Source organism: Thalassiella azotivora (genome assembly GCF_054781695.1).
Genome location: NZ_BAAGTX010000001.1, coordinates 286,055 through 343,725 on the forward strand (window position 1 = coordinate 286,055; position 57,671 = coordinate 343,725).

Below are 57,671 nucleotides of genomic sequence, written 5' to 3' on the forward strand. Positions count from 1 at the left end.
CAGGACCTTGTAGAGGATGTCGTTGACCAAGGTGGACTTGCCCGAGCCGGACACACCGGTCACCGCGACCATGCACCCGAGCGGGAAGCTCACGTCGATCGACCGGAGGTTGTGCTCGCGCGCACCCACGACGGTGAGCTCGCGCCCCTTCTCGCGCGGCCGGCGGACCGCGGGGGTGTCGATCTCGACGCGGCGGGACAGGTACGCGCCGGTCAGGGAGTCCGGGTGGTCCAGCAGCCCCTGGACGGGCCCGGAGTGCACGACCTGCCCGCCGTGCTCCCCCGCCCCCGGACCGATGTCGACCACCCAGTCCGCCACCCGGATGGTGTCCTCGTCGTGCTCCACGACGATGAGCGTGTTGCCGAGGTCCCGCAGCCGCGTCAGCGTCTCGATCAGGCGGTGGTTGTCGCGCTGGTGCAGGCCGATGCTCGGCTCGTCGAGCACGTACAGCACGCCGACCAGCCCCGAGCCGATCTGGGTGGCCAGGCGGATGCGCTGCGCCTCACCACCGGACAGCGTGCCGGCCGGCCGGTCCAGGGACAGGTAGTCCAGCCCGACGTCGAGCAGGAACCCGAGGCGGGCGTTGATCTCCTTGAGGACCGCCTCGGCGATCTGCCGCTGGCGCGCCCCGAGCTCGAGGTCCCCGAGGAAGGCGGCGCAGTCGCGGATCGGCAGCGCGCAGGCGTCCGCGATCGAGCGCCCGCCGACCTTGACGGCCAGGACCTCCTTCTTGAGCCGGGCCCCCTGGCAGGCGGGGCACGGGATCTCCCGCATGTACCCCTCGTACTTCTCCCGCGACCAGTCCGACTCGGTCTCGCCGTGCCGGCGCTGCACGAAGGGCACGACCCCCTCGAAACCGGTGGTGTAGGAGCGCTCGCGGCCGAACCGGTTGCGGTACTTGACGTGGACCTCGTAGTCCTTGCCGTGCAGCAGGGCGTCGCGGGCCCGCTTCGGCAGCGCCCGCCACGGGGTGTCGAGGTCGAAGCTCAGCTGCTTCGCCAGCCCACCCATGAGCCGGTGGTAGTAGTCACCGCTCTTGCTCGCGCCCCACGGGGCGATCGCACCCTCGTTGAGGCTGAGGTCCTCGTCCGGGACGAGCAGCTCCGGGTCGACCTCGAGCCGGGTGCCGATGCCGGTGCAGACGTCGCACGCCCCGTACGGGGCGTTGAACGAGAAGGTCCGCGGCTCGATCTCGTCCAGGCTCAGCGGGTGGTCGTTCGGGCAGGCCATCTTCTCGCTGAAGCGGCGTTCCCGGTCGGGTGCGTCCTCGCCCGCGTCCACGAGCTCGACGACCACCAGGCCGCCCGACAGGCCCAGCGCCGTCTCCACCGAGTCCGTCAGCCGGCGCTTGACCGAGCCCTTCGCGACGAGCCGGTCGACCACCACGTCGATGGTGTGCTTGAGCTTCTTCTCCAGCTGGGGCGGGTCGGTCAGGGACACCACCTCGCCGTCGACCCGTGCGCGGGCGAAGCCCTTCTGCTGCAGCTCGGCGAAGAGGTCCTGGTACTCCCCCTTGCGCCCCCGGACCACCGGGGCCAGCACCTGGAAGCGCGTGCCCTCCTCCAGCTCGAGGAGCCGGTCGACGATCTGCTGGGGCGTCTGGCGCCCGATCGGCTCGTCGCACACCGGGCAGTGCGGCGTGCCGGCCCGCGCCCACAGCAGGCGCAGGTAGTCGTACACCTCGGTGATGGTGCCGACCGTCGAGCGCGGGTTGCGCGACGTGGACTTCTGGTCGATGGAGACCGCCGGCGACAGGCCCTCGATGAAGTCGACGTCCGGCTTGTCCATCTGGCCCAGGAACTGCCGGGCGTAGGCCGACAGGGACTCGACGTACCGCCGCTGACCCTCCGCGAAGATCGTGTCGAAGGCCAGCGACGACTTGCCCGAGCCCGACAGGCCGGTGAACACGACGAGGGCGTCGCGCGGCAGGTCGAGGGAGACGTCCTTGAGGTTGTGCTCGCGCGCTCCGCGCACGACGAGCTGCTGGTGTGGGGTGCTCACGGAGGCCTTCGGGTCGGCGGGCTGGGTGGAGGGACGGTCGGCGGGTGGAGCCACCCGACGATGGTAAGTGCGGGATCCGACAACGACCTCCCGCGCCGCCCGCGCCCGGGAAGGGGTCGCACGGCGCCGGTAACGTGCGTCACATGAGCGACGACCCGGCGCACCGCTTCGACGACCTGGACCTGTCCCGCGACCCGGCCGACGACGCGGGGTACGTGCGCACGCTCGGCCTGCTGGCCGACGTCTCCGACCGGTTCATGGACACCGTCAAGGAGCTGGACGACGAGGACGTGCGGGCGGCGTCGCTGCTGCCGGGCTGGACGCGCGGGCACGTCCTGGCCCACGTGGCCCGCAACGCCGACGCGCTGGGCAACCTCGTGCACTGGGCCCGCACCGGCGAGCCCACGCCGATGTACCCCTCGCGCGAGGCCAGGGACGCCGACATCGAGGCCGGCGCCGCGCGGTCGGCGTCCGAGCTGGAGTCCGACCTCGAGTCCGCCGGTGAGCGGCTGCTCGCGGCGATCGCCGAGCTGCCCGAGGACCGCCGGCACGTGCTCGTGCGGGCCGGCAGCGGTCACGAGGCGCCGGCGCACGAGGTGCTGTGGTGGCGGGTCCGCGAGGTGGCCTACCACCACGTGGACCTCGCGACCGGGACCACCACCGCCGACCTGCCCCGTCCCGTCGTCGACCGCGGCCTGGTCGAGGCGGTCGAGCGGGTCACCGGCGGCCTGGCCCTGCGCCTGCGGGCGACCGACACGGGGTGGGAGGCCGGCCCCGCCGACGGCCAGGTCGTCACCGGGAGCGCGGCCGACCTCCTGGCGTGGCTCACCGGCCGCTCGCAGGGAACCGGCCTGCAGTCGGACCGGGACCTGCCGGAGCTGCCCTCCTGGGGCTGACCGTCGACCGGCGTCAGCCGGCGTCGGCCGACCAGCCCGGTGGCCCGTCGCTGCCGGCCGGGTACTCCTCGAGCGGCACCGCGTCCTCGCGCCAGGCGGCGAGCACGGGCTCGACCAGCCGCCAGCACTCCTCCGCGGTGTCACCGCGCACCGACAGGGTCGGGTCGGCCTCGAGCACACCGGCGAGGACCTCCCCGTACGGCGACAGCTGGCCCGGCCCGAGGTCGGCGTCCAGCGTCACGGACTCCAGCTCGAACGGGTCGGCCGGGCCGTTGACGTTGAGGTCGAGGTGCAGCCGGTCCGGGCCGAACCCGATCCGCAACCGGTCCGGGGCGTCCCAGCCGCTCAGGCCCGTGGGCACCCGCGGGGGTCGCCGGAACGTGACCACCGCCTCCTTGCGGACCGCGGACATCGCCTTGCCCGAGCGCAGCCGGAAGGGCACGCCGTGCCAGCGCCAGGTGTCCACCCCCACCACCACCTCGGCGAGGGTCTCGGTCCCGCGGGCCGGGTCGACGCCCGGCTCGTCGGCGTAGGCCGGCAGGTCGCGGTCCCCCACCCGCCCCGCCGCGTAGCGGGCGCGCCGGCTCCAGCGCTCGGGGTCGCCGTCCAGGACCCTCGAGGCGCGCAGCACAGCGGCCTTGCGGTCCCTGAGGTCGACGGCGGTCAGGGTCGGTGGCGCCTCCATGGCCAGCAGGGCCATCACCTGCAGCAGGTGGCTCTGGATCATGTCGACCAGCGCGCCGGCGCCGTCGTAGTAGCCCGCCCGGCCCTCCAGCCCGAGGGTCTCGTCGAACACCACGTCGACCGACTCCACGTGCTCGGCGTTGAGCACCGGCTCGAGCATGCGGTTGGCGAACCGCACGCCGAGCAGGTTGAGCACCGTCGACTTGCCGAGGAAGTGGTCGACGCGGTGGACGTGGTCCTCGGGGACCAGCCGGGTGACGAGCTTGTTCAGGGCGCGGGCACTGGCCAGATCGGTCCCGAAGGGCTTCTCCATCACCAGCCTCGTGCCCGGCGGCAGGTCGGTGCCCAGCAGCGCCTCGCACGCGCGGGCCGTCACCGCGGGCGGCAGCGCGAAGAACAGGGCGGGCGGGGGCTCGCACTCCCCCAGCACCCGGCGCAGGTCGGCGGCGTCGGTCACGTCGGCCCGCACGTACCGCGACCCGGCGGCGACGCGTTCGACGTCGTCGCCCCGGGCACCTCCCGAACGGAACGACGACCTCACCCGCTCACGCCAGCGCTCGTCGTCCCAGTCCTCGGTCCCCACCCCCAGCAGCCGTAGCCCCTCGCCGAGGCCGTTCGCCAGCAGGCCACCCAGCCCGGGCAGCAGCAACCTGCCCGTCAGGTCCCCCGTGGCGCCCAGCACCACGAGGGTGCGCGTCCTGGCTCCGTGCTCGTCGGCCCCGACCGGGCCCTCCGTCGCGCGCTGTCGCCCTGCCATGCGCCCACCCTGCCAGGCAGGATGGCCGGATGCCTCTCCGCATCGAGGACTACGCCGTCATCAGCGACTGCCACACCGCGGCCCTCGTCGGCCGCGACGGCAGCATCGACTGGCTGTGCCTGCCGAGGTACGACTCGCCCTCGACGTTCGGTGCGCTGCTCGGCGGACCCGACCACGGCCGGTGGTTGCTGGCGCCCGACGAGGAGGTGGTCGCGAGCAGGCGGCGCTACGTCGGGGACACCTTCGTCCTCGAGACCGTCTGGGAGACGGCTGGGGGTGCCGTTCAGGTCCTCGACCTCATGCCGGTCGGCGACCGGCGGGCGGACGTCGTCCGGCGCGTGACGGGGCTGCGTGGCACCGTGCGGATGCGCCAGGAGCTCGCCGTCCGGTTCGAGTACGCCACGGCGCTGCCGTGGGTCCGTCGGGTGGGACGGGAGGAGACGCCCGACGAGCGTCCCCGGCTGCTCGCCGTCGCCGGACCGGACGCCGTCGCCCTGCGCGGCGGTCCCGTCCCCCGCGCGCAGGACCACAGCCACACCGCCACGATGACCATCGCCGAGGGCGTCACGACCGACCTGGTGCTCACCTGGTACCCGTCCCACCGCGACCTGCCCGAGGTCCTGGACGTGGACGAGCGGCTCGACCGCACGCTGCGCTGGTGGCAGGACTGGGCCGACCGCGCCGACGTCGGCCGCAGCGCGTGGCCCGAGGCGGTGCGCCGGTCGCTGCTGGTGCTGCGCGCCCTGACCCACGAGGACACCGGCGGCGTGGTGGCCGCCGCGACGACGTCGCTGCCCGAGGAGATCGGCGGCGTCCGCAACTGGGACTACCGGTACTGCTGGCTGCGGGACACGGCACTGACGCTCGAGGCGCTGATGCTCCACGGCTACACCCAGGAGGCCCGGGCGTGGCGGGACTGGCTGCTGCGCGCGGTCGCGGGGTCCCCCGAGGACGTCCAGATCATGTACGGGCTGGCCGGCGAGCGGGACCTGCCCGAGCGGGAGCTGACGTCACTGCCCGGCTACGAGGGCTCGTCACCGGTGCGCGTCGGCAACGGCGCCGTCGGCCAGTACCAGGCCGACGTCCTCGGGGAGGTGATGGTGGCGTTGGAGAACGCGCGGTGCGCCGGCATCGACGAGGACGAGTTCTCCTGGCCGCTCCAGCGCGCGCTGACCGAGTACGTCGCCCGCAGCTGGGACCGTCCCGACCACGGCATCTGGGAGATCCGCGGACCCGAGCGGCACTTCACGCACTCCCGCGTGATGATCTGGGCGGCCCTCGACCGCGGGGTGCGGGCCGTCCGCGAGCACGGCCTCGACGGCCCGGCCGACCGGTGGGCCGCGCTGCGCGACCGCGTCCGCGCGGACGTCGAGGAGCACGGCTGGGACGCCGTCCGCGGCACGTACACGCAGCACTACGGCAGCGCGGGGGTCGACGCCTCGCTGCTGCAGCTGGCGCAGGTCGGCTTCTGCGCGCCGGACGACCCGAGGATGCTCGGCACGGTCGCTGCCCTCGAGGAGGACCTGCTGCAGGACGGGCTCCTGCTGCGGTACCGCACCGAGGAGGGCGTGGACGGCCTGCCGCCCGGCGAGCACCCCTTCCTGGCGTGCTCGTTCTGGCTCGTCGAGCAGTACGCGCGCAGCGGCCGCGTGGACGACGCGCAGGCGCTGATGGAACGTCTCGTCGGGCTGTGCAACGACGTGGGGCTGCTGTCGGAGGAGTACGACGTGCCCGGCGGCAGGCAGATCGGCAACACCCCGCAGGCGCTGTCGCACCTGGCGCTGGTCCGGGCGGCGGACGCGCTCGACGAGACCCGGCGTGACAAGGTGCAGCGATGAGCGACATGACGGTCACGGCGCTGGACGGCGCGGAGCTGCGGCAGGTTTCGGTCTCCGAGATGGACAACAACGCCTACCTGCTGACGTGCGCGACGACGGGCGCCCAGCTGCTCGTCGACGCCGCCGACGACGCGCCGAGGCTGCTCGACATGGTCGAGCACGGCTCACCGGGGCCCGAGGGCGGACGCCTCGACCTGGTCGTCACGACGCACGGGCACTGGGACCACCACCGCGCGCTCGCCGACGTCGTCCGGGCGACCGGGGCGCGCACCGCCGCGGGCGAGGAGGACGCCGGCGACCTGCCCGTCCCCGTGGACGAGCTGCTGCGCCACGGCGACCGTCTGCGCGTCGGCGAGCTCGTGCTGGACGTCGTCCACCTGCGGGGTCACACCCCCGGCTCGGTGGCCCTGGCGTGGACCGACCGGGCCGGGACGGTGCACCTGTTCACCGGCGACTCGCTGTTCCCCGGTGGCGTGGGCAACACGTGGCAGGACCCGGAGCGCTTCACCCGGCTCCTGGACGACGTGCAGCGGCGGGTCTTCGACGTCTACCCGGACCCGACCCTGGTCTACCCGGGCCACGGGGCGGGGACGACCCTGGGGGCCGAGCGCCCGCACCTGCCGGAGTGGCGGGCCAGGGGCTGGTGACCCCCGGACGCCGGCCGCCCGGGGGCGCCGGCGTCAGCGTAGGCTGGCGTCGTCGCCGTCCTCGGCCTTCTTCATCGTGATCCGGCCGGCGTGCGCCTTCTCCTCCGGGTGCTGGCGCACCCGGACCAGGCTGGCGACGGTGGTCACGACGAGGATCGCGACGATCACCCCGAGCGAGACCATCGTCGGCACGTGCGGGAAGGCCTCGTTGACGTCCTCGTGCAGCCACAGCAGCACCAGCTTGACGCCGATGAAGATGAGGATGACCGCCAGGCCCAGCGACAGGTACACGAGCCGGTCGAGCAGGCCGTGGATGAGGAAGTACAGCGCCCGCAGACCGAGCAGCGCGAAGGCGTTCGTCGCGAAGACGATGAACGGGTCGCGGGTGATGCCGAAGACCGCCGGGATCGAGTCGAGCGCGAACAGCAGGTCCGTGGACGAGATCGCGACGAACACCAGGAACAGCGGGGTCATGACCTTGCGACCGTTCTCCACCGTGAGCAGCTTCGTGCCCTCGAAGCGCTCGGTGTACGGCAGCCTGCGCTGCAGGAAGCGGATGATCGCGTTGTCCGCGTCGGGGTCCTCGTTGCGGTGCCGGGCCAGCTGGATGCCCGTCCAGATGAGGAAGGCGCCGAAGATGACGAAGACGAAGGAGAACGCGCTGATCGCCGCGGCGCCGATCGCGATGAAGACGCCGCGCATGACCAGGGCGAGGGCGATGCCGAACAGCAGCACCCGCTGCTGCAGCTCCGGTGGCACGGCGAACTTCGCCAGGATGATGACGAAGACGAAGAGGTTGTCGACGCTCAGGCTCTTCTCGACGATGTAGCCGGCGAAGTACTCGGTGCCGGCCTGGCCGCCGCCGACCGCCAGGAGGACCAGCCCGAACACGATCGCCACCGCGATGTAGAAGACGGACCAGATGGTCGCCTCGCGGATGTGGACGACGTGCGGGCGCCGGGCGGCGACGACGAAGTCGAGGACCAGCAGGGCGACGACGAGGCCGATGGTCCCGGCCCACCACGTGGTGGTCGCTTCGAACACAGAGGTACCCACTTCCGGAAGGGGACGTCACGGACGCGTGCGCGGCCCGGAGGTCTCTCCCACCGCCAGCTGGTGAGGGCCGTCCCCCCGGGCGACCGTGGTCCGCCGTGATGACGAGGGTGACGCTACGGGGATACTCCCCTCCCGACGTCGGCCAGCATACGGCACCGGCCCGGCCGCGCCCGTCCCGCGGAGCGGCACGCCGCCGTGGAGGTCGCCGTCACCGGCGTGCCACGGTCCCAGCACGCCGCCGCCGTCCGGCGCTGCACGGCGAGAACACCCGGCCCGCTCCCCACGGGCGGGCGAGGCACCTGGGAGGGCACGCACATGACCGCACGGATCCGCGGGTTCGGCTACGCCATCGTCTCGGCGTCCGACCTCGACGCGTGGGAGACGTTCGCCACCGGGCTCCTGGGCTTCCAGGTCTCCGAGCGAGGCGACGGCGTCCTGCGCCTGCGCTGCGACAACAAGACGTACCGGCTGGAGGTCCGCCGGTCGGACGAGGACCGCGCGTCCACGATCGGCTGGGAGGTCGCCGGCGCGGCCGAGCTCGAGGAGCTGGCGCAGCGGCTGGAGGGCGCCGGTTACGCGGTGCGCCGCTGGGACCCGCAGGTGGCGTACAAGGAGCGCCTGGTCAGCGGGCTGGTCAGCTTCACCGACCCCGACGGGCTGCAGGTCGAGCTCTTCTACGGGTTCCGGGACGACAAGACCGTGTTCGTCTCGCCCACCGGCGCGCGGTTCGTCACGGGCAGCGGCGGCGCCGGCCACGTCTTCCAGATGGTGTCCGACGAGGACGCCTACAACACGCTCTACTTCGACGTCCTGGGCTTCCGCTTCAGCGACTACATCGACTTCGGCCCGCTCGCGGCGACCTTCACCCACTGCAACGAGCGGCACCACTCGATGGCGTTCGCCGCGGTCCCGGGCGTGACCCCCGGTGTCGGCCACATCATGTTCGAGGTGGACGACATCGACACGGTGGGCAGGGCGTACCACCGGGTGGTCACCGAGAAGGCGGCCCCGCTGGCGATGACGCTGGGCCGGCACTCCAACGACCAGATGATCTCGTTCTACGTGCGTACGCCGTCCGGCTTCCAGATCGAGTACGGCACCGGCGGCCTGCTCGTGGACGACGAGAGCTGGCTGCCGCCGCGCTACGACGTGCCGTCCTTCTGGGGGCACGTGCGGGTCAACCAGCAGGAGCCGGACGTCATCGACGCCTGAGTCCCCTGCTCCCGGGCCCGGTCGCGCCGTCAGGCGTGACCGGCCCGCTGCATCTGCCGCAGCTCCTTCTTGAGGTCCCCGATCTCGTCGCGCAGGCGCGCGGCGAGCTCGAACTGCAGCTCGGCGGCCGCGGTGTGCATCTGGTCGGTGAGCTGCTGGATGAGGTCCGACAGGTCCGCGGCCGGCACGGCGGCGAGGCGGTCACCGCGCCTGCCGTCCCCGCCGCGCGAGGCCATCCCCGGGACCGGCGTCTTGCCGCGGGACTGCTGCCGGCCGCCACCGCCGAGGAGGGACTCGGTGTCGGCGTCCTCGCGGGCCAGCAGGTCCGTGATGTCGGCGATGCGCTTGCGCAGCGGCGTGGGGTCGATCCCCCGCTCGGTGTTGTAGGCGATCTGCTTGGCGCGCCGGCGGTTCGTCTCCTCGATGGCGTGGGCCATGGACGGCGTCACGGTGTCCGCGTACATGTGCACCTGGCCGGACACGTTGCGCGCCGCGCGCCCGATGGTCTGGATCAGCGACTTGTCGGAGCGCAGGAAGCCCTCCTTGTCGGCGTCCAGGATGCTGACGAGGGACACCTCGGGCAGGTCGAGGCCCTCGCGCAGCAGGTTGATGCCGACCAGGACGTCGTACTCGCCCTGGCGCAGCTCGCGCAGCAGCTCGACCCGGCGCAGCGTGTCGACCTCGGAGTGCAGGTAGCGCACCCGGACGTCCTGCTCCAGCAGGTAGTCCGTGAGGTCCTCCGCCATCTTCTTGGTGAGCGTGGTGACCAGGACCCGCTCGTCCCGCTCGCAGCGCGCGCGGATCTCGTGCAGCAGGTCGTCGATCTGGCCCTTCGTCGGCTTGACGACGACCTCCGGGTCCACGAGCCCGGTCGGCCGGATGATCTGCTCCACGACCCCGTTCGCGCGGCCGATCTCGTAGTCGCCGGGAGTGGCCGACAGGTACACGGTCTGGCCGATCCGCTCGAGGAACTCCTCCCACCGCAGCGGCCGGTTGTCCATCGCGCTGGGCAGCCGGAAACCGTGCTCGACCAGCGCCCGCTTGCGCGACATGTCGCCCTCGAACATGGCGCCGATCTGCGGGACCGTCACGTGCGACTCGTCGATCACGAGCAGGAAGTCGTCGGGGAAGTAGTCGAGCAGGGTGTTCGGGGCCGACCCGGCGCCGCGACCGTCGATGTGCCGGGAGTAGTTCTCGATGCCCGAGCACGACCCGACCTGGCGCATCATCTCGACGTCGTACGTCGTCCTCATCCGCAGCCGCTGGGCCTCGAGCAGCTTGCCGCCCCGCTCGAGCTCGGCGAGCCGGTCGGCGAGCTCCAGCTCGATGCCGGCGATCGCGCGCTCCATCCGCTCCGGCCCCGCGACGTAGTGCGTCGCCGGGAAGACGTACATCTCCTGCTCCTCGCGCACGACCTCGCCGGTGAGCGGGTTCAGGGTGTAGATCGAGTCGATCTCGTCGCCGAAGAACTCGATCCGGACGGCGAGCTCCTCGTACACCGGGATGATCTCGACGGTGTCGCCGCGGACCCGGAAGGTCCCGCGCGTGAACGCCAGGTCGTTGCGCGTGTACTGCATCTGCACGAACTGCCGCAGCAGGTCGTCGCGCTCGACCTCCTGCCCCACGTGCAGGCGCACCATCCGGTCGACGTACTCCTGCGGGGTGCCGAGGCCGTAGATGCACGAGACCGAGGCGACCACGACGACGTCGCGGCGGGTGAGCAGCGAGTTGGTCGCCGAGTGCCGCAGCCGCTCGACCTCGTCGTTGATCGACGAGTCCTTCTCGATGTAGGTGTCGGTCTGGGCGATGTACGCCTCGGGCTGGTAGTAGTCGTAGTAGGAGACGAAGTACTCGACCGCGTTGTTGGGCAGCAGCTCGCGGAACTCGTTGGCCAGCTGGGCGGCCAGGGTCTTGTTCGGCGCCATCACCAGGGTCGGGCGCTGCAGCCGCTCGATCAGCCAGGCGGTCGTGGCCGACTTGCCCGTGCCGGTCGCGCCGAGCAGGACCACGTCCTCCTCCCCCGCCTGGACGCGGCGCGCGAGCTCGTCGATCGCGGCCGGCTGGTCACCCGAGGGCGAGAACTCGGAGACGACCTCGAACGGCGCGACGCGGCGCTGCAGGTCGGTGCTGGGACGCATGGGTCAACGGTATGCCGCGCCACCGACAGCCACGCGGCGAGCCCGTCGGCCGGTCAGCCGGTGAGGACGCGGAGGTCCGCAGGCCGCCCGGGGTCGCAGCTGCGGTAGAGGCCCTCCGCGCCCGGGACGGGGGCGAACCCCGCCGCGGCGAGGGCACCGGCGAGCGCGCCGACCGGGTCGAGCAGGCCGTCCTGCGCCGCACGCGCCGCGGCCGGCTCCCCCGCCCCGGGGGTCACCTCGAGCTCGATGACGTCCGGGCCGGGACGCCCCGCGGCCGTGCCACCGACGTGGCGCACGACCGAGCCCCGTCCCGCCGCGAGCGCCACGCGCGCCGCCAGCCGGCGCCCCTGCTGCGGCCACGTCGGGTCGGCCTGGACGACCGGCGGGACGGCGTCACGGGCCGCCGGGACGCCGGCCCGCACGTTGCGCTCGAACGGCACGAGGCGCTGCCCCCACAGCCGGTCCACCGACGCGGCCAACTCGTCGGGGCCGGCCGCGTTGGGCAGGAGCACGTCGGCGGCCTCCCGGCGCTCGGCGTCCGTGGCCTGGCTGCGCACCCGCGCCCACGCGTCGTCCTCGCCCATCCCGCGCGAGGCCACGAGCCGCCGGACCCGCACCTGCGGCGGGGCGTCCACGACGACCACCAGGTGGTAGCCGGGGCCCATCCGCTTCTCGACGAGCAGCGGCACGTCGTGCACGAGGACGGCGTCCGCGGGGGCGGCGGCCACCAGCTCGGCGGTGCGGGCGGCGATCCGCGGGTGGGTCACGGCCTCCAGCGCGCGGCGGCGGTCGGGGTCGGCGAAGACCAACGCGGCCAGCCGGCCGCGGTCCAGCGACCCGTCGGCGGCCAGCACCCGGTCCCCGAACTCCTCGACCACCTCGGCGAGCCCCGCCGTCCCCGGAGCCACGACCTCGCGGGCCAGGGCGTCGGCGTCGACGACCACCGCCCCGAGGCGCCCGAGCCGGGCCGCGGCGGTCGACTTGCCCGCGCCGGTACCTCCGGTCAGTCCCACCCTCAGCACGGCGCGCAGCCTACGGCGCGCAGCGCACGGCGCGCGCAGCGCAGGGCGCGCGGGGCCGACGGCGCGCACGAGCCCACACGCAGCGGACCCCGCCGACCAGGGGTCGGCGGGGTCCGTTCGGCAGATCGACCCGCGCGACCAGCCGGCGCGAGCCGGCTGGTCGGCGTGCGGTCGGCTCAGCCGTTGCCGGTGAGCTTCTCCCGCAGAGCGGCCAGCGCCTCGTCCGAGGCGAGGGTGCCCTCACCGCTCGGGGCGGCAGCCGGAGCCGACGGCGCGGCCGGCGCCGAGCCCGAGGAGTACGAGGTCGGCGTGGCGGCACCCTCGGTGACCGCCTCGTTCTCGGCCCGCTGGGCCTCGTCGACCTGCTTCTTGTGGGCCTCCCAGCGCGCGTGGGCCTCGGCGTACTGCCGCTCCCACTCCTCGCGCTGCGTCTCGTAGCCCTCGAGCCACTCGTTGGTCTCGGGGTCGAAGCCCTCGGGGTACTTGTAGTTGCCGGCCTCGTCGTACTCCTGGGCCATGCCGTACAGCGACGGGTCGAAGTCCTCACCCTGGGGGTCGACGCCCTCGTTGGCCTGCTTGAGGGAGAGCGAGATCCGGCGACGCTCGAGGTCGATGTCGATGACCTTGACGAAGATCTCGTCGTTGACGTTGACGATCTGCTCGGGGACCTCGACGTGGCGCACGGCCAGCTCGGAGATGTGCACGAGACCCTCGATGCCCTCCTCGACGCGCACGAACGCGCCGAACGGGACGAGCTTGGTGACCTTGCCCGGGACGACCTGGCCGATCGCGTGGGTCCGGGCGAACTGCTGCCACGGGTCCTCCTGCGTCGCCTTCAGCGACAGGGAGACCCGCTCGCGGTCCATGTCGACGTCGAGGACCTCGACGGTGACCTCCTGGCCGACCTCGACGACCTCGCTGGGGTGGTCGATGTGCTTCCAGGACAGCTCCGAGACGTGCACCAGGCCGTCGACGCCACCCAGGTCCACGAACGCACCGAAGTTGACGATGCTGGACACGACGCCGCTGCGGACCTGGCCCTTCTGCAGGGTCTGCAGGAAGTTCTGGCGGACCGCGGACTGCGTCTGCTCGAGCCACGCGCGGCGCGAGAGGACGACGTTGTTGCGGTTCTTGTCCAGCTCGATGATCTTCGCCTCGAGCGACTGGCCGACGTACGGCTGCAGGTCGCGGACGCGCCGCATCTCGACCAGGGACGCGGGCAGGAAGCCGCGCAGGCCGATGTCGAGGATCAGGCCGCCCTTGACGACCTCGATGACGGAGCCGGTGACGACGCCGTCCTCCTCCTTGATCTTCTCGATCGTGCCCCAGGCGCGCTCGTACTGGGCGCGCTTCTTGGACAGGATCAGGCGCCCCTCCTTGTCCTCCTTCTGGAGGACGAGGGCCTCGACCTCGTCGCCGACGCCGACGACCTCGGACGGGTCGACGTCGTGCTTGATCGAGAGCTCGCGCGAGGGGATGACCCCCTCGGTCTTGTACCCGATGTCGAGCAGCACCTCGTCGCGGTCGACCTTGACGATGGTCCCGGAGACGATGTCCCCGTCGTTGAAGTACTTGATCGTCTCGTCGATGGCGGCGAGGAAGTCCTCGGCCGAGCCGATGTCGTTGACGGCGACCTGCGGGGTGCGGTTGCTCGACGTCTCGGTGGTGGTGGTCATGTAGGAAGGGCTCCGATGCGGACTGGGTGTCTGGACGACGCGGCGTCGTCGGTGGGCAGGTTGGAACGGTGCGCACGCGCGCGAACGAGCACACGCGTGCTCCGTGGCAGCCTACCCACGCTGCGTGACGGGGGTCAAAGCGCGGCGCCCGCTCCTCCTGGGTGCCCCCGCGACGTCGCCGTCGGCCGCTCCGGTCGCCTCGACGCCGGGGTGGCACGCTGGTGGGGTGACCGGCCCCGACGACGTCGCGCCCGCCTCCGACGAGGTCACCCACGGTGAGGGGGTCGCGGCCGCCGGGTACCGGGCGAGCGGGCAGGTCGAGTCCGTGCGCGCGAACCGCGGGTGGTGGGACAGGGAGGCCCTGGGTTACCTCGCCGAGCACGGCGCGTTCCTCGGCGACGACGACTTCGTCTGGGGTCCGGAGGGCCTGCGAGAGGCCGAGGCCGGGCTGCTCGGCGAGGTGCGCGGGCGCGACGTCCTGGAGGTCGGGTGCGGCGCCGCGCAGTGCGCGCGCTGGCTGCGCGGGCGTGGGGCCCGGGTGGTGGCGCTGGACCTGTCGGCCGGGATGCTGGCGCAGGCCCGCACGCTGGACCGGCGCACCGGGACCCGTACCCCGCTGCTGCAGGCCGACGCGACGCGGCTGCCCCTCGCGGACACCAGCGTCGACCTCGCCTGCTCCGCCTACGGCGCCGTCCCGTTCGTGGCGGACAGCGCCGCCGTGATGGCGGAGGTGGCGCGCGTGCTGCGCCCCGGTGGGCGGTGGGTGTTCTCCGTCACCCACCCGATCCGCTGGGCGTTCCCGGACGACCCCGGCGAGGGTGGTCTGACCGCGCGGTACTCCTACTTCGACCGCACCCCCTACGTCGAGACGGGCGCGGACGGTCGGGTCCTGTACGCCGAGCACCACCGCACGCTCGGCGAGCGCGTGGACGAGCTCGTGCGCGCCGGGCTGACCCTCGAGCGACTCGTGGAGCCACGCTGGCCCGCCGGTCACGTCGGGACGTGGGGCGGGTGGAGCCCGCTGCGGGGACGCCTCATACCGGGGACGGCGATCTTCTGCTGCCGGCGGACCTGAGGGCGCAGCGCTCCGGGGACCGACGCGACGCCGGCGTGCGCTTCGTCACCTTCTGTCGCTTTTGGCGACGTTCCGCTCAGGTGGCTCCGGCACGTGCCGAAGGGACGCAGGACGACGCCCCCGACGCAACGAGGTCCCTCCCGTGCTCTCCCGCACCGTCCGCGTACGAGCCTGGGCGGCTGCGACCGCCACCGCCGTCCTCCTCACGACCGGCGCCGTCACCGCCGACGCGCGCGCTTCGGCGGCGGCCGCGACCGTGCCACCGGACCGGGCCTCCACCGGCCCCCGGGTCGGTGGGGTGCCGGCGCAGGTCGCCAACGCCGTCGCCGTCCGGCCCCGCGACGCCCGCCCGCGCCCCGTCCGCGGGCGCGCCGTCGCTCCGGCGCCCGCCCCGGCCGCGAGCACCTGCACGGTCCCCGCGCCCACCGACGCCGCCGGGTACCAGCGGATGTTCGACGACCTGCAGGGGCCGGGCTGGGCCGGCGGCGACCAGGCCACCAGCACTCGCCTGCCGGACGGGCGCGTCCTGTGGCTGTTCGGCGACACGATGCAGGGGGTCGCCGACGCCGACGGGGCCTACGCGGCGGGCGCCCGGATGGTCCACAGCTCCTTCGTCGTCCAGGACGGCGGCTGCCTCGAGCCCGTGACGGGGCCCGACGGCGGACCGGTCGTCCCCGACGCGGCCGACGGCAGCTGGTGGTGGCCGCAGCACGCGGTCGTGGACGGCGACCGGCTCGTCGTGCTGAGCCTGCACGTGCGCGGCGCCGGGGGCGGCAGCCACGGCTTCACCCTGGCCGGGACGGACGCGGCGGTGTTCACACTGCCCCGCGACGGCGGCGTCCCCCGCTGGGAGCGCACCGTCGCGACCCCCTCGACCGGCTCGCCGGACACCCAGCCCCTGTGGGGCACCGCGGTGGTCACCCACGACGGGCACCACTACGTCTACGGGTCCCGGCGCGTCGACGCCCCCCTGCACTTCGGCCGGGCCGTCCACGTGGCGCGGGTCGACGAGGGCTCCCTCAGCGACGTGACGGCCTGGGAGTACTGGGACGGCGCCCGGTGGACGAGCGACCCGGCCGCGTCAGCGGCCGTGGTCGACGCCGCCCCGGCCGGCTGGTCGACCGCCTTCTCCGTGCACCCGACACCGGACGGGCGGTTCCGCTACGTGACCAAGGAGAACGACTTCCTCGGCACCCACGTCGTCACGGGGACGTCCGACCGGCCCACCGGGCCGTTCACCCGGCAGGTGCTGCCCGCACCGACGTCCCACCCGGACCCGGACGTCATCACCTACCTCGCGATGGGGCACGCGCACCTGCCCGTGACCGGCGGCCACCTCGGGTCGATCAGCCGCAACTCGCTCGACTTCGACGACGTCCTCGCCGACACGAGGCTGTACCGCCCGCAGTTCTTCGTCGTCCCGGACTGAGTGCCCGTGCCGGCGCGGGTGCGCCCGCCCGTGGACCCGAAGGCGCCCGGTGGTCGGGCCGACCACCGGGCGCCTTCGCGGACGTCAGGCGTACGCCGGCTCGCGGTCCTGCGCGGCCGTCCGCCGGCCCGGGTCGCGGGGGACGCGCACGAGCACCACGCCGAGTCCGATCAGCACGAGCCCGAGGACGAGCGCCGCGAGCGGGCCCCACGTGGTGACCAGCGAGGCGTCCCGGATGTTGCCCTTGGCGACCTCCGCCTGCTCGGCGACGGTCTCGTCCGTGAAGACGAGGTCGGCGTCGGTGATCACGAGGCGGTCGCGGCCGGTGTCGTCACGCAGCGTGGAGTACTGCTGCTCCTGGCCCTTGAGGATCATCCCGGTCGTGGGCTCGACCCACACCGTGCGCACCACGGAGTAGTAGCGGCCGACCTCGACGGTGCCCTCGGCGTCGCCCAGCAGCGTGCCCGGGACGTCGAGCTCGGCGATGCGGGTCGGGTTCACGACCTGCTCGTACTTGTAGACCGTGAGGCCCTCGAGCTCCTCCTCGGCGACGAACTCCATGTCGGTCGCCTCGCCGATGTTGATGTCGAAGTACTGGTACGTCCGCTGCTCGGCGTCGAAGGGGAACTTGTACTCGATGCCCTCGTGCTCCACCGGCTCCCCGTTCACCGCCTCGCCGCAGCAGTTGACCGCCTCGGACGTGCGGCGGTCGAAGGCGACGCGGTCGGTCGACGCGGTGACGAGCTGGTCCTCCCCGCTGCCGGGGAGCTCGGGGTCCATGACCTTCACGAACACGTCGTACACGGCCGTGTCGCCGTCACCGGCGGGCGCGTCACCCTTCACCGTCCGGGTCGCCACCATCGTGCGGCCCTCCTCGACGCGCAGCTCGCCCAGGTTCAGGTAGGTGGCGTCGTCCGCCTGGGACACCGTGACGCTGTACTGGTCCAGCGGGGCCTTGATCATCGCGGGCGCGACGACGAACCGCAGCAGCGGTGCGATCACGAGGGCAGCCACCCCCAGCCCGATGAGCACCAGCCCGACGACACGACGCATGAGTCCTCCACCAAGTCGGGTGCCGAGGCAGCACTCCGGGTACCTGTGTCCGGCAGTTGCGCCTGGACCTGTCGCCGGAACCTACCAGCCAGTAGCCTGCGCGTCAGCCCCTTCACCGTGGCCGTCGCCTAACCGAGGAGCAGCACGTGCCCGCACCCCTGGCCGACTCGCCGGCCGAGCAGACCTCAGGTCGCTCGACCGAGCACCCGGCGAGCCCGGCGGAGGCGTCGACGGCCGCCCCGGGCGACGCGAGCGCGGCGGCGGACGGCCGGTCACCGTCCGCGACGAGGACACCCACCTGGTCGGAGGCCACCCGGACGGTCGTGGCCTCGCTGCGCGACCCGGTGCGGGCCGGCAGCGCCGTGTACCTCGCGGGCGGGCTGGTCGCGGTCGTCCAGTCGCTGCTGCTCGGCGTGGTGGCCTACCGGGGCTTCTGGTACGCCGACGACCTGGACAACCTCGCGGCCGCCCAGGGCGTCCCGCTCGACGGCGAGTACCTGACCACCCGGCTCAACGACCACCTCGTCCCGGGGCTGCGCCTCGCCTACTGGCTGTCGGCGAACGTCGCCCCGCTGGACTGGACGACCACGGTCGTGGCCCGCAGCGTCCTGCAGCTGGCCGCCACGCTGCTCGTCCTGCACCTGCTCGTGCTCGTGGTCGGACGGCGCCCGGTCGCGCTGCTCGGGGTCGTCGCCTACGCCGCGTCCCCGCTGCTCGTGCCGTCGTTCTCCTCGTTGTCCAGCGCCTCGAACCTGCTGCCGGTGCACGTGTTCGGCGCCCTCGGCCTCGTGCTGCTGGTGCGCTACCGGGACACCGGCCGCCTGCTCCTGCTCCCCGGCATCGCGGCCTGCCTGGCGGTCGTGCTCCTGTGCTGGGAGAAGGGCGGCCTGGTCGTCCTGACCGGCCTGGTGCTGTGGCTCGGGCCGCTGCGCCGGCGGCCGGACCCCGCCCGAGGCCGGTGGTGGGCCGCGACCGCCGCGGCACTCGTCAGCGTCGCCGGGTTCGGCTGGTCGTACGCCACCGGAGGGGGGCCGTCGAGCACACCCGAGCTCCCCCCGTGGACGACGCAGCTGAGGCTCGTCGGCTCCGCCCTGTGGGAGGTGCTCGCACCCGCGGCCGTCGCGGGGCCCTGGCGCTGGACCGCGGCCGACCCGCCGCCGTTCTCCCTCGCCGACCCGCCGGTGACGGCCAGCGCGCTGGGCGCCGCCGCGCTGGTGCTGCTGGCCGTGCTCGCCGCGCGCAAGGACCCCCGGACCCTGATCGGGTGGGCCGCGGTCCTCGTGTGGGTCGCCACGACCGTCGTCGTCGTGGCCGCCGGGCGGCTGGAGACGTTCGGCGACAGCCTGCTGCGCCACTACCACTACTGGTCCGACCTGACGCTCCTGCTCGTGCCCGTCGTGACCTGGTGCGCGGCGGTGCTCACCCCGACGGACCTGACGCCCGAGCAGCTGCTGCGCCGCATGCGCACGCTGGTCCCGGCCCTGGTCACGTGGCTGCTCGCCGCCGCGGTGAGCACCACCGGCTTCGCCGTGCGCTGGGACGACAGCCTGACGCGGGTGTGGCTGCGCAACGCCGTCACCCACATCGAGGGATGGGGGCAGACGGTCAACCTGTACGACACCCCCGTGCCGGGCGGCGTGATCCCGATCATCGCCGAGAACCGGCTGACCTCCGACGTGCTGGGCCTGACGGACCTGCCCCTGGAGTACAACCGCTCCGAGCCCACGCCGCTCGTCCTCGACGACGCCGGTCAGCTGCGGGACTCCTACCTCGACACCGTGGCGCGGGCCGTGCCCCCGCGCGAGGGCGACTGCCCGTTCCTCGTCCAGGGGACCCGGTCCGTGACGCTGCCGCTGGACGCCCCGCTGGCCGAGGGCACGTGGTTCGCGCACCTCGACTACCTGGCCAACCCGCAGCCGGACGTGAGGGTCGACCTCGTCGGCGAGGCCGGGACGGTGGAGCTGGCCGCCCCGTCGCGGAGCTGGCCCGCGGGGCTCGGCACCTCGGTCCTGCAGTCGACCCGCCCGGCCTCCGGGGACCGGGTGGTCGTCACCGGGCTGGCCGAGGACGTCAACCTCTGCGTCGGGGGGCTCGAGGTCGGCGTGCCGAGGCCGGCACCGTGAGCGGGACCCCGGTCGCCACCGGCCGCTTCCCCGTGCTGGACGGCCTGCGCGCCGTCGGCGCGCTCGCCGTCCTCACCACGCACGTGGGGTTCCAGTCCGGCGCGGCGCTGAACGGCCCCCTGGCGGGCCCGCTCGCCCGCCTGGACGTGGGCGTCGCCCTGTTCTTCGTCGTCTCCGGCTTCCTGCTCTACCGCCCGCACGTCGTGGCGGCGCTCGACGGGACGGCGTCGGAGCCGTGGAGCAGGTACCTGCTCAAGCGCGCGCTGCGGATCCTGCCCGCCTACTGGCTGGCCCTCCTCCTCGCCGCCGTCGTGGTGCCGCGCGACTTCCCTCCGCCGGGCAGGGAGTGGGTGCTGCACGCGCTCCTGCTGCAGGTCTACGACGGCCAGCCGCAGATCCTCGGGCTCGCCCAGATGTGGAGCCTGTCCACCGAGGTGGCGTTCTACCTCCTGCTCCCCCTGCTCGTGACCGTGCTGCTGCCGGGCCGCCGTCCCGGCAGCCGGGACCGCGCGCTGCTGGTCACGCACGGCCTGCTGGCCACGACCCTCGTCGGCGGCGCGGTCGTGCACGCCGTCGCCACCGTCAGCGGACCGTCGGAGTGGAACCTGTGGCTCCCCTCGTACGTCGGGTGGTTCGCCGCCGGGATGCTGCTGGCCTGGTGGCGGGAGTCCTCCTACCGCGGGCTGCTGCCGGCGACCGTCGTCCTGGACGTCGCCCGGATGCCGGGCTACTGCTACGGCGCGGCGGCGCTGGTCTACCTTCTCGCGTGCACACCCGTGGCGGGCGCGTACGACCTGACCCCGCCGACGCCCTTCGAGGCCGGGACCAAGACCCTGCTGTACACCGTCGTCGGCGCGCTGGTCGTCCTGCCGGCCACGATCGCCGACGGACGTGAGCCCCGGACCGACGGACCCGTCCCGCTGTCCACCGTCGTGCTGTCCTCGCGTCCGGCGCGCTGGCTCGGGGACGTCTCCTACGGCGTGTTCTGCTACCACCTCGCGGTCCTGTTCGCCGTCCAGCGGCTGCTGGACCACGAGGTGTTCTCCGGCGACTTCTGGCTGCTGTGGGTCCCCACCGTGGCCGTGAGCCTGCTGCTGGCCGCCGCCAGCTACCGCTGGGTCGAGCGTCCCGTGATGCGCTGGGGCTCGCGGCGGCGGTCGGCCCCGCTGACCACCACCAGCGCGAGCGCCAGCGCCACCAGCAGCTGAACGACCGCGGAGTCACGGCCCGCCGCGCCACCCGGCCAGGTGGCCGCGGCGGCCAGCACGCCCGCTGCGAGCACCGCGGCCGCCGCCAGCACCGTCTGGACCCGCTCCACCCCGGTGTGCCCGCCGCGCACGAGCAGGCCCAACCGGATCAGCGAGGTGAGGACCACGGCCGCACCGGCCGCCACGGCCCCCACCGGCCCACCGACCACCGCGACGAAGGCCAGCCCGGCCAGCACGGCGACCCGCGGTGCTGCGGCGGGCAGCGGCAGCCCTCTCCCCAGGTCCCCCGCGGCTCCCGGGGCCCGGTGGCGGTGCACCGTGCCGGCGCGCCGCCGGGCGACCACCGCCGTCGCGACGAGCGCGAGCGCCGCCAGTCCCCCGACGCCGAGGAAGACGAGGAACGCCCGCTGCGGGCCGTAGACCACCTCCACCCGGACGGCGTCCCCGGCGGGCAGGAGGAAGCCCTGCCGCCACCCGTCCACGCGCACCGCGGCCAGCGGTTCGCCGTCCGCCTCCGCGCGCCAGCCGGCGTTGTGGTTCTGGGGCATCGTCAGCACCGTGCGCTCACCGCGGGGCGGGACGTCGAGGAGCGCGTGGGTCGGCGAGGTGCGCACCTCCTCGACGTCGGGCCTGGGGGCGGGCGGCAGGACGGGCACGTCCCGGGACAGCAGCAGCGTGTCCGGCCGGAACTCGGCCGACGCGAGGGCGACGAGCCGGTGCTCACCCGCCTCGACCTCGAGGGCGCGGCTGCTCGCGTCGCAGCGCCGCCACGTCAGCGGCCGGTCGGCGAGCACGTCGGCCACGGACCCGACGACCTCGGTGCGCAGGCGCCGGCCGTCCAGCTCGACGTCCGGCCCGAAGCCGCACTGAACGGCCACGGAGGCCTCCGGGTCCAGCGCGCGGCGTAGGTCGTCCGCACCCAGCACCCGCAGCTCCGACACGCCGGGTGGCAGCTCGCTGGCGTACCCGGTGCCCCGTTCGAACGAGGTCATCGCGTCCCACTCCAGGACGGTGACCTCCACCCGGGTGGTCGCGGTGGGCGGCAGCTCGACGTACCCCTCCTCGTCGACGGTCACCTCGACGGGCTCGCCACCCGCCGCCACGAGCAGCCGGGTGGGACGCGACGCCGCGAGGGCCGCGTCGCGCATGACCTGCAGACCCTCGACCTCGCGCTCCTCGGGCAGCACCAGGGTCAGGGTCGGCGCGTCGTCGTCCTCGGCGGCCACCCAGCCGGTGCCGAGGTCGCGGTCCACCGCGGCCCCGGGCCGGGCGGCGACGGCGTCGACCCACGTGGAGGACGCGCTCGCCGTGATGGCGCCCGCTCCGTCCAGCAACCGGTCCAGCGCCGGCCCGGGGACGGTCCGGACGGTGCCGGTGAGGCTGTACGCGCCGGTGGCGGACAGCTCGAAGGTGCGGTCCAGCCCCGCGTCCTCCTCCCCCGCGCGCTGCAGCGACGGGCTGCACAGCGGCCGCTGCCCGAGGAGCATGCAGGCGTCGCGGCCGGGCGCTCCGGCGCGCAGGAGGATCGCGTCGGTGACGGCGGGGACCGGGGACAGCGGCCCGCGGGCGGGCTCCGCCGGCATCCGCAGCGTCCGCCCCGTCTCCACGCCCGGGACCTCCAGCGTCGTGACGGCCACCCCGGCGGGGACGCCGCCGGTGGCGCGGTGCGCGACCACCCGGATCCGCTCGGTGCGTCCCGCCGGCACGGGCACCTGCTGGATCCCGTCCCTGGGCTCCAGGGTCGACACGAGGACCCCCGCGTCGGTCTCGACGCGGACCTCGGTCACGCGCGCGGCACCCGGCTGGGTGCGCTCCAGGCCGAGGCGGATCGTCCCGGGGTCGACCGGCGCGTCGAGGCGCACCTCGATCCACTCACCCTCGACCCGGGCGTAGGTCCCCGACACCCACCGCGTGCCGGGCGCACCGTCCAGCGCCGCCCACCCCGAGTCGCCGGGACCGGTCCGCCGGGTCGCCCCGGCGTCGGCCGCGGACGAGGACGTCCGCACCCCGGCGAAGCCCACCGCCTCGGCCGTCGTGGCCAGGTGCGGGGCGTCGTCCTCCACGGCCTCGCGCACCGCCCGGCCCTGGCTGCCCTCGTCGTCGGCCGTCAGCGTCGGCGACGCGTTGTCGCGGCTGCGGCCGAAGGCGGTCTCGCGCTTGCGCAGGCCGTCGGTCAGGACCGAGACCGGGGTGGGGTCGGGGACCTGCGCCCCGTCGTCCCCGAGGAAGGCGGCGCGGTCGGTGAGCAACCCGGACTCGGCCAGCGAGACCAGGTCCTCCGGTCCGCCGGAGGCGCGCAGCGACCCGGCGAGGGCCAGCAGCTCGAACGGCTCGGCGACGTCCCCCACCGCCCACACCTCGACCGCCTGCTGCGGCTGCAGCAACCGGTCCTGGACGGTCTGGTCCGCACCCTCCAGGGTGCTGCCGGTGAGGGGGCCGAAGGCCGCGACGGGCTGCAGGCCGCTGTCGACGAGCGCCTGGCGCAGGGAGAGCGGGACGGGAGCGTCCGTGGACGCCGCGAGGTCGGCGCGCAGGACGACGAACCCGACGCCCGAGCGGGCGAGCACCTCGCGCAGACCCGGCGACCCGCGCCCGGACTCCAGGGCGACCTGCCAGGAGTCGATGAGGCGCCGGGAGCCGGCCGCGCCGAGCGGCACGATGTCACGCACCGCCATCGGCCGGTCCATCAGCGGCTGCAGCGGCTCCTCCGCGGTCGTGCCCCAGGTGAACGCGGCGGAGGAGGCGCCGGGGACGACGAGGGCCCGGCCCGGGGCCGGCTGGGCGTCCAGCCACTGCGCGGTCTCGCGCCAGTAGCCGGGGATCTCCTCGTAGGACCCGCGCGGAGCGAGGTCACCGCCCAGGGCCGGGGCCGTGGCCCCGGCGACCACGGCCGCGACACCGACCGTGGCGACGACGGCGACGGGCCGCACCAGCTGCGCCGGCGCCCCGGGCACCCGGACGCGGGTGGCGCCGTGCGCGAGCGCGAGGCACAGCCCCAGCCTCACGACGACGTCGAACTTGTGGGTGTTGCGGGCCGCCGACAGCACCCCGTCCAGCGCCTCGCGCGCGCTCTCGGCGTACCACGCGCCTCCCGGGCCGACGTGCCCGAGCGTCAGCAGCGCCAGGCCGACGAGGACGAGGGTGACGAGGTAGCCGCGCTCGGGAGCGCGGCGGTGGGCGAGCCCGACGACGGCCAGGACCACGACCAGCGTGGTGTTCAGGACGAGCACGGGCTGGGACAGCAGGTTCCACCCCGTCGGCCACACCGGCCCTCCCCCGTCGGCCAGGTAGGGCAGCCAGTGGCTGGTGCCGCGCAGACCCTCGTACAGGCTCGCCCCGCGGGTGGTGACCGTGGCGTCCTCGATCCAGTCGAGGAAGGGAGGGCTGTAGCGGCCCAGCAGCAGCAGCGGCCCGACCCACCACGCGGTGGCGAGCACGACGCACAGCAGCCACCGGCCCAGCAGGCCGAGGGCCTGGCGGGTGGGCCTGCGGGTGACCAGCCACAGCCCGGCGGGCACCAGCGCCGCGCCGCTGGCGACGGCGTTCACACCTCCCAGGCACAGGACGACCAGCCCCGAGGCGGTGGCCGCCCGCCAGGGCGAGCGGGGGCGCAGCAGCGGCAGGAGGACCCAGGGGGCCAGGGCGACCGGCCACGACTCGACCGAGATCGTGCCGAGCTCGGCCTGGATGCGCGGCGAGAGCGCGTAGAGCACCCCCGCCGCGATCCTCGTCCACGGCGACCCCGCGCCGAGGCGCTCGGCGACCTTCACCAGCCCGAGGAAGGCCACCACGGTCAGCAGCGACCACCACAGCCGCTGCACCACCCACTCGGGCATCCCGGCGACGTCGCCCAGCCAGAAGAACGGGCCCATCGGGAAGAGGTAGCCGTACGCCTGGTTCTGCAGCTGCCCGAAGGCGTTGCCGGGGTCCCACAGGTGCGCGGCCGACAGCAGCCAGCCGGACGGGTCGGCGACGAGGTCCAGCTTGGTGTCGGGCAGCGTCCGCCCCGGCGCCTGGCGGAAGGCCAGGACGACGAGGGCCAGCGACACCAGCACCAGGCGGGCGACGGCTCTCACCCGTTCCGTGCCGTCGGCGCCGTCGGTGGCGCCCGGCGGGTCACCCGCCTGCGGGATGAGGGTCCCGGTCTGCTCCGTGAGGGGGTTCCTCATCGACGCCGCAGCACGATGACCACGTTCCAGCACGCCAGCTCGCGCAGGCCCGGCACGTGCGCGACCCAGCGCGCCCAGGCGGGGTGGTACCTCGGGTAGGTGGACACGACCTCAGTGTCGGCACACCGGCGTGCCCACGTGAGCATCCGGCCGGCCGACAGCGCGAAGAGCGACGTCCCGTAGTCGTTCTTGGGGCGGTGACCGTGCCGACGGGCGTACCGGTCCGCCGCGCGGCGCCCACCGAGGTAGTGCCAGGGAGCGGTCTCGTGGCCGCCCCAGGGCGACAGCCACGTCGTCCACGACAGGTAGACCAGACCGCCGGGGCGGGTCACGCGGACCATCTCGCGGGCCATCTCCTCCGGCTCGGCGACGTGCTCGAGGACGTTGCTGGAGTACGCGACGTCGACGGCTGCGTCGCTGACCGGGATCCGCGTCCCGGAGGCCCGCAGCATCCCCGGCGCGGTGTCCCCGCGGGCCGACAGCTCACCGACGGAGGGGTCCAGCCCGCTGTACCGGGCCCCCGCCAGGGTGAACGCGTCGCGGAAGTACCCCGGGCCGCCGCCGACGTCCAGGACGATGGAGCCGCGGACGGGGTGGAAGCGCTCGACCTCGCGGACCGAGTCGGTCGCCAGCACGCCGTAGAAGTGGTCGGGGTCGGTCTGCTCGCGCCGGAACGCGCGCAGCAGCGCCACGCTCCTGGCCAGGGACCCGGCGGGCGGGAGGGCGGGCATCGCCGGTCGGGTGGGATCGCTCGCGGTCACGAGATGGAGGTTACCGATGGGTAGCCAGTGACGGGAGGTTACGTCTATCTTCGCCCGGACGGACACGCCGGACGGTGGTCCCCGCCGGGCCAGGCCGGCGGGACGGGCTCGACGGGAACGAGGTGGCACGAGGTGGCACGAGCGGACGGCCGGCTGTCGGTGGTGTTCCTCAGCTGGCGCGACACCACCCACCCCGAGGGCGGCGGGGCCGAGCAGTACCTCGAGCACGTCGCCGGCTGGCTCGCCGCCGACGGCTGCGACGTCGAGATCTGGTGCGCGCGGCACGCTGGGTCCGGACGGACGTCGCGGCGCGGTGACGTGGTGCTCCGCCACGCCGGCGGCCGGTACACCGTCTACCTGATGGGACTGCTCCGGCTCCTGCTGGCCCGGCTCACCGGCCGCGGCCCCGACGTCGTCGTGGACGTGCAGAACGGCGTGCCGTTCTTCGCGCGGCTGGTCGCCCGCTGCCCGGTGGTGGTCCTCGTGCATCACGTCCACCGCGAGCAGTGGGGCGTCGTCCTCGGGCCGCTCGGCGCGCGGCTGGGCTGGTGGCTCGAGTCGAGGGTCTCGCCCCGCGTCCACCGGGGGTGCCAGTACGTGGCCGTCTCCGAGGTCACCCGCGACGAGCTCGTCGAGCTGGGGGTGGCGCGCGAGGACGTCGCCGTCGTGCACAACGGGACCGCCCCCGCGCCGGCCCGGGCGGGGACCCGCTCCCCCGACCCGCACCTGGTCGTCCTGGGCAGGCTGGTGCCGCACAAGCAGGTGGAGCACGCGGTGCGCACCGTGCGGGCCCTGCGTGCCGAGGGTGTCCCGGTGACGCTCAGCGTCGTGGGCGAGGGCTGGTGGAAGCCGGAGGTCGCGGCCGAGGTCGAGCGCTGCGGCGTCCAGGACGCCGTGGAGCTGCACGGCTTCGTCGACGAGAGCACCAAGCACGCCGTGCTCGCCCGGTCCTGGCTCATGCTCGCCCCGTCGCTCAAGGAGGGGTGGGGCCTGATGGTCGTCGAGGCGGCCGTCCACCGGGTGCCCGCGGTCGCCTACTCCACCGCCGGTGGGCTCAGCGAGTCCATCGTCGACGGCGAGTCGGGTGTCCTCGTTGACGACGAGCAGGGGCTGCTCGACGCGACCCGCCACCTGCTGCGCGACCACGCCCTGCGGGACGCGATGGGCACCGCCGCCGCCGAGCACGCCCGGCAGTTCACCTGGCGGGGGGCGGCGACGTCCTTCCTGCAGGTGCTGCTGCGCGCCGCCCACGGCCAGTCCCACGTCCGTGGCACGGACCCGACGCAGACCACCCGGACCGCCACCCCGACCGACGGGTCGCGCCCGTCCGGCTGGGTCGTCGACGTCCGCGACCGGGGCACCGACGAGGTGGCCACCGCAGGGGTCGACGAGCGCCCGGTGGGCTCGGGTGACCGCAAGGCGGACCCGGCGGCGCTGCCGACCCGGGCCGCGCGCGGCTCCGGCCGCCGGACGCGCTGACGCCGCCGCCGTCTCCCGCGGGCGAGGTCGCCGGTCGGCGACGTGCACGCCGACCAGCCGGTCGGCGAGGTGCACGCGGACGCGGACGAGGCGCCCGACCGGATCGGTCGGGCGCCTCGTCGGCGTGCGGCGACGCGTCAGCGGTCGCCGTACTCCACCAGGGGCTCCGGCGCGGAGGGCTGGTCCTGCTCGGCCTGCGACGCGGACTGCACGATCGCCACGCTCGCCGACACGGCGGCACCAGCACCCAGCACCACCGCGGCCACGACCGCCAGGATGCCGCCAGCGATCTCGCCGGCATCGGTGGTCTTGCGGAACGACAGGAAACGCACGTGTGACCCTCCTCGTCAGCACCCTCCCTGGGCACCTGGCGAACAAGTTACCAGCCGGTCACCTCGGAGGGGAGTGCAAACGACACACCGCCTGACCTGCGGGGACACCTCGTCACAGGAAACACCTCGACCGTCTCGGTGCGTGGTCCCGCCGACGTCGCCGTCAGGTGCCGGCCGACCCGGCCCGTCGCCGTCGACGGCCCAGCAGCCCGGCGGCGACGGCACCGAGCACCGCGCCGGCCGCGGCGAGGTGACCGAGCAGCACCGCGGCGACCCGAGGTGCCGACCCCGCCAGCGGGCCGCCCGCGGCGGCCGGTCCCCCGAGCGGGGTGCCCAGGTCCAGCAGGAGCAACCGCTCGCCCTCCACCACGGGACGACCCGGCGGCAGGTCGGGCACCTCCCCCGCGCGCCGGTGGACGAGGACCCACCCGACCCCGAGCGACCTCGCCTCCGCCGCCGTCAGACGCCCGTCGGACAGCGCGGCAGCCGCCCGGCGGGACACCGGCCCCTCGGCCCCCAGCGAGCGGCCGGCCACGACGAGCTCGTCGGAGACCAGCACGCGGCCGGGCAGCAGCCGGGGCGCGGGGTCGAGGTACGGCTCCCCGGACGTGCCGCCGGCCCGGAAGGACTGCCACGGCAGGACGAGCACCGCCCCGCCGTCCGCCGTCACCGCCTGACGCACCGCCGCCCAGTCCCGGTGCGGCGGCTGGGCCACCACCCGGCCGGCGGCCCCCCAGGCCAGGTCCGGGACGACGCTGACGGCCAGCACGACCGCGGCAGCGCCTGCGGCCAGGGGACGTCCGGCGAGCGGTGCCGACGTCGCCCGGCCGGCGACCTGGTGGACGGCCCAGCCGACCGCCACCGCGACGACCGCGACGAACGGCGCGAGCCAGCGGTGACCGTCCCTCAGCAGCTCCACCCCGGGCAGCACGGTGGCCGTCCGCGCGACGACGTCACGGGCGACGCCGGCCCCCGGCAGCACGGACACGACGAGCGATGCCACCGCGACCGCGGCGGCGACGACCAGCAACCGACGGCGGACGCAGCGCACGGCCCCGAGGGCGCCCAGGACGAGCGCCGCGACGACGACGGCGGTACCGACCCCTGCCAGCACCGTCCCGCGGCTGTCCGGCCACGCCGCGCTGTTCCAGGACCCCCCGAGGCCGAGCACGGTCAGCACCGCCGACCCCGCCACCTGCGGGAGCACCGCGAAGAGCTCGAAGCCGGCCGCGGCGCGCTCGGCGTCCGGATCGGTGCCCGTGGGGTGGACGAGGGCGGCCACGACCCACGGGGCGCTCAGCGCGGCGACGCTTAGGGCGACGGGCACGAGCCGGCGCGCGCCGCGCCGGCCCGGCCCCGCCGCGAGCGCACCGGCCGCGACGGCACCGGCCGCCAGCACCGCCCCGGACGGCGTGAGGCAGGCCGCGGCGCACCAGAGCACCACCGGCCAGCGGGCGGCCCGGTCGGCGATGGCGCGGTAGGTGCCGAGCGCGACCCACGGCAGGGCGCCGTAGGCGAGCACCAGCGGCAGGTGGCCGAGGGCGACGCGCTCGGCCACCCACGGGTTCCACACGGCCCACGCGCCGGCGGCGCACGCCGGCGCGAGCGAGGCGGGGACGAGCCGGACGCACCCCCAGCCGGCAGCGAGCAGACCGCCGAGGAGCACCGCCGCGGCCCACGACGGCCACGGCAGCACGGCCCCCCAGGCCCAGGTCGCCAGGTCCAGGGGGACCTGGCGGGGCAGGCCGTCACCCCAGCCCAGCGCCTCGGCCGTCAGGACCTGGTCCCCGCCGAGGACGACCAGGTCGCGGTGGAGCACCCAGCCCGGCAGGAGCGTGGGCGCCGCCACCACGACGGCCAGCACCGTGACGAGCAGGTCCGCGGGTCGCCGGGAGCGCGCCGGCGACCGCGTGGCGCAGGCAGGTGGGTGCCCCGGTGTCACCCGTCCAGGTCCGCCGGCCAGGGCTCCGGCCGGTAGGCGGGCTCGTACCCGGTGTCGTCACCGAACGCCGCCGTCACCGCGGCGGGTGCCGGGTAGACGCCCTCCCGGGCCCAGCGGTCGAGCAGGTCGACCACGCCGACCCGCTCGTCGAGGGAGAAGTTGCAGTGGCCGGCCCCGTAGGGGGCCCCCTGCTCGGCGTCGAAGGTCGGCGGGGCGACCGTGAACAGCTGCACCAGGTCGCCGGTGCGGTCGGGGTTGGCGGCGACGCGGTCCTCGAAGACGGACTGGTTCTGCACGACGACCAGCGGGTCCGCCGCGGTGTGCATCGTGATCGTCGGGTCCTGGACGGCGCCCGTGGGCGTGCCGGAGTCGGCGAACCGCTGACGCGCGCCCGCGTCAGCCTCCACCCGCTGGCCGCCCTCCAGCGCGGCGGCGAGGGCGTCGGCGGTCCTGGCGCCGCCGACCGTGTCGATGAGCGCGCGCTCCTCGGCGTCCAGGCGGGCCGCGTAGTCGACGTCGTCGTTGGCCGACGGGTTGCCGCCGAAGCGCTGCTCGATGTCGTAGCGGCCGTAGGTCGCGAACCCGAGGGCGGTCAGGATGCCCTCCGCCCGCGCCCGCACGCCGCTCTCGACGGTGGAGCCGTCGTACGTGCCGGTGGCCGTCGGGCCGTCGACGACGGCGGAGATCGCCAGCAGCTTCGGCACGCCGGCCTGCACGTCGGTGCCGGCGGCCAGGACGGCGTCGTAGGCGGCCTGCCACTGCTCCGTGGCCTCCTGCCAGCTGGAGAACCCGGTGAGCCTCATGTCCGGCAGCAGCAGCGTCCGCACCGCGTAGGCCACGTCCAGGCCGAGGTCCAGGTTGGCGTTGGGCCCGGCCATCACCCCGCACAGCGGCGCCGCCGCGGTCACCCAGTCGGGGTTGCGCTCGGCGAGGAGCTGGGTGATGAGCCCGCCGAGGCTGTCGCCCCACACGTACACGCGGTCGGGGGTCCCGACGTTCTCGACGAAGAACTCGTGCAGCGCCTCACCCGCCTCCACCCCGTCCTCGACCGCCCAGCCGTTGCTGGCGTAGGCCGACCCGGCGAGCGCGTACCCCTGCTCGAGCAGCGCGTCGCCGACCTCGGTGGTGCCGGACGACCAGCCCGGCGCCGGCTCGGGCTCGCGCGACGGCTCGCTGAACGTGGGCGGCGCCGCCTCGGCCTGCCGGTAACCGTGGGAGTACAGCAGCAGCGTGCCGTTCCAGGTCTCGGGCAGCAGGATCTCGTACGGGGCGCCGTCGATCTCGCCGGTGCACTCGACGTCCTCGCACCCGGTGAACGCGACGTCGGTGCGCGTGGTCCGCTCGCGGGACGCGACGGACTCCGGCTCGTCCGAGCAGGCGGCGAGGGGCAGGACGACGGCCGCGGCCAGGACGGCGGCGGTCGGGACGCGACGGTGGCGTGTCAGGCTCAGCACGCCGCGCAGTCTGGCAGGACGAGGACCGCGGGGGAACGACCGTTACCGATCGGTAGCCGACCGGTTGGTCCGGTGCGGCGGGGACGACGACACCCCGTACCGCTGCGCACCGGGGTCGGCACGCTCAGTGGCCGGCACGCTCAGTGGTCGGCACGCTCAGTGGCCGGCTTCGTGCCAGGACGACCCGATGCCGACGGACACGTCCAGCGGGACCGACAGCTCCGCGGCGCCCGCCATCTCGCGCCGGACGAGCGCCTCGAGCGCCTCCCGCTCACCGGGCGCCACCTCCAGCACCAGCTCGTCGTGCACCTGGAGGAGCAGCCGGGACCGCAGACCCTCCTGGCGCAGCGCCCGGTCCACGCCGAGCATGGCGACCTTGATGACGTCGGCGGCCGATCCCTGGATCGGGGCGTTCAGCGCCATCCGCTCCGCCATCTCGCGGCGCTGGCGGTTGTCGCTGGTGAGGTCCGGCAGGTACCGGCGCCGGCCCAGGATGGTCTCGGTGTAGCCGGTGCGGCGGGCTTGGTCCACGACGCCCCGCAGGTAGTCGCGGACGCCGCCGAAGCGCTCGAAGTAGTCGGTCATGAGCGTCCGGGCCTCGTCGACGTCGATCCGCAGCTGCTTGGACAGCCCGAACGCGCTGAGCCCGTACGCGAGGCCGTACGACATCGCCTTGATCTTCGACCGCATGGCGGGTGTGACGTCCTGCGGCTCCACCTCGAAGACGCGGGAGCCGACGAAGGAGTGCAGGTCCTCACCGGAGCGGAAGGCCTCGATCAGCCCGGCGTCCTCGGACAGGTGCGCCATGATCCGCATCTCGATCTGGCTGTAGTCCGCGGTGAGCAGGCAGTCGTAGCCGTCGCCGACGACGAAGGCCTCGCGGATGCGGCGTCCCTCCTCGGTGCGGATCGGGATGTTCTGCAGGTTCGGGTCCGTCGAGCTGAGCCTGCCGGTCGCCGCGATCGTCTGCTGGTACGTCGTGTGGATCCGCCCGTCCGCGGCCACGGTGCGCAGCAGCCCCTCGACCGTCTGCCTCAGGCGGCTGGCGTCGCGGTGCGCCAGCAGGTGCTGCAGGAAGGGGTGCTCGGTCTTGACGTACAGCTCCGCGAGCGACTCGGCGTCCGTCGTCCACCCGGTCTTGATCTTCTTGGTCTTGGGCATCGCCAGCTGCTCGAACAGGACCTCCTGCAGCTGCTTGGGCGACCCCAGGTTCACCTGCCGGTCGATCACCGCGTAGGCGGCCTGCGCCGCCGTGTCCACCGCGGTGGCGAACTGCTGCTCCAGCGCCCTCAGCCGGTCGGCGTCCGCGGCGATCCCGGTGCGCTCCATCTGCATCAGCACCGGGACGAGCGGCAGCTCGAGCTCTCGCAGCAGGTCGCTGCCGCCGCGCTCCGCCAGCTCCTCGGCGAGGACCCCGTGCAGCTCCAGGACAGCGGCGGCGCGCACGGCCGCGGACTCCGCCTCGCCGTCCGTCCCCGTGGTGTCCAGCGCCAGCTGCCCGTCCGCCGGGCCCTCCTCGACGCGCAGCTCGCGGTGCAGGTGCCGGACCGCGAGGTCGGCCAGGTCGTAGGAGCGCTGGTCGGGCCGCGACAGGTACGCCGCGAGCGCCGTGTCACCGACGAGACCGCGGACCGCCATACCGCGACAGGCGAGCGCGTGCAGCGGGCCCTTGGCGTCGTGCACCACCTTGGGGCGCTCGGGGTCGGCCAACCAGGTCGTCAGGGCCGCCTCGGCCTGCGGGTCCAGCTCGGTGAGGTCGACGAACCCGGCGGCACCGTCGGCGCCCGCCAGCGCGAGCGCGTGGGCGTCCCCCGCACCGGCCGCCCAGGCCCCCTGCACCTGCAGGCCGGTCGTGCCGGTGGCGTGCTCGGCGAGCCACGTCGGCAGCTCCGCGCCCGCGAGCCGGCGCACCTGCACCTCGAAGCCCGACTCCGCCTCCGGCTCCGGTGTGGACAGCGTGGCGAAGAGACGCTCCCGCAGCACCCGGAACTCCAGGGAGTCGAACAGCTGGTGGACCTGCTCCCTGTCCCACGGCACGACCGCCAGCTCGTCGACCACCACCGGCAGGTCGAGGTCCCGCACCAGCTCGTTGAGACGGCGGTTGCGGATCACCTGGTCGAGGTGGTCGCGCAGGCTCTGCCCGGCCTTGCCCGTGACCGCGTCGACGTGGGCGACGATGCCGTCGAGGCCGTCGTACTGGCCGATCCACTTCGCTGCCGTCTTCGGCCCGACGCCGGGGACACCCGGCAGGTTGTCGCTCGTCTCCCCCACCAGCGCCGCGAGGTCGGGGTAGCGCGCCGGCCGGACGCCGTACTTGTCCTCCACCGCGTCGGGGGTCATCCTCGCCAGGTCCGACACGCCCTTGCGCGGGTACAGGACGGTCACGGTCTCGTCGACGAGCTGGAGGGCGTCCCGGTCACCGGTGCACACCAGCACGTCCATGCCCGCGGCGCGCGCCTGGGTCGCCAGGGTCGCGATGACGTCGTCCGCCTCGTAGCCCTCCTTCTCGACCGTGCGGATCCGCAGGGCGTCCAGGACCTCCTTGACGAGGGCGACCTGGCCGGAGAACTCGTCGGGGCTCTTGGAGCGGTTCGCCTTGTACTCCGCGTACTGCTCGGCGCGGAACGTCTGCCGCGAGACGTCGAAGGCGACCGCCACGTGGGTCGGGGCCTCGTCCCTCAGCACGTTGATGAGCATCGAGGTGAACCCGTACACCGCGTTGGTGTGCTGGCCGGTCGTGGTCGAGAAGTTCTCGACCGGCAGCGCGAAGAACGCCCGGTAGGCCAGCGAGTGCCCGTCGAGCAGGAGCAACCGCGGCCGGGTGGTGCCCTCGGTCGGCACCGCCGCGGCGGGGGTCGTGGCGGCCGGGGTCGGCGACGTCGTCGAGGTCACGCGGCAAGCCTAGGGGGCGGGGCCGACGACCCCGACCGGCCGGCGGGCTCGTGGCCGGCCCGCGCGGCACCCCGGCACCGGAGGCGCTCAGCCGGTGGAGGCCCCCCGCTGGCGCCCCACCGGCGCCGGCCCGGCGGGCGCGGGCAGGTCACCGGCCACCGCGTCCACCTGCGCGGACGCGACGGCGTCGTCCGTCACGTCGACGATGGGGATCACCCGGGCGACCGGCAGCCCGCCGGTCACCGCCGGGACCCTCCCGGTGTCCGCGGGCCGGTGCCGCGCCTGCCGGCGGCGCCGGGCGATCGTCTGCTCGAGCGCGGACCGGCGCAGCAGCGTCGGGTTCTCCCCCGCGAGCCGCCGCAGCAACCCGGCCACGGAGACCATGCGGTAGGTGACCACCGGTGCGAAACCGAGCCGGGTGAGGAAGCGCGCGGTCTGCCGGTCCCCCGAGGGGGCCGAGCACACCAACCGGTCGGCGCCGCAGCGCTCGCCGGCACCCGCCGCGGCGGCGAGCAGGACCCTGGCCACCCCGCGGCCGCGCCACGCGGGCGCGACCCAGAGCTGCTCGACGTGGACGGCCCCGGTGCCGCACAGCGGCAGCAGCTCACCCCGGCGCAGGACGAGCAGGCCGACCGGCTCGGTCGAGACCTCGGCGAGCAGCACGTCCACGTCGTCGCGGGCGAGCACCGCCGTCACGCGGTCCCGGTGACCGGTGGCGAGCGCCCGCACCTCGTGACCGACCTCGCTGCGTGCCAGCTCGGCCAGGCGCAGCACCGAGGCGGCGTCCTGCGGACCGGCCGCGCGCACGTCGACCGTCGTGCGACCCACGGACCACCTCCGAGCTCGACCGGTCGGCACGCCGGGCGCGGACCGGACCGGTGACGTCGGGCAGAATCCACCCGCTGCGGGGGGACTCTAGAGAGAACCGCGGCGCGGAGGAAGAGCCGGCCACGACGTTGGGAGGACCGCCGTGTTCCCTGGTGCCGGAACGGTACTGAACGTGCTCGCGGTGCTACTCGGAGGTGGCCTGGGGCTGCTCCTGGGACGCCGGTTCCCGCCCCGCACGCGCGACGTCGTCACGGACGCGCTCGGCCTGGTCACCCTCCTGGTGGCGGCGCTGTCCGCGGCCGACGTGCTCTCCCCGGCGCTGGCCGCCGAGGTGGGTGACTCGGCCCCCGTCCTGGTGGTGCTCGGCTCGCTGCTCCTCGGCGGGATCATCGGCTCCCTGCTGCGGATCGAGCAGCGGCTCGAGGACGTCGGCCGGCTCGTCCGGCGCGGGACGCTGCGCCGTCCGCGCCGCGGGGCCGCCGTCGGCGCCGTCCCCGCCGAGGGGGCCGTCGTGGCCGGGTCCGGCGACGGACCCGTCCCGACCGGGCACGACCCCGGTCCCGACGCGGCCGGGCACGATGACCACCGGTTCGTCCAGGGCTTCATGGCGGCCTCCCTCGTCTTCTGCGTCGGGCCGCTGACGGTGCTGGGTTCCCTGTCCGACGGGCTGGGCCGGGGCATCGAGATGCTGTCGCTGAAGTCGGTGCTCGACGGCTTCGCCGCCATCGCCTTCGCGGCGTCGCTCGGCGTCGGCGTCCTGGCGTCCGTGGTGACCCTCGCCGTCGTCCAGGGCGGTCTCACGCTCGCCGGGGTCCTCCTGGGTGACGTGCTCCCGGAGGGTCACGTCGCAGCACTGACCGCCACCGGCGGCCTCGTGCTCGTCGGGGTGGCCCTTCGCCTGCTGCGCCTGCGACAGGTGCCGGTCGGCGACCTGCTGCCCGCGCTGGTCGTGGCGCCGCTGCTGGTGGAGGTCGTCAGCCGCCTGCGGTGACGTGCTGCGGGCGCCCCCGGGTCGGTGGCAGGCTGTCGGGGCGGGCTGTCGGAACGGATGAGCACTGTCGTCACAGGTGGCCGGTCGAGGTCACGAAACCGTCTCGACACGGCCTGATGCGGTGCTGTGCGTCACACGCCCCGGTCTATAGTCCCCCGGCAGCACAACCCCGGCCCGCGCAGCCCACACCGCCGCGATGGCCCGGTGCCCCCCCATCCCGACCGGAGGTAGTGGAGTGCGGAAGCTTGCCGCAGTCTGGGTCGGTCTCGTCCTCGCCGTGCTGGCCACCCTGCTGACGGGTGCCAGCGCCACCGCGAGCCCGAGCCCGAGCCCGACCGAGGGGACAGGTCCCTCACCGACCCAGGAGGCACCACCCGAGCAAGGACTGCGGGTGTTCATCCGGGAGGACCGGGAGGGCGTCGCCGGAGTCGACGTCACCGTCACCCAGGACGGTGACGAGGTCGGCACCGGGACGACGGACGACCGCGGCACCGTCGTCGTCGGCGTCCCCGCGCCGGGCGAGTACACCGTGACCGTCGACACCGGCACGCTGCCCGACGGCAAGCAGCTCGAGGCCGACAGCATCACCCGCGAGGTCCGCGAGGGGGAGGTCGCCCCGACCGCCTTCCGCGTCGGCGAGCCCGGCGGGGGCGGAGCAGCCGCCAGCGACGACGGCGGGACCAACCGCACCCTGCAGCTGGTCGTCCAGGGACTGCGCTTCGGGCTCATCATCGCCCTGGCGGCGATCGGCCTGTCGATGATCTTCGGGACGACGGGGCTGACGAACTTCGCCCACGGTGAGCTCGTCACCTTCGGTGCGCTGATCGCGTTCCTGTTCAACGTCACCGTCGGTCTGCCGCTGCTGGTCGCCGGCCCGCTCGCGATCGTCGTCTCCGGCCTGTTCGGGTACCTCAACGACCGGCTGCTGTGGGGACCGCTGCGCTCCCGGGGCACCGGCCTCATCGCCATGATGATCGTGTCCATCGGCCTGGCCATCGCGCTGCGCTACGGCTTCCTCTTCCAGTTCGAGGGCAGCACCCGCAACTTCGTCGACTACGCCGGCCAGCGCGGTGTGCAGCTCGGCCCGGTGTCGCTGAGGCCGGCGGACCTGATCAGCATGGCGCTGGCCGTCGTCGTGCTGGTGGCCGTCGGCTTCGCCCTGATCCGGACCAGGATCGGCAAGGCGACCCGCGCCGTCGCCGACAACCCGGCCCTCGCTGCGGCGACGGGGATCGACGTCGACCGGGTCATCCGGGTCGTCTGGGTCTCCGGCGCGGCGCTCGCCGGCCTGGCCGGCGTGCTGCTCGGCATGGCCCAGGGCATCAACTTCCAGATGGGCCAGCAGATCCTGCTGCTCGTCTTCGCCGCCGTCACCCTCGGCGGGCTCGGGACGGCGTTCGGCGCCCTCGCGGGGTCGCTCGTGGTCGGCGTGTTCATCGAGGTGAGCACGCTGTTCGTGCCCACCGAGCTCAAGAACGTCGGGGCGCTGGCAGTCCTGATCATCATCCTGCTGGTGCGACCCCAGGGCATCCTGGGCCGCCGCGAGCGGATCGGCTGAGGGAGGGCCAGTGGACTGGGGAAGCATTCTCACCAACGGCGCGCGCTCGATCATCGGGCTCGAGACCGTCATCTACGCCCTGGCCGCCATCGGCCTCAACGTGCAGTTCGGGTACGCCGGCCTGCTCAACTTCGGCCAGGCGGCCTTCGTGGCCGTGGGGGCCTACGGCATCGCCATCACCGTCACGATCGTCGGCCTGCCGTTCGGCGTCGGCGTCGTCGTCGGGATCCTGGGCGCCGTCCTCCTGGCCGTCCTGCTCGGCATCCCGACCCTGCGGCTGCGGGCCGACTACCTGGCCATCGCGACCATCGCCGCGGCCGAGATCGTCCGGATCGTCTTCCGCTCCTCGGCGCTGCGCGAGTACACCGGCGGCTCCAACGGCCTCACCGGCTTCGCCGAGGGCTTCTACGGGCTCAACCCCTTCCCCGACGGGCGGTACGGGTTCGGGCCCTGGCGGTTCAGCGAACGGCTGACCTGGATGCTGGTCGTCGGCTGGCTGCTGGTGATCCTGTGCGCGCTGCTGGTGTGGATGCTGATGCGCAGCCCGTGGGGCCGGGTCATGAAGGGCATCCGCGAGGACGAGGACGCCGTCCGCTCCCTCGGCAAGAACGTGTACGCCTACAAGATGCAGGCGCTCGTCCTCGGTGGCGTCATCGGTGCCCTGGCGGGCTTCGTCTTCGCCCTGGGCCGTGCCGCGGTGCAGCCCGACCTGTACGGCACGGAGTTCACCTTCTTCGCCTACGCCGTGCTCCTGCTCGGTGGTGCCGCGAGGGTCTTCGGCCCCATCGTCGGCGCGGCCCTGTTCTGGCTGTTCTTCTCCGTCACCGACAACGTGCTGCGACAGGCGATCGGGGCCGGCTACATCCCGTCGGGCCTGATGTCGACCACCCAGGTCGGGCAGGTCCGGTTCATCCTCGTGGGCCTGCTGCTCATGGCCCTGATGATCTTCAGGCCGCAAGGCATCTTCGGCGACAAGAGGGAGCTCGCGATCGATGCCCGCTGACCAGATGCCCGCCGACCAGGGAGCCGCCCAGGTGACCGGGGCCCGCAAGCAGGCCGCCACGGCCGCCCTCGCCGACGTCCCCGGTCGGCCGGGTGCACCCAAGCCCGACCCGATCCTCGTCGCGGACGGCGTCACCCGGCGCTTCGGCGGCCTCACGGCCGTCGACGTCGAGCACGTCGAGATCCAGCGCGGTGCCATCACCGCCCTGATCGGCCCGAACGGGGCGGGCAAGACGACCTTCTTCAACCTGCTCACCGGCTTCGACCGGCCGGACGCCGGCTCGTGGACGTTCGACGGCAGGTCCCTGGGAGGCGTCGCCGCCCACAAGGTCGCCCGCAACGGCATGGTGCGCACGTTCCAGCTGACCAAGGCGCTGTCGCGCCTCACCGTCATGGAGAACATGCGCCTGGGGGCCACCGAGCAGCGCGGCGAGCGATTCCTCGGGGCCCTCGTCCCGGCGCTGTGGCGCAAGCAGGAGGAGCAGATCACCGACCGCGCCCGCGAGCTGCTCGCGCGGTTCAAGCTGGACACCAAGCAGGACGACTTCGCCGGCTCGCTGTCCGGCGGCCAGCGCAAGCTGCTGGAGATGGCGCGCGCCCTCATGAGCGAGCCCGAGATGGTCATGCTCGACGAGCCGATGGCCGGTGTGAACCCGGCCCTGACGCAGTCGCTGCTCGGGCACGTCAAGGACCTGCGGGAGCGCGGGATGACCGTGCTGTTCGTCGAGCACGACATGGACATGGTCCGTGACATCTCGGACTGGGTCATCGTCATGGCCCAGGGCACGGTCGTCGCCGAGGGCCGGCCCGACGAGGTGATGCGCGACCCGGCCGTCATCGACGCCTACCTCGGCGGCCACCACGACGCCCCCCTCACCGAGGAGGAGGAGCGCCAGCAGATCGAGGAGGCCGAGGCGGAGCTGCGCCGCGGGTCGCACGAGGAGGGCGGGCGATGAGCGCGCGCGAGAACCTGGACACGATCGACCGGACCGACCACGTCAGGGGCGCGCAGAACGCGTTGCTGCGGGCGGACGAGCTGGTCGCCGGGTACCTGCCCGGCGTGAACATCCTCAACGGGTCCGACCTGTACTGCGGTGAGGGTGAGCTGGTGGGCATCATCGGCCCCAACGGCGCCGGCAAGTCGACGCTGCTGAAGGCGCTCTTCGGGCTGGTGAAGATCCGCAGCGGATCGGTCACGCTGCGCGGTGAGGACATCACCGGTCTCAAGGCGAACAAGCTCGTCAGCAAGGGCGTCGGGTTCGTCCCCCAGACGAACAACGTGTTCCCGTCCCTGACGATCCAGGAGAACCTCGAGATGGGGTGCTTCCAGGACGCGAAGCGGTTCAAGGAGCGCTTCGACTTCGTCACCGGGCTGTTCCCGACGCTCGGCGACCGCAGGGCCCAGCGCGCCGGGTCCCTGTCGGGCGGGGAACGGCAGATGGTGGCGATGGGCCGGGCTCTGATGATGGACCCGTCGGTGCTGCTGCTCGACGAGCCGTCGGCCGGCCTGTCCCCCGCCCTGCAGGACGAGGTGTTCATCCGCACCCGCCAGATCAACCGGGCCGGCGTCTCGGTCATCATGGTCGAGCAGAACGCCCGACGCTGCCTGCAGATCTGCGACCGCGGGTACGTCCTGGACCAGGGACGCAACGCCTACTCCGGCAGCGGCAAGGACCTCGCGAACGACCCCAAGGTCATCGAGCTCTACCTCGGCACCCTCGCGAAGGCCTGACGCGCCCGCTCACCGACGGCGGCACCCCCACCGGGGGTGCCGCCGTCGGCGCGTTCCCTGGCAGGTCGAGGCGCCGCTGCCACCAGGGCGCCTGCCTGCAGGGGCAGGGACCACCCTCGGACGACGCACTCCGCCCGCTGAGTGCGCCGATGCCTGCCTCGGACGGCGCACTCCGCCCGCTGAGTGCGCCGGACCAGGGAGGCGTGGGGAACGCGCAGCGGGGCCCGGCCGAGTCGGCCGGGCCCCGCTGGTCGTCAGGCAGGATCAGATCTTGCCGGACTTGTACTCCAGGTTGGTGTACTTGTTGTCGGCGCCGTACTGGTAGATGCCGACGGTGGCCTCGGTCGGGTCACCCTGCTCGCTGAACTCCACGGGGCCGGAGACGCCGTCGTAGTCGATGTCCTGGCCGTCCTCGAGGAGCGCCTTGCAGTCGGCGAACGTGGTGCACTTCTCGCCCTCGCGGCTGACCGCCTGCATCTGCGAGGCGATCGCCTCGCCGCTGTCGTTCTCCGCCGCGACCGCCGCCAGGGCGACGAGGATCGTGGCGTCGTAGGACTCCGGCGCGTAGCTGTAGTCGCTCAGGCTCGGGTCGACCTCGAGCAGCCGGTTGCGGAAGTCCTCGGTCGCCTCGGCGCCCGGCAGGGTGCCCTTGACGCCCTCGAGGGTGCCCGCCGGGAACTCGTAGGAGTTCGACAGGTTGCCGTCCACGAAGTACAGCGGCAGCGTGCTCGGGCCGATGCCCTGCGCCACGAGCTCGTTGACGATCTTCGTGGTCTCGTCGAAGCCGATGAGGACCAGGGCCTCCGGGTTCGCCGCCTTCAGCTGCGTCACCTCGGCCGAGTAGTTGGCCGCCTTCGGGTCGTAGACGATCTTGTCGACGACCGAGCCGCCGCCGTCGGTGACGGCCTGCTCGACGTTGTCCGCGAGGCCGGTGCCGTACGGGTCGTCGAGCGCCATGATGCCGACGTTCAGGTAACCGTCGGAGATGACGAGGTCGCCCATGACGCGGCCCTGCAGGACGTCCGACGGGGCCGTGCGCCAGTACAGGTTGTCGTCCGGGTAGTCGGTGAAGTCCGGCGAGGTGTTGGCCGGCGAGATCTGCACGACACCGGCACCGGTGATCTTGTCGATCACGGTGAAGGACACACCCGACGAGGCGGCACCGACGATGGCGTCAGCGCCCTCGTTGAGCAGCCGGTCGACCGACTGCGAGGCGATGTCCGTGGACGTGTCACCGGAGTCGGAGTCGACCTTGCGGACGTCCTGGCCCAGGACGCCACCGGCCTCGTTGATCTCGTTGATGGCGAGCTGGACACCGGCGAACTCCGGCGGCCCGAGGAACGCCAGGCTCCCGGTCTGGGGAAGAAGCGTGCCGATGACGAGCTCGCCGTCTCCCTCCGCCACGTCACCGCCGGCCGCCGGCGTGGCGTCACCGTTGGCGCCCTCGTCGTCGTCGCCTCCGCCGCACGCCGCGAGGAGCATGCCTGCCACACCGATCACGGCCACCGAGCGCCAAGCGCGCGAGGGTCGGGTCATGAACGATCTCCTTCGTCCGGCGGACCGCCGAGGCGGTCCGCTGTGCTGGTCACGCGGAACCTAACCCAGATGGTGACGCGCCGACAGGATGTTGGAGATCACACGTCACGTCGTTGCGGATCCGTGACCTGCCCGATACCCGGACGGCTCTCGCGCGCGACGTCCGGTGCGCGGCAGGAGGGCGGCACGCCGCGCGGAGGCGGGGATCAGCCCTGGTCGTCGGAGGAAGGCACCTGGGCCAGGACGACGTCGGCGACCTCGCGCATCGACAGCCGGCGGTCCATGGACGTCTTCTGGATCCAGCGGAAGGCGTCGGGCTCGGACAGGCCCATGGACTCCATCAGCCGGCCCTTGGCCCTCTCGACCAGCTTGCGGGTCTCGAAGCGCTCGGTCAGGTCCGCGATCTCCGCCTCGAGCGCGGCCATCTCGGAGTGGCGCGACAGGGCGATCTCCAGGGCAGGCAGCAGGTCCGCGGCCGTGAACGGCTTGACCACGTACGCCATCGCGCCGGCGTCGCGCGCCCGCTCGACGAGCTCGCGCTGGGAGAAGGCGGTGAGCAGGACGACGGCGGTCCGGTGCCCGGCGACGATCCGCTCCGCCGCCGAGATGCCGTCCAGGACAGGCATCTTCACGTCCATCACGACCAGGTCGGGATGCGTCTCCTCGACCAGCCGGACGGCGGCCTCCCCGTCACCGGCCTCCCCCACCACGTCGAAACCCGCCTCCCGCAGGGTCTCGACGACGTCCAACCGGATGATCGCCTCGTCCTCGGCCACGACCACCCGCCGACGCGGCGGCGCACCGGGCACGCTCGGGCTCTGCTCGTCCGTCACGTCGGCTAGCCTATCGACGCCTCGCGGGGCGGACTCCACGCCGGTCCGCGGGCCCCGGTACCCCAATCGGCAGAGGGCGCGGTCTCAAACACCGTTCAGTGTGGGTTCGAGTCCCACCCGGGGCACGGTCGGACCTCGGTGCCGCCTCAGGCGGACCTGACGTCCGCGTCCCCCGTGTCGTCGTCACGGTAGGCCGGCGCCGCCCCCGACACGGCGTCGCCCATCCGGTGCACGCGCATGGCGTTGGTGGAGCCCACGATCCCGGGGGGCGACCCGGCGACGATGACGACGAGGTCGCCCTTCTCGCAGCGCCCGAGCTCGAGCAGCAGCGAGTCGACCTGGCGGACCATGTCGTCGGTGTGCCGCACGAAGGGGGCGAGGAAGGTCTCGACCCCCCACGACAGGGTCAGCCGGGAGCGGGTGGCCTGCTCCGGGCTGAACGCCAGCAGCGGGATCCGCGACCGCAGGCGGGACATCCGTCGCGCCGAGTCGCCGGACTGGGTGAAGGTCACGAGGTACTTGACGTCGAGCAGGTCCCCGACCTGGGAGGCCGCGTAGGTGATGGCGCCGCCGCGGGTGTGCGGCTTCGTGCCGAGCGGCTGGATCCGCTCCAGCCCGTGCTCCTCGGTGTTCTGGATGATCCGCGCCATCGTGCGGACGGTCTCCACCGGGTACTCGCCCACGCTCGTCTCGCCGGAGAGCATGAGGGCGTCGGCGCCGTCCAGGACGGCGTTCGCGGCGTCCGAGGCCTCGGCCCGGGTGGGTCGGGGGCTGGTGATCATCGACTCCAGGACCTGCGTGGCGACGATGACCGGCTTGGCGTTGCGACGCGCCAGCTCCACGGCGCGCTTCTGCACCAGCGGCACCTGCTCGAGCGGCAGCTCGACGCCGAGGTCCCCGCGCGCGACCATGATGCCGTCGAAGGCGTCGACGATCTCCTCGAGGTTGTCGACCGCCTGCGGCTTCTCCACCTTCGCGATCACCGGGACCCGCCGCCCGACCTCGGACATGATCGCGTGCACGTCGTCGACGTCGGCCGCGCGACGGACGAACGAGAGGGCGACCAGGTCGACCCCCTGGCGCAGGGCCCACCGCAGGTCGTCGGCGTCCTTGTCGCTGAGCGCCGGCACGCTGACGGCCACGCCCGGCAGGTTGAGGCCCTTGTTGTCGCTGACCCGTCCGGCGACGGTGACCGTGGTGACCACCCGCGGTCCGTCGACCTCGGTCACCCGCAGCGCGACCTTGCCGTCGTCGACCAGGATGCTGTCCCCGGCGGAGACGTCGCCCGGCAGGCCCGTGTAGGTCGTCGAGCACGTCGTCGCGTCGCCCGGGACGTCCTCCGTCGTGATCGTGAACGTGTCCCCCGCGCGCAGGTCGACCGGCCCCTCGGCGAAGCGACCGAGCCGGATCTTCGGACCCTGGAGGTCGGCGAGGATGCCCACGGCGCGTCCCGTGGCGTCGCTGGCCCGCCGCACGGCGGCGTAGGAGGCGGCGTGGTCGGCGTGGGAGCCGTGGCTGAGGTTGAGCCTGGCGACGTCCATCCCCGCGTCCACGAGCTCGCGGACCCGGTCGTCGGAGGAGGTCGCAGGACCCAGCGTGCAGACGATCTTCGCTCGGCGCATGACAGCCACCCTATGGCCTGGGACACACCCGTGCCCGGACCGGGGACCCGGTCCGGGCACGGGTGTGCAAACGCTTCCGCCGGATCCGGCGGCGCGGTGCCGGTCCCGCCGGGCGATCAGCCGGGCAGGTGCTCGACGACGGTGCGGCAGAACGCCTCGAGGTCGTCCGGCTTGCGGCTGGTCACCAGCGGCCCGGGTCCCGACGCGTCGACGACGACCTCCTCGTCGACCCACTGCGCCCCGGCGTTGCGCAGGTCCGTCTGCAGGCTCGGCCAGGACGTCAACCGCCGACCCTGGAGGACGCCGGCCTCGACGAGGGTCCACGGGGCGTGGCAGATGGCGGCGACGGGCCGGCCGGAGGCCACGAAGTCGCGGACGAACCCGACGGCCGCGGCGTCCGTGCGCAGCGCGTCCGGGTTGGCCACGCCGCCGGGCAGCACGAGCGCCGCGTAGTCGTCCACGGACGCCTCGCCGACGGCCACGTCGACGTCGAACGCGTCGGCCTTGTCGAGGTGGTGGAAGGCCTGCACCGAGCCCTTCTCCGGTGACAGCAGCACGGGCTGGTGCCCGGCGTCCTGGACGGCCTTCCAGGGCTCGGTCAGCTCGACCTGCTCGATGCCCTCCGCTGCGACGAGGAACGCGACCTTGCTGGGCACGGGGTACCTCCGGTTCGTGGTGGTGGGTGCGTCACCCACCACCCTCCGCCAGGCGCCCGCCGCCCGCATCCGGGCCCGTGCGAGAGCCGGCCGCTCAGACGACGAGCGGCCGGGCGGTCGGTGCCACCGGCGCGGGCAGCGTCGTGGTGCCGGTCAGGTACTCGTCCACGGCGGCCGCGCAGGCCCGTCCCTCGGCGATGGCCCACACGATGAGCGACTGCCCGCGGCCGGCGTCACCGGCGACGAAGACGCCCGGGCGCGTGGTCATGTACCGGTCGTCGCGCACGACGTTGCCCCGCTCGTCCAGCTCGGCCCCGACCTGCTGCAGCAACGGGCTCTGCTCGGGACCGGTGAAGCCCATCGCGAGCAGGACCAGCTGGGCCGGGATCTCCCGCTCGGTGCCCTCGACCGGGGTGAACCGGCCGTCCACGAGCTCCACCTCGACGAGCCGCAGCCCGCCGACGGCGCCGGTGCCGTCGTCCACGACCTCGGTCGTCGACACGGCGTAGACCCGCTCGCCGCCCTCCTCGTGGGCGCTGGAGACCCGGTACACCATCGGGTACGTCGGCCAGGGCTGGGTGGCGGGCCGCTCGTCGCTGGGGCGGGGCATGATCTCCAGCTGGGTCACCGACCGGGCACCCTGGCGCAGCGCGGTGCCCAGGCAGTCGGCCCCGGTGTCGCCGCCACCGATGACGACGACGTCCTTGCCGGTGGCCACGACCTGGTCCTGCACGTCCTGCCCCTGGGCCGCGCGGTTGGCCGGCGGCAGGTACTCCATGGCCTGCAGGACGCCGCGCAGACCCCGTCCGGGCACGGGCAGGTCGCGAGGCTGCGTGGCCCCCACGGCCAGCACGACCGCGTCGTACCGCTCGGTCAGCGACCGGCCGCTCACGGCGCCGTCACCCGACCCGCCGACGTCGATCCCGGGCCGGAACCGGGTCCCCTCGGCGGTCATCTGCGCCAGGCGCCGGTCCAGGTGGCGCTTCTCCATCTTGAACTCGGGGATGCCGTAGCGCAGCAGCCCGCCGATCGCGTCGGCGCGCTCGTAGACCGCGACGGTGTGCCCGGCGCGGGTGAGCTGCTGCGCCACCGCCAGGCCGGCCGGCCCGGAGCCGACCACCGCCACCGTCCGCCCGGTGAGGCGGTCCGGCGGCTGCGGCTGCACCCAGCCGGACTCGAACGCCTTGTCGATGATGGAGACCTCGACCTGCTTGATCGTCACGGCGGGCTGGTTGATGCCGAGCACGCACGCGGTCTCGCACGGCGCGGGGCACAGCCTGCCGGTGAACTCGGGGAAGTTGTTCGTGGCGTGCAGGCGCTCGATCGCCTCGTGCCAGTCCCCCCGCCGGGTCAGGTCGTTCCACTCCGGGATGAGGTTCCCCAGCGGGCAGCCGTTGTGGCAGAACGGGATGCCGCAGTCCATGCACCGACCTGCCTGCCGCCGCAGGACCCCCTCGTCCTGGTGCTCGTAGACCTCGCGCCAGTCCATCAGCCGCACGGGCACCGGACGGCGCTCCGGCAGCTCGCGCGTGCGCTGGTTCAGGAAGCCCTTCGGGTCAGCCACGGGTGCCCTCCATGATCCGGGCCCAGACGACGTCGCCGTCCGGGTCGAGTCCCTCCTGCTCGGCCTGCGCGCGCACCTCGACCACGCGGGCGTAGTCGCGCGGTACGAGCCGGGTGAAGCGGGACCGGTTCGCGTCGAAGTCCTGCAGCAGCCGCCAGGCGACCGCGGACTCGGTCTCCTCGCGGTGGCGCTGCAGGAGCGATCGGACGACCTCGGCGTCGACGTCGTCCAGCTCGGAGGCGACCAGCTCGCCCGAGGCCACCGCCGCGGGGTTGAGCCGGGAGGGACGCAGGTCCAGCACGTAGGCGACACCGCCGGACATGCCGGCGCCGAAGTTGCGGCCCGTCCGCCCGAGGACCAGGACCGTGCCGCCGGTCATGTACTCGCAGCCGTGGTCGCCGACCCCCTCGACCACCGCCGTGGCGCCGGAGTTGCGCACGCAGAAGCGCTCGCCGACCTGACCGCGGACGTACAGCTCGCCCGACGTCGCGCCGTAGCCGATGACGTTGCCGGCGACGACGTTGGTCTCGGCGGCGAACGACGCCGAGCGGTCGGGCCGGACGACGACGCGCCCGCCGGACAGCCCCTTGCCGACGTAGTCGTTGGCGTCCCCGTGCAGCCGCAGCGTCACCCCGCGCGGCAGGAAGGCACCGAGCGACTGCCCGGCCGACCCGGTCAGGGTGATGTCGATCGTGTCCGGCGGCAGGCCGTCGGGGCCGTGCGCCTTGGTCACCTCGTGCCCCAGCATCGTCCCCACGGTGCGGTTGACGTTGCGGATCCGCACGGTGCCGCGCACCGGCTCGCCGCGGTCGAGCGCGTCGCGCGCGATCGCGATGAGCTGGTGGTCCAGCGCCTTCTCCAGGCCGTGGTCCTGGGCGACCGTCTGCCGGCGCGCCGAACCCGGCGCGAGCTCGGGCGTGTGCAGGACCGGCGTCAGGTCCAGCCCGGAGGCCTTCCAGTGGTCGACGGCCTCGCGCACGTCGAGCAGCTCGCTGCGGCCGACGGCCTCGTCGAGGCTGCGGAACCCGAGCTCGGCGAGGAGCTCGCGGACCTCCTGGGCGATGAACTCGAAGAAGCTGACGACGTAGTCGGCCTTGCCGCTGTACCGCGAGCGCAGCTCGGGGTTCTGGGTGGCGATGCCGACGGGGCACGTGTCCAGGTGGCAGACGCGCATCATCACGCACCCGGAGACCACCAGCGGCGCGGTCGCGAAGCCGAACTCCTCGGCACCGAGCAGCGCGGCGACGACGACGTCGCGGCCGGTCTTGAGCTGCCCGTCGACCTGGACGACGATCCGGTCGCGCAGGCCGTTGAGCAGCAGCGTCTGCTGGGTCTCGGCGAGGCCGAGCTCCCACGGCGCACCGGCGTGCTTGAGCGACGTCAGCGGGCTCGCCCCCGTGCCCCCGTCGTGGCCGCTGATCAGGACGACGTCCGCGTGCGCCTTGGAGACCCCGGCGGCCACCGTGCCGACCCCGACCTCGCTGACGAGCTTGACGTGCACCCGCGCGGCGGGGTTCGCGTTCTTCAGGTCGTGGATGAGCTGGGCGAGGTCCTCGATCGAGTAGATGTCGTGGTGCGGCGGCGGCGAGATCAGCCCGACGCCGGGCGTGGAGTGCCGGGTCCGGGCCACCCACGGGTACACCTTCGGGCCGGGCAGCTGACCGCCCTCGCCGGGCTTGGCGCCCTGGGCCATCTTGATCTGGATGTCGTCGGAGTGGGTGAGGTACGCGCTGGTGACGCCGAAGCGGCCGGACGCGACCTGCTTGATGGACGAACGGCGTTCGGGGTCCATCAGGCGCTCGACGTCCTCGCCGCCCTCGCCGGTGTTGGACCGGCCGCCGAGGCGGTTCATCGCCACGGCCAGCGTCTCGTGCGCCTCCGCGGAGATGGAGCCGTAGCTCATCGCGCCGGTGGAGAACCGGCGGACGATCGCGCTGACGGGCTCGACCTCCTCGATCGGCACGGGCGTCCTGCCCTCGGCGAACCGGAACAGGCCGCGCAGGGTCATCAGGCGGTTCGCCTGGTCGTCCACGCGCTGCGTGTACTGCTTGAACACGTCGTAGCGACCGCTGCGGGTCGAGTGCTGCAGCCTGAAGACGGTCTCGGGGTCGAAGAGGTGCGGCTCGCCCTCGCGCCGCCACTGGTACTCCCCGCCGACGGGCAGCCGGCGGTGCGTCGGGCGCAGCCCGGCGACCGGGTACGCGGTGGCGTGGCGCATCGCGACCTCCTGGGCGACGACGTCCAGGCCGATCCCGCCGAGCTGGCTGGTGGTGCCGGTGAAGTAGGTGTCGACGAGGTCCTGCGACAGGCCGATGGCCTCGAACACCTGGGCGCCGCGGTAGGAGGCGACGGTGCTGATGCCCATCTTGCTCATCACCTTCAGGACGCCCTTGCCGAGCGCCTTGATGAGCCGGCGGACCGCCTCGTGCGGGTCCTCGCCCTCGAGCATCCCGCCGGGACGGCAGAGGTCCTCCACGGACTCCATCGCCAGGTACGGGTTGACCGCGGCCGCCCCGTAGCCGACGAGGAGCGCGACGTGGTGGACCTCGCGCACGTCCCCGGCCTCGACGACGAGGCCGACCTGGGTGCGGGTCTTCTCCCGGATCAGGTGGTGGTGGACGGCGCTGGTGAGCAGCAGCGAGGGGATCGGGGCGAGGTCGGCGTCCCCGTCGCGGTCCGAGAGCACGACGAAGCGGGCGCCGTCGGCGATGGCCTGCGACACCTCCTGGCAGATGCGCGCGAGCCGCTCGGCGAGCGCCTGGCCCCCGCCGTCCACCCGGTACAGGCCGCGCACCACGGTCGTGGCGAAACCGGGCAGGTCGCCGTCCCGGTTGATGTGGACGATCTTGGCCAGCTCGTCGTTGTCGATGACCGGGAACGGCAGCACCACCTGGCGGCAGTGCGCCGGGGACGCGGCGAGCACGTTGTGCTCCGGTCCCATCGCCGTGCCCAGGGCGGTGACGAGCTCCTCGCGGATCGCGTCCAGCGGCGGGTTGGTCACCTGCGCGAACAGCTGGGTGAAGTAGTCGAAGAGCAGCCGCGGACGGCTGGACAGGACGGCCACCGGGGTGTCGGTGCCCATCGAGCCGATCGGCTCCGCGCCGGTGCGGGCCATCGGCGCGACGAGCACGCGCAGCTCCTCCTCGGTGTACCCGAAGGCCTGCTGCCGCCGGGTGACCGAGGAGTGGGTGTGCAGCACGTGCTCGCGCTCGGGCAGGTCCTCGAGGTGCACCAGCCCGGCGTGCAGCCACTCGTCGTAGGGGTGCTGCCCGGCGAGCTCGCTCTTCACCTCGTCGTCGTCGACGAGCCGGCCGTGCTCGGTGTCGACGAGGAACATCCGGCCCGGCTGCAGGCGGCCCTTGCGGACGACGGACGCCGGGTCGAGGTCGAGGACGCCGGCCTCGCTGGCGAGCACGACCAGGCCGTCGTCGGTGACCCAGTACCGGGACGGGCGCAGCCCGTTGCGGTCGAGGACCGCGCCGATGAGCGTGCCGTCGGTGAAGACCATGTCCGCCGGCCCGTCCCACGGCTCCATGAACATGGAGTGGAACTCGTAGAACGCCCGGCGCGCGGGGTCCATCTCCTCGTGGTTCTCCCAGGCCTCGGGGATCATCATGAGGACGGCGTGCGGCAGGGAGCGACCGCCCAGGTGCAGCAGCTCGAGCACCTCGTCGAAGGAGGCGGAGTCGCTCGCACCGGGTGTGCACACCGGGAAGAGCCGCTCGAGGTCCCCGGGCAGCACGTCGCTGGCCAGCTGGCTCTCCCGGGCGCGCATCCAGTTGCGGTTGCCCTTGACGGTGTTGATCTCACCGTTGTGCGCGATGAAGCGGAAGGGGTGGGCCAGCGGCCAGGAGGGGAAGGTGTTCGTGGAGAAGCGGGAGTGGACGACCGCGAGCTCGCTGGCGAACCTGCGGTCGGACAGGTCCGGGAAGAACGGCTCGAGCTGCCCCGTGGTCAGCATGCCCTTGTAGAGCAGGGTCCGGCAGGACAGGGAGGCGACGTACACCCCGGTCTCGCGCTCGACGCGCTTGCGGGCGCAGTAGGCCAGCCGGTCCAGGGCCAGGCCCTGGACGGGCACCTTGTCGCCGGCGACGAAGAGCTGGCGGAACCTGGGCATGCAGGAGCGGGCCATCGACCCGACGAGGTCGGGGGTGGTGGGGACGTCGCGCCACCCCAGGACCCGCAGACCCTCCTCGCCGGCGATCTGCTCGATCCGGCGGACCGCCTCGGCGTCCTCGGCGTCGTCGTCGGGCAGGAACACGGTGCCCACCGCGTAGGAGCCCCGGGCGGGCAGCTCGAAACCGACGACGTCGCGCAGGAACGCGTCGGGCACCTGGGTGAGGATCCCCGCCCCGTCACCGGTGTCGACCTCGGCGCCCACGGCGCCGCGGTGGTCCAGGTTGCGCAGCGCCGTGAGGGCGTGCTCGACGATGTCGTGCCCGGGCTCACCGCGCAGGGTCGCCACGAAGGCGACGCCGCAGGCGTCGTGCTCGTGCTCGCCGTCGTACAGGCCCTGGGCCTGCGGTCCGGCGGAGAATCGGGTGAAGGGAGAGATCATCGGCACCGTCCTGGCGTGACGGCCGCGGCTCGGCGGCGCATCGGGCGGAAGTGGCCCCTGGGGGCGGACGGGGACGGCGCTGGCCCCTTGTGCTGGCGTTGGGACGATACACGACGCGTCCGGCGGACTGAAGCCGCCGGCGCCTGCGGACCATCTCACAGCTCAGACGCGCCGTCCCGCTTCATGAGACGACGGGGCTCCGGCGCCGGAGCCGCGGCGCAGCCGGGCCGGGGTCCGGGCGCCGCGGCGTGCAGGTGCACGAGGCTGACCACCTTGACGACGCCCACGGCCACCACGAAGACCACCGCGAGCACCGGTTGCGGCCACAGGACCGCGAGCAGCACCAGACCGGCGGTGTTGACGACCTTGGCCGGCGGCCACCAGTTGAGCCGGTGGACCAGGGGCAGCGCCCTGTCGACGTAGTTGCACGAGACCAGCGGCCAGGACAGCCACGCCACGGACAGGACCGCGTCCACCACGGCGAACTCCAGCACGTACAGCGCGACCGCCCACGCCAGCTCCGGGTGCCACACCGCCCAGGGGACCCAGAACGCGACGCTGCAGGCCCGGTCGCTGATGACGTCCAGCAGCGCACCGCCCCTGGTCTCCTGCCCCAGACGCCGGGCCACCAGGCCGTCGAGCACGTCACCGGCCCAGTAGACGACCAGCCCGGCGAGCAGCAGGGCCTGCGACCCGGCGGACACGGCGGCCGCCGACAGCGCCAGCGCCACGACGGTGCGCACGAGCGTCACCAGGTTCGGCCAGGTCAGCAGCGGCTCGCGCCAGCCGTCCCAGCAGCCGCGGTGCCCGCAGCGGGGCGCCGGCGCCCGCCAGCGCAGGCCGCTGCCGAGCGCCGTCCGGGACCGGGCCCGTGGTCGCACGGAGGGTCGGACGGGCACGGGGACGACCCTAGCTCCCGCCGACGTGGTGGGATGGGCACCAGGGCGGGTCGACCGCGGCGAGGCGGGCGGCGCCCCCAGGGCGGGGAGGACGGCGATGACGGCGGCGGGGACGTTCCTGTTCTGCCTGCTGTCGGCCGTGGTCCCGGTGGCGAACGCCGAGGTGTACCTCGTGGGCGTCGCCGTCGCCACGGACGAGCCTGCGGTCCTGCTCGCGCTGGCCGCAGCCGCGGGCCAGATGACCGGCAAGCTCGGGTTCTACCTGCTGGGCCGCGGCGCCGTGGACGTGGCCCGGCTGCGCCGTCAGGGCTCCGCGCGGGGCCGGTGGACGGAGCGGATGGACGGCGTGCGCCGCTGGTGCGAGCGGCACGTGTGGGGGCCCGCGGCGGTGACGGCGGTCAGCGCCTTCGCCGGGCTACCGCCGTTCGCCGTGGTCAGCGTCCTGGCCGGGTCCCTGCGCATGCGCTGGTGGGTCTTCGCGGGTGTCGGCTTCGCCGGCCGCTTCGGCCGGTTCCTCTGCGTGCTGCTCGCCCCCGGCCTCGTCGGCGCCTGACGGGGCGGCGGGCCGAGCGCGTCCGGCGCGCGTGACGTCGCGCTCACGGCCCGGTCGCAGCCGGTTGCTCAGCCAGAAGCCCAGCACGCCCACGAGGCAGAGCACGACCGACGTCCAGACGTTGAGGCGCAGGCCCAGGACCCGCTCGGCCTCGTCGATCCGCAGCGCCTCGATCCAGACCCGTCCCAGCGTGTACACCACGACGTAGGCCCAGAAGACGCGGCCGTGCCCGAGGCGGTAGCGGCGGTCCAGCCACAGCAGGAGGCCGACCCCCGCGACGTTCCAGACGAGCTCGTACAGGAACGTGGGGTGGAAGGTGGCGAACTGCTCGTACCCGTCCGGCCGGTACGGCGGGTCGATCTCCAGCGCCCACGGCAGCGTCGTCGGTGCGCCGAAGAGCTCCTGGTTGAAGTAGTTGCCGATCCGCCCGACGGCCTGGGCCAGGAGGATGCCCGGGGCCACCGCGTCGGCGAAGGCCGGCAGGCGCACCCCGGCGCGCCGGCACCCGATCCACGCGCCGACGGCCCCGAGCGCGACCGCCCCCCAGATCCCGAGCCCGCCGCGCCAGATCTCCAGCGCCCGCCACGGGTCGCCCCCCGAGCCGAAGTAGGCGTCCGGGGACGACACGACGTGGTAGAGCCGACCGCCGACGATGCCGAAGGGCACGGCCCAGACCGCGACCTCCGTGACCGTCCCCTCGGGGCCACCGCGTGCCCGCCAGCGCCGCTCCCCCAGCCAGATCGCCAGGAAGATCCCCGCGAGGATGGCCAGGGCGTAGGCGCGCAGCGGCAGCGGGCCGAGGTACCACACGCCCTGCGACGGGCTGGGGATGAACGTCGGCAGGCCGGGGACCGTCGTCGCCAGCTGCGCGACCGCGGTCACCGGCGGGCTCCCGCCACCCCGGCGGCGAGGTCCTCGACGAGGGACCGCAGCGCCGGCTCGCCGCCCTCGTCCAGGGCCCGCACGAGCGCCGAGCCGACGATGACCCCGTCGGCGTAGCGGCCCACCTGCGTGGCCTGGGCGCCGGTCGAGACCCCCACCCCGACGCAGACCCGCGGGGCCCCGGCCTCGCGGGTGGCCTGCACCAGCCGCTCGGCCTGGTCGCCGACGGACTCGCGGACGCCGGTGACCCCCATCGTGGAGGCGGCGTACACGAACCCGCGGCACGCGCGGGCGGTCGAGGCCAGACGCTGCGGGGTCGAGGAGGGGGCGACGAGGAAGACCCGGTCGAGGTCGTGCTCGTCGCTGGCGGCGAGCCACTCCCCCGCCTCCTCGGGCAGCAGGTCGGGGGTGATGAGCCCGGCGCCCCCGGCCGCCGCGAGGTCGCGGGCGAACGCCTGGACGCCGTAGCGCATCACCGGGTTCCAGTACGTCATGACGAGCACGGGCACGCCGGTGGTCGCCACCTGCTCGACGGCGCGCACCACGTCCCGCGCGCGGGTCCCGGCCGCGAGCGCCCGCTCGGCCGCCGACTGGATCAGCGGCCCGTCCATCACGGGGTCGCTGTAGGGGAAGCCGAGCTCGAGGGCGTCGACCCCGGCGTCCACGGCCGCGCGGGCCGCCGCCACCGAGGCGTCCAGGTCCGGGAAGCCGACCGGCAGGTACCCGACGAGCGCCGGGCGTCCCTGCTCGCGCAGGCCGTCCAGCAGCGCGCCGGTGCGTCCGGTGGGCGTCTGGGCGCTCACGCCGGGCGCTCCCGCGTCCGGTCGCGCCGCGTCACCTGCGGGCTGGCCCTGCACCGTGCTCACCACCCGGCTCCGTCCGACTCGGCCACGGGCTCCGCGGCGGCGGCCGCGGCGGACTCGACGAGCTCGGCCTCGGTCACCAGACCGAACCACCGGGCGGCGGTGTCGACGTCCTTGTCGCCGCGCCCGGACAGGTTCACCAGCACCACGCCGTCGGGCCCCAGCTCGCGCCCCGTCTCCAGCGCCCCGGCCAGGGCGTGGGCGCTCTCGATCGCCGGGATGATGCCCTCCGTGCGGCACAGCAGCCGGAACGCCTCCATCGCCGCGGCGTCGTCGACCGGCCGGTAGGTGGCCCTGCCGATCTCCGCCAGCCAGGCGTGCTCCGGGCCGACGCCCGGGTAGTCCAGGCCGGCGGACACCGAGTGGGACTCGACGGTCTGGCCGTCCTCGTCCTGGAGCAGGTAGGAGCGCGCCCCGTGCAGGACCCCCGGCACGCCGGCGGTGATGGACGACGCGTGCCGGCCCGTGGCGAACCCCTCGCCGCCCGCCTCCAGGCCGACCAGGGCGACCCCTGGGTCGTCGAGGAACGCGTGGAAGATGCCGATCGCGTTCGACCCCCCGCCGACGCAGGCCAGGACGGCGTCCGGCAGCCGGCCCACGAGCTCGAGGACCTGCGCGCGGGCCTCCTCGCCGATGACGGCGTGGAAGTCGCGGACCATCTCCGGGAAGGGGTGCGGTCCGGCGACCGTGCCCAGCAGGTAGTGGGTGCTGTCGACGTTGGTGACCCAGTCGCGCAGCGCCTCGTTGATGGCGTCCTTGAGCGTGCGGGAGCCGGTGGTCACGGGCACCACCTCGGCGCCGAGCAGCCGCATCCTGGCCACGTTGAGCGCCTGGCGGCGGGTGTCGACCTCACCCATGTAGACCACGCACTCCAGGTCCAGCAGCGCGGCCGCCGTGGCCGTGGCGACCCCGTGCTGGCCGGCACCGGTCTCGGCGATGACGCGGGTCTTGCCCATCCGCTGGGTGAGCAGCGCCTGGCCCAGCACGTTGTTGATCTTGTGGGAGCCGGTGTGGTTGAGGTCCTCCCGCTTGAGCAGCACCCGGGCGCCGCCGGCGTGCTCGGCGAAGCGCGGGACCTCCGTCAGGATGCTCGGCCGGCCGGTGTACGTGGCGTGCAGCCGGTCCAGCTCGGCGCGGAAGGCGGGGTCGGCCCAGGCGTCCCGATAGCACCTCTCCAGCTCGTCCAGGGCGTGCACGAGGGCCTCGGGGACGAACCGGCCCCCGAACTGGCCGAAGTAGGGCCCGTGCTGCGCGCGCAGCGGGCCGGTGGCGGCGGCACCCGCGGGGGCCTCCACCGGGCCGTCGGCCGGCTGCCCGGTCACGGCCGGCCCGTCCGCAGCGCGGGGTGCGCGCCGGCCGCGACGAGGTCGGCGACGGCCGCGCGGGGGTCGCCTCCGGTCACCAGGGACTCACCGACCAGCACCGCGTCCGCCCCGTCCCGCGCGTACTCCAGCACGTCGTGCGGCCCGCGCACACCCGACTCGGCGACGCGCACGACGTCGTCCGGGACGAGGGGCGCGAGCCGCGTGAACACGGTGCGGTCGACCTCGAGGGTGCGCAGGTCCCGGGCGTTGACGCCGACGACCCGCGCGCCGGCCGCGACGGCCCGGGGCACCTCGTCCGCGTCGTGGCACTCCACGAGCGCCGTCATGCCGAGCGAGTGGATCCGCTCGACCAGCGACTCCAGGGCCGGCTGCTCGAGCGCGGCGACGATGAGCAGGACCAGGTCGGCGCCGTGCGCACGGGCCTCCCAGACCTGGTAGGGCGTGACCACGAAGTCCTTGCGCAGCACGGGCACGTCGACCGCGGCGCGCACGTCCACGAGGTCCTGCAGGCTGCCGCCGAACCGCCGGCGCTCGGTGAGGACGCTGATCACCGAGGCGCCTCCGGCCTCGTAGTCCCGGGCCAGCCCGGCGGGGTCGCCGATGGCCGCGAGCGCCCCCTTGCTCGGGCTGGACCGCTTCACCTCGGCGATGACCTTGACGGCCGGCTCGCCCTGCGGGCCCTGGGCGCGGCGCAGCGCGGCCACCGCGTCCCGGGCGGGCGGGGCCTGCGCTGCACGCTCCTTGAGCGCGGCGAGCGGCACCTGCGCCTCGCGCTCGGCGAGGTCCTCACGGACGCCGGCGATGATGTCGTCCAGCACGCTCACGAAGTCGCTCCAGCGGGATGGGGACGGACGCTCCGCGGACGGGCGCCCGGGGACCGGACGCGGCCGATGCTAGCCCGTGCGGGTGCACCCGCGGCCGGGCGGGCCGCCGACCGTCCCCCGACGCCCGCGCCCCGCGCGCACCACGTGCCGGTGGCCGTGCGCGCGAGCCGATACGGTGACCTGCGTACCAGCGCATCGAGGCGGCGCCGTGCCGCCACCCAGGGGAGACCACGTGAGCACTCCGAACGACCCGAACCCGCAGAACCCGGGTGAGGGCCAGCAGAACCCGTCCGGCCAGGACCAGCCGGCACCGCAGTACGGCCAGGCGCCCCAGTACGGCCAGGACCCGCAGTACGGGGCCGCGCCCCAGTACGGGACGCCGGGTGGCGCGCCGGCCGGCAAGCCGAGCAACGGCATGGGCATCGCCGCCCTCGTGCTCGGCATCGTCGCCCTCGTCACCTTCTGCCTCTGGTTCCTGGCGGTGCCCGCCGGCATCGCGGCCGTGGTGCTCGGCATCATCGGCATGGGCAAGGTGAAGAAGGGTCAGGCCACCAACAAGGGCATGGCGCTGACCGGCGTCATCCTCGGCGCGATCGGCGCGATCCTGTCGATCGTGCTGACCGTCGCCGGGCTGGCCCTCCTCGGCCAGACCGAGGAGTGCGACCCGAACGAGATGTCCGACCAGGAGTACGCCGACTGCCTCGTCGAGAACCTCTGACGTCGCGCGCCCGGTGCCGTCCGGGCGGACCACCGAGGGGCCGCACCCGTCCGGGTGCGGCCCCTCGCGTCCGTCCGGGGTGGTCCGCCCTGAGCAGGCTCAGCCTGTCGCGCTGCCTCTTCGGATGCGCGGCGTCAGACGAGCGGCGGCGCCAACCAGGGAGCCAGGCCGGTGTTGCGGACGACGGAGAACACGACCAACGCCGTGACGGCCACCCAGGCCACGCGGCCGGTGACCCACCGGCCCCAGTCGACCCGCCGGCCCGCCGCAGCCGCGCGCAGCCAGAGCGCCCAGGCGAGGACCGACACGCCCCCGGCGACGACGACGTAGGCGTTGCTGGACAGCGCCGACACCAGGTCGAGGTGGACGGCGTCGTGGACGGCGCGCAGACCGCCGCACCCGGGGCAGAAGGTGCCGGTGAGCTCGAGCCACGGGCACCAGCCCCAGCTCCCGGGGACGTGCGGGCTGCGTACGGCGACGGCGAGGGTCGCGGCGCCCACGGTGGCGCCGGTGAGCAGCGGTGGCAGGAGCCGCGACGCGCGCGTGCGCGTCGCGGCTCCGGCCACCGGGGTCACTTGACGCCCTGCTGGCGGTTCGGGTCGGTGGAGGACTGCTCGTAGACCTTGGCGCCGAAGCCCATGGCCTGGAGCACCTTGCCGACGACGAGGCCGACGACCACGACGCCGAGGCCGGCCCAGAACATCCAGGGCTGCGCCAGGACCAGCGCGAACGAGCTGATCAGGCAGCCGACGAGCACGATGGCCACCAGGGTCCAGGCGGCGACGCTGTGACCGTGGTCGTCGTGGTGGGCGGCGGCCGCGACGTCGCCGCCCTTCGCGGTCCGCTCGCTCGTGCGCTGGGCGTCAGCCATGGACGGTGTCCT

The 57,671-nt window shown here is 74.0% G+C and carries 42 protein-coding genes and 1 tRNA gene (1 of these 43 cut by a window edge); 16 read left to right on the forward strand and 27 right to left on the reverse strand.

The window, feature by feature from the left end; all coding sequences use genetic code 11:
* Window positions 1-2,001 carry the 5' portion of an excinuclease ABC subunit UvrA gene (gene uvrA / locus ACYVQV_RS01315; RefSeq protein WP_461021446.1) on the reverse strand. The gene continues 975 nt to the left of window position 1, outside the view, so 2,001 of the gene's 2,976 nt are visible here — the first part of the coding sequence; the start codon lies at window positions 1,999-2,001; its stop codon lies off the left edge, out of view.
* A gap of 143 nt (window positions 2,002-2,144) precedes the next feature.
* Between uvrA and ACYVQV_RS01320 the strand changes: the two genes are divergently transcribed.
* On the forward strand, window positions 2,145-2,897 hold the full coding sequence (locus ACYVQV_RS01320) for a maleylpyruvate isomerase family mycothiol-dependent enzyme (protein WP_461021447.1): 753 nt from the start codon (window positions 2,145-2,147) through the stop codon (window positions 2,895-2,897).
* Between the two features lie 13 nt (window positions 2,898-2,910).
* Here the strand turns inward: ACYVQV_RS01320 and ACYVQV_RS01325 are convergent, their stop codons facing one another.
* Entirely contained in the window at window positions 2,911-4,338 is a 1,428-nt protein-coding gene (locus tag ACYVQV_RS01325) for a glucose-6-phosphate dehydrogenase (RefSeq protein WP_461021448.1), read from the reverse strand.
* A gap of 29 nt (window positions 4,339-4,367) precedes the next feature.
* Between ACYVQV_RS01325 and ACYVQV_RS01330 the strand changes: the two genes are divergently transcribed.
* Window positions 4,368-6,176 (forward strand): glycoside hydrolase family 15 protein, encoded by a 1,809-nt coding sequence (locus ACYVQV_RS01330; protein ID WP_461021449.1) that lies wholly within the window; start codon window positions 4,368-4,370, stop codon window positions 6,174-6,176.
* Complete coding sequence (locus ACYVQV_RS01335; RefSeq protein WP_461021450.1) at window positions 6,173-6,823, forward strand: MBL fold metallo-hydrolase; 651 nt, start codon at window positions 6,173-6,175, stop codon at window positions 6,821-6,823. Before ACYVQV_RS01330 ends, ACYVQV_RS01335 begins: the two co-directional genes overlap by 4 nt.
* Window positions 6,824-6,856: 33 nt before the next feature.
* Here ACYVQV_RS01335 and ACYVQV_RS01340 read toward each other — a convergent pair whose 3' ends face one another.
* Entirely contained in the window at window positions 6,857-7,867 is a 1,011-nt protein-coding gene (locus tag ACYVQV_RS01340; protein WP_461021451.1) for a TerC family protein, read from the reverse strand.
* Window positions 7,868-8,194: 327 nt separating this feature from the next.
* Between ACYVQV_RS01340 and ACYVQV_RS01345 the strand changes: the two genes are divergently transcribed.
* Complete coding sequence (locus ACYVQV_RS01345) at window positions 8,195-9,091, forward strand: VOC family protein (RefSeq protein WP_461021452.1); 897 nt, start codon at window positions 8,195-8,197, stop codon at window positions 9,089-9,091.
* A 29-nt stretch (window positions 9,092-9,120) separates the two neighbouring features.
* Here ACYVQV_RS01345 and uvrB read toward each other — a convergent pair whose 3' ends face one another.
* The 3 genes from uvrB to rpsA all read right to left on the reverse strand — a co-directional run bounded on the left by uvrB (window position 9,121) and on the right by rpsA (window position 13,927).
* Complete coding sequence (gene uvrB, locus ACYVQV_RS01350; RefSeq protein WP_461021453.1) at window positions 9,121-11,229, reverse strand: excinuclease ABC subunit UvrB; 2,109 nt, start codon at window positions 11,227-11,229, stop codon at window positions 9,121-9,123.
* Between the two features lie 53 nt (window positions 11,230-11,282).
* Entirely contained in the window at window positions 11,283-12,251 is a 969-nt protein-coding gene (gene coaE, locus ACYVQV_RS01355) for a dephospho-CoA kinase (protein WP_461021454.1), read from the reverse strand.
* Window positions 12,252-12,427: 176 nt separating this feature from the next.
* Entirely contained in the window at window positions 12,428-13,927 is a 1,500-nt protein-coding gene (gene rpsA / locus ACYVQV_RS01360) for a 30S ribosomal protein S1 (protein ID WP_461021455.1), read from the reverse strand.
* Between the two features lie 226 nt (window positions 13,928-14,153).
* On the opposite strand from rpsA, the gene ACYVQV_RS01365 reads away from it, so the two are divergent.
* Together ACYVQV_RS01365 and ACYVQV_RS01370 are read left to right on the forward strand one after the other, a co-directional pair.
* The gene (locus ACYVQV_RS01365) at window positions 14,154-15,002 is read left to right on the forward strand and encodes a class I SAM-dependent methyltransferase (RefSeq protein ID WP_461021456.1); all 849 of its coding nucleotides are present in this window, start codon (window positions 14,154-14,156) and stop codon (window positions 15,000-15,002) included.
* A 142-nt stretch (window positions 15,003-15,144) separates the two neighbouring features.
* A complete protein-coding gene (locus tag ACYVQV_RS01370) occupies window positions 15,145-16,431 on the forward strand; it encodes a DUF4185 domain-containing protein (RefSeq protein ID WP_461021457.1) in 1,287 nt (428 codons plus the stop codon).
* A gap of 84 nt (window positions 16,432-16,515) precedes the next feature.
* Here the strand turns inward: ACYVQV_RS01370 and ACYVQV_RS01375 are convergent, their stop codons facing one another.
* Window positions 16,516-17,484 (reverse strand): PorA family protein, encoded by a 969-nt coding sequence (locus ACYVQV_RS01375; RefSeq protein WP_461021458.1) that lies wholly within the window; start codon window positions 17,482-17,484, stop codon window positions 16,516-16,518.
* A gap of 146 nt (window positions 17,485-17,630) precedes the next feature.
* Between ACYVQV_RS01375 and ACYVQV_RS01380 the strand changes: the two genes are divergently transcribed.
* Together ACYVQV_RS01380 and ACYVQV_RS01385 are read left to right on the forward strand one after the other, a co-directional pair.
* Entirely contained in the window at window positions 17,631-19,607 is a 1,977-nt protein-coding gene (locus ACYVQV_RS01380; protein ID WP_461021459.1) for a hypothetical protein, read from the forward strand.
* Window positions 19,604-20,815 (forward strand): acyltransferase family protein, encoded by a 1,212-nt coding sequence (locus ACYVQV_RS01385; RefSeq protein WP_461021460.1) that lies wholly within the window; start codon window positions 19,604-19,606, stop codon window positions 20,813-20,815. Before ACYVQV_RS01380 ends, ACYVQV_RS01385 begins: the two co-directional genes overlap by 4 nt.
* Here the strand turns inward: ACYVQV_RS01385 and ACYVQV_RS01390 are convergent.
* Window positions 20,716-24,984, reverse strand: a complete 4,269-nt coding sequence (locus ACYVQV_RS01390) for an alpha-(1->3)-arabinofuranosyltransferase domain-containing protein (RefSeq protein WP_461021461.1) — start codon at window positions 24,982-24,984, stop codon at window positions 20,716-20,718. The two genes, ACYVQV_RS01385 and ACYVQV_RS01390, sit on opposite strands and share 100 nt — an antisense overlap.
* Complete coding sequence (locus ACYVQV_RS01395; protein ID WP_461021506.1) at window positions 24,981-25,715, reverse strand: class I SAM-dependent methyltransferase; 735 nt, start codon at window positions 25,713-25,715, stop codon at window positions 24,981-24,983. The genes ACYVQV_RS01390 and ACYVQV_RS01395 overlap by 4 nt, the downstream gene beginning before the upstream one ends.
* A 162-nt stretch (window positions 25,716-25,877) precedes the next feature.
* Between ACYVQV_RS01395 and ACYVQV_RS01400 the strand changes: the two genes are divergently transcribed.
* Complete coding sequence (locus tag ACYVQV_RS01400) at window positions 25,878-27,224, forward strand: glycosyltransferase family 4 protein (protein WP_461021462.1); 1,347 nt, start codon at window positions 25,878-25,880, stop codon at window positions 27,222-27,224.
* 137 nt (window positions 27,225-27,361) lie between these two features.
* On the opposite strand, the gene ACYVQV_RS01405 is transcribed toward ACYVQV_RS01400, so the two are convergent.
* The 5 genes from ACYVQV_RS01405 to ACYVQV_RS01425 form a co-directional block, all read right to left on the reverse strand.
* Window positions 27,362-27,556: a hypothetical protein gene (locus tag ACYVQV_RS01405; RefSeq protein ID WP_461021463.1), complete on the reverse strand. Its 195-nt coding sequence runs from the start codon at window positions 27,554-27,556 to the stop codon at window positions 27,362-27,364.
* A gap of 163 nt (window positions 27,557-27,719) precedes the next feature.
* Complete coding sequence (locus tag ACYVQV_RS01410; protein ID WP_461021464.1) at window positions 27,720-29,420, reverse strand: hypothetical protein; 1,701 nt, start codon at window positions 29,418-29,420, stop codon at window positions 27,720-27,722.
* Between the two features lie 74 nt (window positions 29,421-29,494).
* Window positions 29,495-30,952 (reverse strand): hypothetical protein, encoded by a 1,458-nt coding sequence (locus ACYVQV_RS01415; RefSeq protein WP_461021465.1) that lies wholly within the window; start codon window positions 30,950-30,952, stop codon window positions 29,495-29,497.
* Between the two features lie 156 nt (window positions 30,953-31,108).
* Window positions 31,109-33,793, reverse strand: coding sequence for a DNA polymerase I (gene polA, locus ACYVQV_RS01420; RefSeq protein ID WP_461021507.1), 2,685 nt, complete (start codon window positions 33,791-33,793; stop codon window positions 31,109-31,111).
* A 138-nt stretch (window positions 33,794-33,931) separates the two neighbouring features.
* Entirely contained in the window at window positions 33,932-34,672 is a 741-nt protein-coding gene (locus ACYVQV_RS01425; protein ID WP_461021466.1) for a GNAT family N-acetyltransferase, read from the reverse strand.
* Window positions 34,673-34,844: 172 nt separating this feature from the next.
* Here ACYVQV_RS01425 and ACYVQV_RS01430 point away from each other — a divergent pair, with 172 nt between their 5' ends.
* The 5 genes from ACYVQV_RS01430 to ACYVQV_RS01450 all read left to right on the forward strand — a co-directional run bounded on the left by ACYVQV_RS01430 (window position 34,845) and on the right by ACYVQV_RS01450 (window position 39,955).
* Window positions 34,845-35,663, forward strand: coding sequence for a DUF554 domain-containing protein (locus tag ACYVQV_RS01430; RefSeq protein ID WP_461021467.1), 819 nt, complete (start codon window positions 34,845-34,847; stop codon window positions 35,661-35,663).
* Window positions 35,664-36,054: 391 nt separating this feature from the next.
* Window positions 36,055-37,221 (forward strand): branched-chain amino acid ABC transporter permease, encoded by a 1,167-nt coding sequence (locus ACYVQV_RS01435; RefSeq protein WP_461021468.1) that lies wholly within the window; start codon window positions 36,055-36,057, stop codon window positions 37,219-37,221.
* A 10-nt stretch (window positions 37,222-37,231) separates the two neighbouring features.
* Window positions 37,232-38,224 (forward strand): branched-chain amino acid ABC transporter permease, encoded by a 993-nt coding sequence (locus ACYVQV_RS01440; protein ID WP_461021469.1) that lies wholly within the window; start codon window positions 37,232-37,234, stop codon window positions 38,222-38,224.
* Complete coding sequence (locus tag ACYVQV_RS01445; protein ID WP_461021470.1) at window positions 38,214-39,179, forward strand: ABC transporter ATP-binding protein; 966 nt, start codon at window positions 38,214-38,216, stop codon at window positions 39,177-39,179. Before ACYVQV_RS01440 ends, ACYVQV_RS01445 begins: the two co-directional genes overlap by 11 nt.
* Window positions 39,176-39,955, forward strand: a complete 780-nt coding sequence (locus tag ACYVQV_RS01450; RefSeq protein ID WP_461021471.1) for an ABC transporter ATP-binding protein — start codon at window positions 39,176-39,178, stop codon at window positions 39,953-39,955. The genes ACYVQV_RS01445 and ACYVQV_RS01450 overlap by 4 nt, the downstream gene beginning before the upstream one ends.
* 264 nt (window positions 39,956-40,219) lie before the next feature.
* Here ACYVQV_RS01450 and ACYVQV_RS01455 read toward each other — a convergent pair whose 3' ends face one another.
* A complete protein-coding gene (locus ACYVQV_RS01455; RefSeq protein WP_461021472.1) occupies window positions 40,220-41,491 on the reverse strand; it encodes an ABC transporter substrate-binding protein in 1,272 nt (423 codons plus the stop codon).
* Between the two features lie 206 nt (window positions 41,492-41,697).
* Window positions 41,698-42,324, reverse strand: a complete 627-nt coding sequence (locus tag ACYVQV_RS01460) for an ANTAR domain-containing response regulator (RefSeq protein ID WP_461021473.1) — start codon at window positions 42,322-42,324, stop codon at window positions 41,698-41,700.
* Window positions 42,325-42,375: 51 nt separating this feature from the next.
* Between ACYVQV_RS01460 and ACYVQV_RS01465 the strand changes: the two genes are divergently transcribed.
* Window positions 42,376-42,449, forward strand: a tRNA-Leu gene (locus ACYVQV_RS01465).
* A 21-nt stretch (window positions 42,450-42,470) separates the two neighbouring features.
* Here ACYVQV_RS01465 and pyk read toward each other — a convergent pair.
* The 9 genes from pyk to trpC form a co-directional block, all read right to left on the reverse strand.
* Window positions 42,471-43,946 carry a pyruvate kinase gene (gene pyk, locus ACYVQV_RS01470; protein ID WP_461021474.1) on the reverse strand — a complete coding sequence of 492 codons (1,476 nt, stop codon included), beginning with the start codon at window positions 43,944-43,946 and terminating at the stop codon, window positions 42,471-42,473.
* A gap of 116 nt (window positions 43,947-44,062) precedes the next feature.
* Complete coding sequence (locus tag ACYVQV_RS01475; protein WP_461021475.1) at window positions 44,063-44,602, reverse strand: type 1 glutamine amidotransferase domain-containing protein; 540 nt, start codon at window positions 44,600-44,602, stop codon at window positions 44,063-44,065.
* Window positions 44,603-44,696: 94 nt separating this feature from the next.
* Window positions 44,697-46,166 carry a glutamate synthase subunit beta gene (locus ACYVQV_RS01480; protein WP_461021476.1) on the reverse strand — a complete coding sequence of 490 codons (1,470 nt, stop codon included), beginning with the start codon at window positions 46,164-46,166 and terminating at the stop codon, window positions 44,697-44,699.
* A complete protein-coding gene (gene gltB, locus ACYVQV_RS01485) occupies window positions 46,159-50,724 on the reverse strand; it encodes a glutamate synthase large subunit (RefSeq protein WP_461021477.1) in 4,566 nt (1,521 codons plus the stop codon). Before gltB ends, ACYVQV_RS01480 begins: the two co-directional genes overlap by 8 nt.
* A 155-nt stretch (window positions 50,725-50,879) precedes the next feature.
* Complete coding sequence (locus tag ACYVQV_RS01490) at window positions 50,880-51,623, reverse strand: CDP-alcohol phosphatidyltransferase family protein (RefSeq protein ID WP_461021478.1); 744 nt, start codon at window positions 51,621-51,623, stop codon at window positions 50,880-50,882.
* Between the two features lie 415 nt (window positions 51,624-52,038).
* Window positions 52,039-53,058: a prolipoprotein diacylglyceryl transferase gene (gene lgt, locus ACYVQV_RS01495; protein WP_461021479.1), complete on the reverse strand. Its 1,020-nt coding sequence runs from the start codon at window positions 53,056-53,058 to the stop codon at window positions 52,039-52,041.
* Complete coding sequence (trpA, locus tag ACYVQV_RS01500; RefSeq protein ID WP_461021480.1) at window positions 53,055-53,861, reverse strand: tryptophan synthase subunit alpha; 807 nt, start codon at window positions 53,859-53,861, stop codon at window positions 53,055-53,057. Before trpA ends, lgt begins: the two co-directional genes overlap by 4 nt.
* A gap of 59 nt (window positions 53,862-53,920) precedes the next feature.
* Window positions 53,921-55,216, reverse strand: coding sequence for a tryptophan synthase subunit beta (gene trpB / locus ACYVQV_RS01505; protein WP_461021508.1), 1,296 nt, complete (start codon window positions 55,214-55,216; stop codon window positions 53,921-53,923).
* 23 nt (window positions 55,217-55,239) lie between these two features.
* Entirely contained in the window at window positions 55,240-56,070 is an 831-nt protein-coding gene (gene trpC / locus ACYVQV_RS01510) for an indole-3-glycerol phosphate synthase TrpC (RefSeq protein WP_461021481.1), read from the reverse strand.
* Window positions 56,071-56,302: 232 nt separating this feature from the next.
* On the opposite strand from trpC, the gene ACYVQV_RS01515 reads away from it, so the two are divergent.
* Window positions 56,303-56,788 carry a DUF4190 domain-containing protein gene (locus ACYVQV_RS01515; protein WP_461021482.1) on the forward strand — a complete coding sequence of 162 codons (486 nt, stop codon included), beginning with the start codon at window positions 56,303-56,305 and terminating at the stop codon, window positions 56,786-56,788.
* Window positions 56,789-56,922: 134 nt separating this feature from the next.
* Here ACYVQV_RS01515 and ACYVQV_RS01520 read toward each other — a convergent pair whose 3' ends face one another.
* Entirely contained in the window at window positions 56,923-57,363 is a 441-nt protein-coding gene (locus tag ACYVQV_RS01520; RefSeq protein ID WP_461021483.1) for a DUF2752 domain-containing protein, read from the reverse strand.
* Window positions 57,360-57,659, reverse strand: a complete 300-nt coding sequence (locus tag ACYVQV_RS01525; protein ID WP_461021484.1) for an HGxxPAAW family protein — start codon at window positions 57,657-57,659, stop codon at window positions 57,360-57,362. Before ACYVQV_RS01525 ends, ACYVQV_RS01520 begins: the two co-directional genes overlap by 4 nt.
* Window positions 57,660-57,671 lie beyond the last annotated feature (12 nt).

Bases quoted from the DNA above. Each gene is read 5' to 3' on its own strand.
- ACYVQV_RS01320 (WP_461021447.1), top strand. From the start codon at position 2,145: ATGAGCGACGACCCGGCGCACCGCTTCGACGACCTGGACCTGTCCCGC.
- ACYVQV_RS01325 (WP_461021448.1), bottom strand. From the start codon at position 4,338: ATGGCAGGGCGACAGCGCGCGACGGAGGGCCCGGTCGGGGCCGACGAG.
- ACYVQV_RS01330 (WP_461021449.1), top strand. From the start codon at position 4,368: ATGCCTCTCCGCATCGAGGACTACGCCGTCATCAGCGACTGCCACACC.
- ACYVQV_RS01335 (WP_461021450.1), top strand. From the start codon at position 6,173: ATGAGCGACATGACGGTCACGGCGCTGGACGGCGCGGAGCTGCGGCAG.
- ACYVQV_RS01345 (WP_461021452.1), top strand. From the start codon at position 8,195: ATGACCGCACGGATCCGCGGGTTCGGCTACGCCATCGTCTCGGCGTCC.
- uvrB (WP_461021453.1), bottom strand. From the start codon at position 11,229: ATGCGTCCCAGCACCGACCTGCAGCGCCGCGTCGCGCCGTTCGAGGTC.
- rpsA (WP_461021455.1), bottom strand. From the start codon at position 13,927: ATGACCACCACCACCGAGACGTCGAGCAACCGCACCCCGCAGGTCGCC.
- ACYVQV_RS01375 (WP_461021458.1), bottom strand. From the start codon at position 17,484: ATGCGTCGTGTCGTCGGGCTGGTGCTCATCGGGCTGGGGGTGGCTGCC.
- ACYVQV_RS01390 (WP_461021461.1), bottom strand. From the start codon at position 24,984: ATGAGGAACCCCCTCACGGAGCAGACCGGGACCCTCATCCCGCAGGCG.
- ACYVQV_RS01395 (WP_461021506.1), bottom strand. From the start codon at position 25,715: ATGCCCGCCCTCCCGCCCGCCGGGTCCCTGGCCAGGAGCGTGGCGCTG.
- ACYVQV_RS01445 (WP_461021470.1), top strand. From the start codon at position 38,214: ATGCCCGCTGACCAGATGCCCGCCGACCAGGGAGCCGCCCAGGTGACC.
- ACYVQV_RS01450 (WP_461021471.1), top strand. From the start codon at position 39,176: ATGAGCGCGCGCGAGAACCTGGACACGATCGACCGGACCGACCACGTC.
- ACYVQV_RS01455 (WP_461021472.1), bottom strand. From the start codon at position 41,491: ATGACCCGACCCTCGCGCGCTTGGCGCTCGGTGGCCGTGATCGGTGTG.
- pyk (WP_461021474.1), bottom strand. From the start codon at position 43,946: ATGCGCCGAGCGAAGATCGTCTGCACGCTGGGTCCTGCGACCTCCTCC.
- gltB (WP_461021477.1), bottom strand. From the start codon at position 50,724: ATGATCTCTCCCTTCACCCGATTCTCCGCCGGACCGCAGGCCCAGGGC.
- ACYVQV_RS01525 (WP_461021484.1), bottom strand. From the start codon at position 57,659: ATGGCTGACGCCCAGCGCACGAGCGAGCGGACCGCGAAGGGCGGCGAC.